The 56811-nt window shown below is 68.5% G+C and carries 53 protein-coding genes and 6 pseudogenes; 31 read left to right on the plus strand and 28 right to left on the minus strand.

Translation table 11 applies throughout. From position 1 onward, the window contains the following. Positions 1 to 218 precede the first annotated feature (218 nt). From ACGFW5_RS24450 to ACGFW5_RS24460, 3 genes and pseudogenes are all read right to left on the minus strand, one after another. Positions 219 to 1076: pseudogene (locus ACGFW5_RS24450) on the minus strand (IS5 family transposase). Between the two features lie 165 nt (positions 1077 to 1241). Continuing rightward, entirely contained in the window at positions 1242 to 1562 is a 321-nt protein-coding gene (locus ACGFW5_RS24455) for a RacP protein (protein ID WP_393836432.1), read from the minus strand. 3 nt (positions 1563 to 1565) lie between these two features. Continuing rightward, a pseudogene (locus tag ACGFW5_RS24460) lies at positions 1566 to 2332 on the minus strand (DUF6192 family protein). Between ACGFW5_RS24460 and ACGFW5_RS24465 the strand changes: the two are divergent. After that, entirely contained in the window at positions 2268 to 2426 is a 159-nt protein-coding gene (locus ACGFW5_RS24465; protein ID WP_393836537.1) for a hypothetical protein, read from the plus strand. The pseudogene ACGFW5_RS24460 and the gene ACGFW5_RS24465 sit on opposite strands and share 65 nt — an antisense overlap. 636 nt (positions 2427 to 3062) lie before the next feature. Here ACGFW5_RS24465 and ACGFW5_RS24470 read toward each other — a convergent pair. From ACGFW5_RS24470 to ACGFW5_RS24490, 5 genes are all read right to left on the minus strand, one after another. Further along, positions 3063 to 3806 (minus strand): class I SAM-dependent methyltransferase, encoded by a 744-nt coding sequence (locus ACGFW5_RS24470; RefSeq protein WP_393836433.1) that lies wholly within the window; start codon positions 3804 to 3806, stop codon positions 3063 to 3065. Positions 3807 to 3966: 160 nt separating this feature from the next. Next, positions 3967 to 4407 (minus strand): hypothetical protein, encoded by a 441-nt coding sequence (locus ACGFW5_RS24475; protein ID WP_393836434.1) that lies wholly within the window; start codon positions 4405 to 4407, stop codon positions 3967 to 3969. Continuing rightward, positions 4404 to 4817, minus strand: a complete 414-nt coding sequence (locus ACGFW5_RS24480) for a nucleotidyltransferase domain-containing protein (protein ID WP_393836435.1) — start codon at positions 4815 to 4817, stop codon at positions 4404 to 4406. The genes ACGFW5_RS24475 and ACGFW5_RS24480 overlap by 4 nt, the downstream gene beginning before the upstream one ends. Before the next feature lie 51 nt (positions 4818 to 4868). Next, positions 4869 to 5810 (minus strand): hypothetical protein, encoded by a 942-nt coding sequence (locus tag ACGFW5_RS24485; protein ID WP_393836436.1) that lies wholly within the window; start codon positions 5808 to 5810, stop codon positions 4869 to 4871. After that, positions 5731 to 6648, minus strand: a complete 918-nt coding sequence (locus tag ACGFW5_RS24490; protein WP_393836437.1) for a hypothetical protein — start codon at positions 6646 to 6648, stop codon at positions 5731 to 5733. The genes ACGFW5_RS24485 and ACGFW5_RS24490 overlap by 80 nt, the downstream gene beginning before the upstream one ends. A gap of 289 nt (positions 6649 to 6937) precedes the next feature. Here ACGFW5_RS24490 and ACGFW5_RS24495 point away from each other — a divergent pair. The 8 genes and pseudogenes from ACGFW5_RS24495 to ACGFW5_RS24530 all read left to right on the plus strand — a co-directional run. Further along, positions 6938 to 7163 (plus strand): annotated as a pseudogene (locus ACGFW5_RS24495) (transposase); the annotation flags it as partial. A gap of 13 nt (positions 7164 to 7176) precedes the next feature. Next, positions 7177 to 7584, plus strand: a complete 408-nt coding sequence (locus ACGFW5_RS24500) for an MFS transporter (RefSeq protein ID WP_393836438.1) — start codon at positions 7177 to 7179, stop codon at positions 7582 to 7584. A gap of 1 nt (position 7585) precedes the next feature. Next, the gene (locus ACGFW5_RS24505) at positions 7586 to 8413 is read left to right on the plus strand and encodes an MFS transporter (protein ID WP_393836439.1); all 828 of its coding nucleotides are present in this window, start codon (positions 7586 to 7588) and stop codon (positions 8411 to 8413) included. Between the two features lie 405 nt (positions 8414 to 8818). Further along, positions 8819 to 8947 (plus strand): hypothetical protein, encoded by a 129-nt coding sequence (locus ACGFW5_RS24510; RefSeq protein WP_393836440.1) that lies wholly within the window; start codon positions 8819 to 8821, stop codon positions 8945 to 8947. Positions 8948 to 8971: 24 nt separating this feature from the next. Further along, the gene (locus ACGFW5_RS24515; RefSeq protein WP_393836525.1) at positions 8972 to 9253 is read left to right on the plus strand and encodes a radical SAM protein; all 282 of its coding nucleotides are present in this window, start codon (positions 8972 to 8974) and stop codon (positions 9251 to 9253) included. Between the two features lie 46 nt (positions 9254 to 9299). Beyond that, positions 9300 to 9449, plus strand: coding sequence for a Tn3 family transposase (locus tag ACGFW5_RS24520; protein WP_393836526.1), 150 nt, complete (start codon positions 9300 to 9302; stop codon positions 9447 to 9449). Positions 9450 to 9487: 38 nt separating this feature from the next. Next, positions 9488 to 9964 (plus strand): annotated as a pseudogene (locus ACGFW5_RS24525) (Tn3 family transposase); the annotation flags it as partial. 76 nt (positions 9965 to 10040) lie between these two features. Then, a complete protein-coding gene (locus tag ACGFW5_RS24530) occupies positions 10041 to 10565 on the plus strand; it encodes a Tn3 family transposase (protein WP_393836527.1) in 525 nt (174 codons plus the stop codon). Positions 10566 to 10710: 145 nt separating this feature from the next. Here the strand turns inward: ACGFW5_RS24530 and ACGFW5_RS24535 are convergent, their stop codons facing one another. Further along, positions 10711 to 11325, minus strand: a complete 615-nt coding sequence (locus tag ACGFW5_RS24535) for a TetR/AcrR family transcriptional regulator (RefSeq protein WP_393836528.1) — start codon at positions 11323 to 11325, stop codon at positions 10711 to 10713. Next, a complete protein-coding gene (locus ACGFW5_RS24540) occupies positions 11325 to 12173 on the minus strand; it encodes an oxidoreductase (protein ID WP_393836441.1) in 849 nt (282 codons plus the stop codon). Before ACGFW5_RS24540 ends, ACGFW5_RS24535 begins: the two co-directional genes overlap by 1 nt. A 639-nt stretch (positions 12174 to 12812) precedes the next feature. Here ACGFW5_RS24540 and ACGFW5_RS24545 point away from each other — a divergent pair. After that, the gene (locus ACGFW5_RS24545; RefSeq protein WP_393836529.1) at positions 12813 to 13265 is read left to right on the plus strand and encodes a TnsA-like heteromeric transposase endonuclease subunit; all 453 of its coding nucleotides are present in this window, start codon (positions 12813 to 12815) and stop codon (positions 13263 to 13265) included. 216 nt (positions 13266 to 13481) lie between these two features. Here ACGFW5_RS24545 and ACGFW5_RS24550 read toward each other — a convergent pair whose 3' ends face one another. Beyond that, entirely contained in the window at positions 13482 to 14042 is a 561-nt protein-coding gene (locus tag ACGFW5_RS24550) for a hypothetical protein (protein ID WP_393836442.1), read from the minus strand. A gap of 164 nt (positions 14043 to 14206) precedes the next feature. Here ACGFW5_RS24550 and ACGFW5_RS24555 point away from each other — a divergent pair, with 164 nt between their 5' ends. The 3 genes from ACGFW5_RS24555 (at position 14207) to ACGFW5_RS24565 (ending at position 16850) form a co-directional block, all read left to right on the plus strand. Beyond that, entirely contained in the window at positions 14207 to 15004 is a 798-nt protein-coding gene (locus ACGFW5_RS24555) for a Mu transposase C-terminal domain-containing protein (RefSeq protein WP_393836443.1), read from the plus strand. After that, positions 15001 to 16083: a TniB family NTP-binding protein gene (locus ACGFW5_RS24560; protein WP_393836444.1), complete on the plus strand. Its 1083-nt coding sequence runs from the start codon at positions 15001 to 15003 to the stop codon at positions 16081 to 16083. The genes ACGFW5_RS24555 and ACGFW5_RS24560 overlap by 4 nt, the downstream gene beginning before the upstream one ends. Before the next feature lie 248 nt (positions 16084 to 16331). Further along, positions 16332 to 16850, plus strand: coding sequence for a hypothetical protein (locus tag ACGFW5_RS24565; RefSeq protein ID WP_393836445.1), 519 nt, complete (start codon positions 16332 to 16334; stop codon positions 16848 to 16850). Positions 16851 to 17293: 443 nt separating this feature from the next. On the opposite strand, the gene ACGFW5_RS24570 is transcribed toward ACGFW5_RS24565, so the two are convergent. Both ACGFW5_RS24570 and ACGFW5_RS24575 read right to left on the minus strand, forming a co-directional pair. Beyond that, positions 17294 to 19639: an ABC transporter permease gene (locus tag ACGFW5_RS24570; RefSeq protein ID WP_393836446.1), complete on the minus strand. Its 2346-nt coding sequence runs from the start codon at positions 19637 to 19639 to the stop codon at positions 17294 to 17296. After that, positions 19636 to 20379: an ABC transporter ATP-binding protein gene (locus ACGFW5_RS24575; RefSeq protein ID WP_393836447.1), complete on the minus strand. Its 744-nt coding sequence runs from the start codon at positions 20377 to 20379 to the stop codon at positions 19636 to 19638. Before ACGFW5_RS24575 ends, ACGFW5_RS24570 begins: the two co-directional genes overlap by 4 nt. Before the next feature lie 130 nt (positions 20380 to 20509). Between ACGFW5_RS24575 and ACGFW5_RS24580 the strand changes: the two genes are divergently transcribed. The 4 genes and pseudogenes from ACGFW5_RS24580 (at position 20510) to ACGFW5_RS24595 (ending at position 23767) form a co-directional block, all read left to right on the plus strand. Next, a complete protein-coding gene (locus tag ACGFW5_RS24580) occupies positions 20510 to 21391 on the plus strand; it encodes a sensor histidine kinase (protein WP_393836448.1) in 882 nt (293 codons plus the stop codon). A gap of 44 nt (positions 21392 to 21435) precedes the next feature. After that, positions 21436 to 22200: a response regulator gene (locus ACGFW5_RS24585; protein ID WP_393836530.1), complete on the plus strand. Its 765-nt coding sequence runs from the start codon at positions 21436 to 21438 to the stop codon at positions 22198 to 22200. A gap of 59 nt (positions 22201 to 22259) precedes the next feature. After that, positions 22260 to 22430 (plus strand): annotated as a pseudogene (locus ACGFW5_RS24590) (peptidoglycan bridge formation protein FemAB); the annotation flags it as partial. 956 nt (positions 22431 to 23386) lie between these two features. Then, the gene (locus tag ACGFW5_RS24595) at positions 23387 to 23767 is read left to right on the plus strand and encodes a hypothetical protein (RefSeq protein ID WP_393836449.1); all 381 of its coding nucleotides are present in this window, start codon (positions 23387 to 23389) and stop codon (positions 23765 to 23767) included. A 69-nt stretch (positions 23768 to 23836) separates the two neighbouring features. Here the strand turns inward: ACGFW5_RS24595 and ACGFW5_RS24600 are convergent, their stop codons facing one another. Both ACGFW5_RS24600 and ACGFW5_RS24605 read right to left on the minus strand, forming a co-directional pair. Then, positions 23837 to 24055, minus strand: a complete 219-nt coding sequence (locus tag ACGFW5_RS24600; protein ID WP_393836450.1) for a hypothetical protein — start codon at positions 24053 to 24055, stop codon at positions 23837 to 23839. 118 nt (positions 24056 to 24173) lie between these two features. Next, positions 24174 to 24581, minus strand: a complete 408-nt coding sequence (locus tag ACGFW5_RS24605; RefSeq protein WP_393836451.1) for a hypothetical protein — start codon at positions 24579 to 24581, stop codon at positions 24174 to 24176. Positions 24582 to 24736: 155 nt separating this feature from the next. Between ACGFW5_RS24605 and ACGFW5_RS24610 the strand changes: the two genes are divergently transcribed. Continuing rightward, positions 24737 to 25545 (plus strand): IS5 family transposase gene (locus tag ACGFW5_RS24610; RefSeq protein ID WP_393836452.1). Its coding sequence is split into 2 segments (ribosomal slippage): positions 24737 to 25094 and positions 25094 to 25545, totalling 810 coding nucleotides; the frame shifts between segments, so codons are not numbered across the junction. Between the two features lie 21 nt (positions 25546 to 25566). Here the strand turns inward: ACGFW5_RS24610 and ACGFW5_RS24615 are convergent. From ACGFW5_RS24615 to ACGFW5_RS24625, 3 genes and pseudogenes are all read right to left on the minus strand, one after another. Next, a pseudogene (locus tag ACGFW5_RS24615) lies at positions 25567 to 26157 on the minus strand (IS5 family transposase); the annotation flags it as partial. A gap of 234 nt (positions 26158 to 26391) precedes the next feature. After that, entirely contained in the window at positions 26392 to 26910 is a 519-nt protein-coding gene (locus ACGFW5_RS24620; protein WP_393836453.1) for a helix-turn-helix domain-containing protein, read from the minus strand. A gap of 1029 nt (positions 26911 to 27939) precedes the next feature. Beyond that, positions 27940 to 28461 carry a hypothetical protein gene (locus ACGFW5_RS24625; protein WP_393836454.1) on the minus strand — a complete coding sequence of 174 codons (522 nt, stop codon included), beginning with the start codon at positions 28459 to 28461 and terminating at the stop codon, positions 27940 to 27942. Between the two features lie 150 nt (positions 28462 to 28611). Here ACGFW5_RS24625 and ACGFW5_RS24630 point away from each other — a divergent pair, with 150 nt between their 5' ends. Both ACGFW5_RS24630 and ACGFW5_RS24635 read left to right on the plus strand, forming a co-directional pair. Then, positions 28612 to 28875, plus strand: coding sequence for a hypothetical protein (locus ACGFW5_RS24630; RefSeq protein ID WP_393836455.1), 264 nt, complete (start codon positions 28612 to 28614; stop codon positions 28873 to 28875). Positions 28876 to 28890: 15 nt separating this feature from the next. Next, on the plus strand, positions 28891 to 29280 hold the full coding sequence (locus tag ACGFW5_RS24635) for a hypothetical protein (RefSeq protein WP_393836456.1): 390 nt from the start codon (positions 28891 to 28893) through the stop codon (positions 29278 to 29280). A gap of 44 nt (positions 29281 to 29324) precedes the next feature. Here the strand turns inward: ACGFW5_RS24635 and ACGFW5_RS24640 are convergent, their stop codons facing one another. The 3 genes from ACGFW5_RS24640 to ACGFW5_RS24650 all read right to left on the minus strand — a co-directional run bounded on the left by ACGFW5_RS24640 (position 29325) and on the right by ACGFW5_RS24650 (position 31186). Further along, a complete protein-coding gene (locus tag ACGFW5_RS24640) occupies positions 29325 to 29942 on the minus strand; it encodes a DUF6000 family protein (protein WP_393836531.1) in 618 nt (205 codons plus the stop codon). A gap of 117 nt (positions 29943 to 30059) precedes the next feature. After that, entirely contained in the window at positions 30060 to 30722 is a 663-nt protein-coding gene (locus tag ACGFW5_RS24645) for a hypothetical protein (RefSeq protein WP_393836457.1), read from the minus strand. Then, on the minus strand, positions 30722 to 31186 hold the full coding sequence (locus ACGFW5_RS24650) for a DUF2199 domain-containing protein (protein WP_393836532.1): 465 nt from the start codon (positions 31184 to 31186) through the stop codon (positions 30722 to 30724). The genes ACGFW5_RS24645 and ACGFW5_RS24650 overlap by 1 nt, the downstream gene beginning before the upstream one ends. A 392-nt stretch (positions 31187 to 31578) precedes the next feature. Here ACGFW5_RS24650 and ACGFW5_RS24655 point away from each other — a divergent pair, with 392 nt between their 5' ends. After that, a complete protein-coding gene (locus ACGFW5_RS24655; protein ID WP_393836458.1) occupies positions 31579 to 32457 on the plus strand; it encodes an ATP-grasp domain-containing protein in 879 nt (292 codons plus the stop codon). A gap of 686 nt (positions 32458 to 33143) precedes the next feature. Here ACGFW5_RS24655 and ACGFW5_RS24660 read toward each other — a convergent pair. The 3 genes from ACGFW5_RS24660 to ACGFW5_RS24670 form a co-directional block, all read right to left on the minus strand. Next, a complete protein-coding gene (locus tag ACGFW5_RS24660; RefSeq protein ID WP_393836459.1) occupies positions 33144 to 33476 on the minus strand; it encodes a hypothetical protein in 333 nt (110 codons plus the stop codon). Positions 33477 to 33506: 30 nt separating this feature from the next. Beyond that, the gene (locus ACGFW5_RS24665; RefSeq protein ID WP_393836460.1) at positions 33507 to 33728 is read right to left on the minus strand and encodes a hypothetical protein; all 222 of its coding nucleotides are present in this window, start codon (positions 33726 to 33728) and stop codon (positions 33507 to 33509) included. A gap of 167 nt (positions 33729 to 33895) precedes the next feature. Continuing rightward, positions 33896 to 34222: a hypothetical protein gene (locus ACGFW5_RS24670; RefSeq protein WP_393836461.1), complete on the minus strand. Its 327-nt coding sequence runs from the start codon at positions 34220 to 34222 to the stop codon at positions 33896 to 33898. 190 nt (positions 34223 to 34412) lie between these two features. On the opposite strand from ACGFW5_RS24670, the gene ACGFW5_RS24675 reads away from it, so the two are divergent. Together ACGFW5_RS24675 and ACGFW5_RS24680 are read left to right on the plus strand one after the other, a co-directional pair. Then, positions 34413 to 34934 carry a transposase family protein gene (locus tag ACGFW5_RS24675; protein ID WP_393836462.1) on the plus strand — a complete coding sequence of 174 codons (522 nt, stop codon included), beginning with the start codon at positions 34413 to 34415 and terminating at the stop codon, positions 34932 to 34934. A 6-nt stretch (positions 34935 to 34940) separates the two neighbouring features. Beyond that, positions 34941 to 35270 carry a transposase gene (locus ACGFW5_RS24680; RefSeq protein WP_393836463.1) on the plus strand — a complete coding sequence of 110 codons (330 nt, stop codon included), beginning with the start codon at positions 34941 to 34943 and terminating at the stop codon, positions 35268 to 35270. A gap of 398 nt (positions 35271 to 35668) precedes the next feature. Here ACGFW5_RS24680 and ACGFW5_RS24685 read toward each other — a convergent pair whose 3' ends face one another. Next, positions 35669 to 36619, minus strand: coding sequence for a LysR family transcriptional regulator (locus ACGFW5_RS24685; RefSeq protein WP_393836464.1), 951 nt, complete (start codon positions 36617 to 36619; stop codon positions 35669 to 35671). A 99-nt stretch (positions 36620 to 36718) separates the two neighbouring features. Here ACGFW5_RS24685 and pcaD point away from each other — a divergent pair, with 99 nt between their 5' ends. After that, complete coding sequence (pcaD, locus tag ACGFW5_RS24690) at positions 36719 to 37525, plus strand: 3-oxoadipate enol-lactonase (RefSeq protein WP_393836465.1); 807 nt, start codon at positions 36719 to 36721, stop codon at positions 37523 to 37525. A gap of 279 nt (positions 37526 to 37804) precedes the next feature. Then, a complete protein-coding gene (locus tag ACGFW5_RS24695) occupies positions 37805 to 38056 on the plus strand; it encodes a hypothetical protein (RefSeq protein WP_393836466.1) in 252 nt (83 codons plus the stop codon). Between the two features lie 80 nt (positions 38057 to 38136). Here the strand turns inward: ACGFW5_RS24695 and ACGFW5_RS24700 are convergent, their stop codons facing one another. Further along, entirely contained in the window at positions 38137 to 38736 is a 600-nt protein-coding gene (locus ACGFW5_RS24700; RefSeq protein WP_393836467.1) for a GNAT family N-acetyltransferase, read from the minus strand. Positions 38737 to 39958: 1222 nt separating this feature from the next. Here ACGFW5_RS24700 and ACGFW5_RS24705 point away from each other — a divergent pair. From ACGFW5_RS24705 to ACGFW5_RS24720, 4 genes are all read left to right on the plus strand, one after another. After that, positions 39959 to 41611, plus strand: a complete 1653-nt coding sequence (locus ACGFW5_RS24705) for an AMP-binding protein (RefSeq protein WP_393836468.1) — start codon at positions 39959 to 39961, stop codon at positions 41609 to 41611. Positions 41612 to 41620: 9 nt separating this feature from the next. Continuing rightward, complete coding sequence (locus tag ACGFW5_RS24710) at positions 41621 to 43186, plus strand: aminotransferase class I/II-fold pyridoxal phosphate-dependent enzyme (RefSeq protein ID WP_393836469.1); 1566 nt, start codon at positions 41621 to 41623, stop codon at positions 43184 to 43186. Between the two features lie 170 nt (positions 43187 to 43356). Further along, positions 43357 to 43605, plus strand: a complete 249-nt coding sequence (locus ACGFW5_RS24715; protein WP_393836470.1) for a hypothetical protein — start codon at positions 43357 to 43359, stop codon at positions 43603 to 43605. After that, entirely contained in the window at positions 43602 to 44594 is a 993-nt protein-coding gene (locus tag ACGFW5_RS24720; protein WP_393836471.1) for an NAD-dependent epimerase/dehydratase family protein, read from the plus strand. Before ACGFW5_RS24715 ends, ACGFW5_RS24720 begins: the two co-directional genes overlap by 4 nt. Before the next feature lie 207 nt (positions 44595 to 44801). On the opposite strand, the gene ACGFW5_RS24725 is transcribed toward ACGFW5_RS24720, so the two are convergent. Next, the gene (locus ACGFW5_RS24725; RefSeq protein WP_393836472.1) at positions 44802 to 45830 is read right to left on the minus strand and encodes a GNAT family N-acetyltransferase; all 1029 of its coding nucleotides are present in this window, start codon (positions 45828 to 45830) and stop codon (positions 44802 to 44804) included. A gap of 437 nt (positions 45831 to 46267) precedes the next feature. Here ACGFW5_RS24725 and ACGFW5_RS24730 point away from each other — a divergent pair, with 437 nt between their 5' ends. Further along, on the plus strand, positions 46268 to 48583 hold the full coding sequence (locus tag ACGFW5_RS24730; protein WP_393836473.1) for an MMPL family transporter: 2316 nt from the start codon (positions 46268 to 46270) through the stop codon (positions 48581 to 48583). A gap of 44 nt (positions 48584 to 48627) precedes the next feature. Here the strand turns inward: ACGFW5_RS24730 and ACGFW5_RS24735 are convergent, their stop codons facing one another. Continuing rightward, positions 48628 to 49284, minus strand: coding sequence for a sterol desaturase family protein (locus ACGFW5_RS24735; protein WP_393836474.1), 657 nt, complete (start codon positions 49282 to 49284; stop codon positions 48628 to 48630). A 787-nt stretch (positions 49285 to 50071) separates the two neighbouring features. Here ACGFW5_RS24735 and ACGFW5_RS24740 point away from each other — a divergent pair. Next, positions 50072 to 56269, plus strand: coding sequence for an SDR family NAD(P)-dependent oxidoreductase (locus tag ACGFW5_RS24740; RefSeq protein ID WP_393836475.1), 6198 nt, complete (start codon positions 50072 to 50074; stop codon positions 56267 to 56269). Positions 56270 to 56811: the final 542 nt, after the last annotated feature.

The raw sequence follows: 56811 nt of genomic DNA on the forward strand, positions 1-56811 counted from the left end.
TCGGGCCCGGCGCGCAGCTACGGGCCGCCTGCGGGCTTCAGCTCCGTTTAAACGGGGCTTCGCGATGACCGCATGCCCCGTAGCCACGCCTTGAGAAGTTGTGTCACATCTCCTTTCCGCAGGTCGCGGCGTCATGAAGTGCTGTGGTGATCTCACTTGCCGTTCGGTCGGGCGTCGATGGTCGCTGTTCCGAACGGCAGCGGCAGCGTGCTGTTCTTTCAGGCGGCTGTGAGGGTGACCGTCGACGCCTCGGTCTGCCGGCGAAGGCGGGCCAGGCTGCGGGACATGAGGGTGATGAAGGCCCACTGGATGTGGGCTTCTGCGTGGGACATCAGGCGTTCGTAGTCCCTCGCGTTGCGCCGGGCCCGCATCGTCCATGAGTTGCTCCGTTCCACCACCCACCTCTTCGGTAGCAGAACGAAGCCCTTCGCGTCCTTGGGGCGGGAGACGACCTTGATGGTGATGCCCAGGTTGTTCTGGGCCTAGGTGCTGAACTCCTCGCCTCCATAGCCGTTGTCCGCCCAGACCAGGACGATTTCAGGGTGTTCGGCGTGCAGGCGGGTGAGCAGGATGCGGGCCGCGTCGCGGTCCTGGACGTCGGCGGGAGTGACCAGCAGGTCGACCAGCAGACCGTCCTGGTCAACCAGGAGATGTCGCTTCCTGCCGTTGATGTGCTTGTTCGCGTCGTATCCGCGTGTCGCGTTCGACACGGTTTCCGCGCCTCTGACGGAATGGGAGTCCACAATTACCCGGACCGGCCAGGGGCACCGTTGGCGGCGCAGCCGCAGCTGTCGGCGGAGCTGGTCGAGGATGTGCTTGGGTGCGCCGGCCTCTGCCCAGCGGGCGAAGTATCCGAACACGGTGCGCCAGGGGATGCCGAAGTCGGCGGGCAGCGCCCTCCACTTCGTCCCATTGTCGGTGATGTAGCGGATGGCGTCGACGACGCAGCGCCGGGGCCATTTCTCCGGGGCGCCGCCCTTGGGGGTCTGGCAGGCGGGAGTCGGAAGGAGTGTCTTGAGCAGGGCCCATTCGAGGTCGCTGGTGTCGGAGGGGCAGCGGTAGCGGGGCAGCAGCATGACGGTGCCGGGCCGCGACCGGTGGGTGGGGCCAACTGCGGGGCGGTCGCGGCCCGTTGCCTCTCGTGCTCCGGCTCACTGCAGGCTGGCCAGCAGCTGAAGGGTGGATTCGATCGCACCCATCTGCGCCATGACCGTGCGGATGTCGGGGTCGTTCGGGGTCTTCTACTGGTGCGGGAGGAGGGTCCCGGCGATGAAGTTCTCCACCCGGTGGTGGACGGTCTCGAAGAACGCCCGTTCATAGCCGATCCACACCTCCGGCGCCCCGTCCAGCATCCGATACCCCCATCGTTCGTCCCAGGTCACGGGGGGAAGGCCCTTCGCCGCCGCGACCTGGCGCAGATGCGCGAGCCCGGTGTGGACCTGCGCGCGGGTGCGTTCGGTGGCGGCCATCAACTGGACGATGGTCAGACCGGCGGGACGCGCTTCCAGCAGGGCGCTGAGGATCGCCTCGGCGTGGACGTGAGCGGGGACACCCCGCCCCATCGCCTACTCACCCGAGCCCTTCAGCAGCTTCTCCAGCTGCTCGTCCAGGTCGACCTCGCCGCGGGTCACGGCGTTCGCGATCCAGTCGGCCGCGGCGCGCACACAAGCAAGCCCCCGCCCGATCGTCTCCCGCTCGCCGTCGTCGTAGTGCTCGCCGCGCAGGTTCGGCACGATCCTCCCGGCCGTCGCGACGAACTGTGCGCAGGCCGCGACCAGGTCCATGAACTGCGCGCTGTGCTCCATTCGCTTCAACTGCGGGGCCGCTTCCTCGTGCACGAACTGGGCCTGCTGGCGGAACCGGTCGAACTGCGCCTCATTAACGGCGTGCCGGGCGGTGTCATCGGCCATGGCCTTGTTGGCGACCGCCGGACGGCGCGGGAAGCCGGTGGTCACCACCGCAGCGACCGCGTCGTCGGTGGCCAGGTCGTGGATCGCCTCCACCTTCTCCTGCACGCTCTCCGGGGAGTCGACCCACCACCCGTTTCGCGCTGTCGTGTGGCCACCTCGGCGGACCGCCGCGCGGGTTGGGCGGGGGGGGTGTTGACCGCCTCGAACCGCTCCTGGTCATCGGGGATGCTGGCCAGGACTTTGTGGATGGTGTGCGAGACGTCAGCCCGCCGACGCTCCTTCGACCAGCGCGAGGACACCCGCCGGTAACTGCGGACTGTGGTGTGGGCCAGCCCTACGTCTTCGGCGAACATCCGGATGGCCTCGCTGACCGTGAACAGGTCGTCCTTCCCGGACGGATTCGCACCCCCATACGAGCGCATCGGCTCGATCTCCATGGCCGCGTCACCGAGACGCCACTGGGCGCTGCTCGTCGTGGCCACCCAGTCCCGCCCCAGCTTGACCAGCTCGTCGTAGCGATCCCGGGTCACACTGCCGACGTTTCCGGACATCCGCATTCCCCCCCCACGGGCCCGGCGCGGCACCCTTCATGCCGTCAACTCGCCTCGAACAGCTGTTACTTGGCACCATCCGGCGCCCTCCGGCCGCTTGCCAGAGCGCACACCCCGGCGCGTGGAGCGGTCCCGGCCTGGTGTGACACGCGGTCTCACACCCCGCCCCGTTCCTTGCGCCCCTGGTGCCATGCCCGTTTGCGGCAGCGGGGAGAGCAGTACCGTGCCGAGGCAGGATGTTCCACCCCGACCGTCCAACTCACACCGCACTCCTGACAGTTCGTCGTCCGAGCCGTCTGGACCGCCTCGGCTCTCGCCCTCGTGAGCCGAAGTCGGCGCCAGCGCCGCGAACGACAAGCCGACGAACAGAACACCGCCGCCGCCCTCGCCGACGGCATCAGTGGACCACCGCACCCCCGGCACAACCGCGGCCCGGTGTCGTCGTCCCTGACCACGACCAGCCGCAGCCGGGGCACCCCGTCCCTGTCCCTACGGCCACCGTACGAAGCGATGGTGCCGCCGGGAATCCCGGCGGCCTTTGAGTGAACCGTCGAACTGCCAAAGTACGCGGACGCCAGATCAAGCCGATGAGGGGAGACGGCTACCGCGTTGGCGGGATTCGGTAGACGGAGACGTGAGAACGCGACTCGGCGGTGAATGCGGCGCCGCCCCAGTCCGCATGCCTGCTCTCCAGTTCGAATCCGGCAAGCTGGGCCATAAGGTCGAGTTCGGCCGGCCAGATGTAGCGGTGAGGGCTCCGGAACAGCTGTGCCTGCTTGGTCTCGTCGAACCGGAAGTGGTGCGACACGACGTGCTGGCGCAGGACGTCGTAGGTGTCCAAACCGATGCAGCCGGGGCCGGACTGCCAGACGGTGGCCGTTTGGCCAGGCGGGAGCTTGCGCAACTCGGGTACCCAGAGCTCGATCACGAACCGACCACCAGGCGTGAGGTGGCGGGCAGCGTTGCGGAAACACTCGACCTGCTCAGCCTGGGTGAGCAGGTTCGAGATCGTGTTGTAGACGAGATAGACCAGGCTGTACTTCCCGGGGGCGACCGTAGTCACCATGTCACCAATGACCACGGGGACCGTCGCTTCGTCCGCCTTGGTTCGCAGTTGCTCCACCATCGGCAGTGACAACTCGATGCCGGTGACAGGGACTCCCCGCTCGGCGAGCGGGACAGCTACCCGGCCGGTCCCGATGGCGAACTCAAGAGCTGCCCCTTCCCCTGCGAGATGTGTGAGGCGGTCCACGGTCGGCCCCAAGGTATCGGGCGCGAACATGCCGGTGCCGGGCGTGTCATACCGCTGGGCAGCCTCAGCGTCCCAGATCTTCTCCTGTTGCATCCCATCAACGCTCGCCGTCGGCCTATGCGTTGTCCAGCGAATTTTTGCACCGCTCAGAGAAGGGATCAGATAGGCGCGCAAGCCTCAACCGAGGCGCATCCTCCTTGTCATGTAGCCCTCAGGAACAGCTTCTGAAGCTCCCTCGGGTATGGGCGCTGCGTCACAGCCGGGGCAGGGCGGAGCGGTCCTGGACGGTGATGTGGAGGGTGTGCAGGGGCTGGGTCCGCGTGGGGCGAACGACCTCGAACCAGTCGGTGCCCTCCTGCAGGTGGTGGGAGATGCTGCGGTGGTGGCTCCAGCCGAATCCGATGCCGGTCTGCCAGGTGGTGCCGCTGTAGCGACTGCCGATGACCGGTTCCCCGTGCAGGTAGACGGAGTCGAGCGGGCGGGAGTTTGCTTCGAGGTGAGCGAGGACGGCTGCCGCGGTGCGGCGCAGCGGGCTGGTCTCGCTCCAGCGGGTGAGGGCTGCGGGATGGGCGGGTTCGGCGTCGGGGAGCTGGAGTTGGCGGATGGTGGCGGCCTTGCGGTCGACCAGGTCGGTGAGATCGATGCGGACTGGGCGCGGGACCCAGCGGTCGATGCCGTCGAAAGCCTCGATCATGTGGTCGCGCGGAGCCCGGCCTGCCTCGGGGTCGGGGTGATGGCGGCGAGCCGGGCACGGGCGGCATCGACGGGTTCACCCCGTGTCCACAGCAAGGTCAGCTCGAACCCTTCCGCTTCGAGGGTCCTGCGTTCACCGAAGTGGATCTGCAGGCCGCGGCTGTTGCCCTTCAGGGCGCGCTTCATCGAAGCGGAAGGGTCACGGCCGTAGGACAGGGCGTGGACAAACTCGGAGACGAGACGGTCGTCCCTGCGGTGCTCCACGACCAGATCGACGTCCGAGGGGTTCAGTGCACCGCGGGCGTAAGAGCCGAAGACGAGGATCTCGTCGACGAGGTCCAGCGGCCAGCCGCCCCCCTCCAGCCGGTCGAGCATGTCGTTCAGCAGCGTGGTGGCGCGCTCGCGTTTCACGGAAGACCTCCGCTGGTCGATTCGGATGCCGGTGCCTTGGGCTTGCGGGTGTCAGCCGGTCTGCCGGGGGACGGCGGGGGCTCGAGAGATGATCGTGCTGAGGGTCCCGGTGTAGGTGGTGCCCAGTTCGGTCACGGTCCCGGGAAAGGGTCCCGGGCCGTGGCAAACGGCGCTGACGTAGTTCTCCGGCAGGAGCACGCGGTCGCCGACTTCGAGCGTGCGGGGGCCCCTCCAGCGGTATCCGTAGCCGTCGACGGTGACGTCCTGGTCGCCGTCGACCTCGAAGCGGCGGTTCTTGGCGTCGAGTTCTTCCCGCAGGGTTCGTATCTGGCGCTCGAGATGTTGGATCTGTGCGGCCTCTGAGCGTTGTCTCCACTCTCTTTCTTGCGTCCGGCCGGTCTCAAGGCCCTGCCGATATGCCTCCACGAGGGCTTTTTCGTGGTCGGTGGTGTGCAGTTGCAGGCGAAGCCTGGGCCTGAGAACTGCACACGGCAGGGAGTGCCGGACTTGGTCGGGCGCCCGCAGGGCCGGTGATGTACCTCTTCGAACACGGGGATTCCTCACCAGGTGTGGTGTACGGCAACGGTGTGGGCACGGTGGCGGCAGTGAGGGCACCGGCTGGGAGATGGCCTGCGGGATGCAGGCGGGAGCGGCGCGGCCCGCCTGGGTGCAGGCCAGGGTGAGGAGTTGGAGGTAGAGGGTTTCGGCGTTGTCGTGCCAGACCTGCGGCGCCCTCTCGGCGGTGTCCCGGGCAACGGCGGCCCGGGCCGTGGCAAGGACTGCCTGGAGTCGGTCGGGACGGGATCCGAGCAGGAACCGGGCGAGCCGGGCAGCGTCGGCCTCACGGTCGGCGCCCTCGCTCCAGGGCTGGGAGGCCTCTTCGTACACACGGCCTCGGGCTCTGGCGCAGTCCTCACGCCCGCCGGGTTCGGCGCCGAGGGTGCGGTGGCGGTCGCTGGTGCAGGCCAGCCTGGTGTCCTTCGCGAGGTCCATGTCGCAGTCCTCGTCGTCGCTCTCGATCCCGTCGATGACGTCCCGACCTGCTGGCGTTCCTGTGAGGACAGGACGCTCGCAAGTGCTTCCGCAGCCGCCTGGGCTTCGGACCGGCGGCGGGCTCGAAACTGCCGCCCCAGGCATGGGATGCCGCTTCTCCCTCCGCCTTCTGGAAGGCCACGTCGATGGCTTCGAAGGTGTACGGGCTCCAGGCGTGCATCATCAGGATGATTTCCTGCAAAGCGCGCTGGGCGGCCGGGGCTGTCTCCTCCGCGGTACCGCTGCTGTGGCGGCGACGCGTTCCGCTCATCCAGTCGGTGAAGGTTCCAGGCCGGCGGGAGTCGGACAGTTGCGCATCCGCGAACCAGCGTGCTGCCCTCACGACACAGGCATGTGCGTGCTGGATGGCGGCGTACCAGCCGACCAGCGCCTCGCGGTAGTCATCCACATGCCGGTCCTCGGCAAAGGTGCCGGTCTGCGTACGGCAGTGCTGCGGGCATTGCGCCGCGACCCGGTAGAGAGCGGCACGGGTCTCAGGGAACGTCAGCAGAGCGGCATCCAGGTGCTCATATCTGGGGCCTCGGTTACGGCGCTTTTCGAGCCCGTGGTCAAGGAAGACCTGGAAGCGGGGTTCCTCACGCCAGTGGGCCGCGGCGCTGCGGACACTGAAGTCGCTCTGCCACGCCCCGGTCGCGATGACCTCCCGCAGAGACGAAGCCACGTCCCGGCGCAGGCCCGCACCCCATGTGATGAGAACCGGCAGGCACTGAGGATCGTCCCCCAGCGCGGACATCACCAGATCGATGTCGTCGTGACGGTGAAAATGACGCTGGAACACGAACGCCCCCTGAATGCAACAGACCCCAACTGCCTCCGCACCAAGGCATGGAGGCACTTCCCCATCTTGCACGAGGGGTACGACAGCGCACCGGTGGACGCTAAAAACACGCTCTCGTCCATGATTCAATCCAAAGCAGGGCGGGATTCACCAGCCCCAGCCACTCGTTCCTGACCGTGCACCGCAAGGGGCGCCGACGCTGCGTAGGCCGTGCCGCTTACTGATCGTTTCAGAATGCACTTTGCCTGGTGGGCTATGAGTTGGGTGATGTGTCGGCAGGATCTACTGTGTGCCTGCTGATCTCGTGTCTGATGACCTGTGGGAACGTTGGTCCGCTGCTACCGGTTCGTCCGCCCCGGCGGCACCGGTATCCCGGTCGGTTGCCGGTGGACGACCGTGACGCGCTTCGGTGAATCGTCTACGTACTGCTCAAGGGTGTGAGCTGGTGGGACGTTCCCGCGGAACAGATCGGCTGCAGCGGGGTGACGGCCTGGCGGCGCCTTCGGGACTGGACTGGGAGCCGATGTCTTGCGCGGCACCATCCTGGCAACCTTGGCCCTGGCGCCCGCGCGATTCCCGGCGGCGGGGATCGCAGGACTGACGCTGATAGTCGGGCTTGGGGAGGCGGTCTTCGTCCCCGCCTACACCGCGGTGTTGAAGCAGGTCGCGCCGCCGAGCGAACTGCAGTCGGCCAACGCACTCACCGCAATGGCCCGCAACGGGGCGCAAGTTGCCGGACCGGTCCTGGCTGGAGCCATGGTCGCGGGAGCGGGAGCCCAGGCGGCCCTGACCGCCGACGCGGCGACATTCGCGGTGAGCGTCGTCACGCTGGCAGTTCTGGTTCGGCATCCCTTCCACTCGCGGCAGCGCCACGATTCCTCTCAGTCGAACAGCTCTTCTGGCCGGGGTTCGAGATACGGGCCCGACCCTGGCTGACGTGGAGCATCGCCGGCGCGATCGCGGCACTTTGCCTCGGGCTGGCTCCTTTGCTGATCCTGCTGCCGTTGCTGGGGAGGGACTACACCGACGGCTCCGGCGGCTACGCGGTCCTGCTGACGGGTTTCGGCGCCGGAACGGTTCTGGGCGCGGTCGCCCCTGTCCGGTTGAGCGGCCCCCGCCGGGGGGGGCGGGCCAGCTGGGCGTTGCGGCGGTAGGGCTCCCCATGTTTGTTCTGGCAGTTCCCGGCCCCGTCGTCGTGGCTGTGGTGGCCGTCGCGGTGGCCGGGGCGGGCTATGGATTGTTCGGTGTCGTGTGGACGACGGCGCTGCAGGAACAGGTCCCCTCTGAAGTCCTGGGACGCGTCGCCGCGGTGGACACTGCGCTGGGGCTGGGAGCAATGCCGCTGGGGTATCTCATGGGCGGGCAACTCGCCCACGGCATCGGCCTGCACCAGAGCCTGGCCCTCCTGGCCCCGGCCGCCGTCATCGCAGGCCTGGCGCCACTCGCCGTGTCATCCGTGCGGCGGTTACAGCCTTCACGGAATGAAGACAGAAGAGACGGATCCTGCCCACTCCCAAACAGGTTCGTAGCACCGGCAAGTACACATCTCTCACACAGGAAGGGAATCCTCCACTTCTGCTCCGGGGTTTCCCCGGGGCCTGGCCGATTCCGCGCCTCACCGGGCAGGGTAAAAGCCCCTCCTATCCTGGTAGGAGCACTGCCACATATCCGGAAGGCAATAGTCGATCTCGCATATGGCTCAATCTGGCCCTCAGTTCGAGGGCGCCTTTGTACCCCCAAGCCTGCACTGAAAACCCCCAAGTGATTGCTTGACGCTCGGACTGTGGAGGTCGACTATCGCTCGAGTCAGACCGGGAATCACCCCCGAAGAATCCAACGAAGGAGAAAGAAATGACGACTCTCACCACCACCACGACCCGCGACGCCAACTCCGACGTTATCGCCAACGAATCCTGCTGACCTGCTTATCGCAGGTCAAACTGTGCGGCGGCTGCCAATGAGCCGCCGCACAATCCGTTCCCGACGGCTTTGCCCTACCGCAAGCTGCCTCCAGTGACGCCGAAAAGCACGACTACCGGAGCACATCGTGAATTTACGTCTGAGCTCATACGCAATATTCGGCAACAGGGTCTACAAGGGGAATCCGGACCCTCTTCGCCTTGTGTACGTCACCTCTGCGGCTCAACTGCACACACTCTCCGTTTCCACCGTGCGAGCACTGGAAAGCGGAAGCGTCGACCGCATCTCACCCCCCGACCGGCAGAACCTCGTCACGGCCGGCATCCTCACGGCCGACGAACCCGACATCGCCGCCCGCCAGCGCATCGCCTCCCAGTAGACCGCGCAGCGCAAATTCACGCTTCTGCCCACCTCCTACTGCAACATGGGCTGCGAATACTGCGGACAGGAGCACACCAAGGGCGCTGTTCGAGGTCGGCACCGCGATGCCGTCGCCGACAGGGTCGACCGCGCCATGCGGTCTCCTGGCACCCGCCGCATCCTGGTCAACTGGTTCGGAGCTGAACCCATGATGGCCTACGCGATCATCCGGTCCCTGTCGACCACCTTCCTGACCTCCGCGCGGCGGCACGGCAGCGACTATCACGCCCGGATGATCACCAACGGCTCCCTTCTTCGCCATTAAGGGCGAGATCGAGCGAGGCTGGGGCACCATCGACCTGCTGGATATCCTGAAGTACGCCGAGTTCGACACCAACTTCATCTCCGAGTTCACCTCGGTGGCAACGAGGGAGAACCTGTCCAAGGACGTGCTGCGGCGCCGCCTGCTGTTGGTGCTGTTCGGGCTGGGCACCAACATGGGCATCAAGCGGGCGCGGTGACCGGCAAGCACGGGGAGTCCGAGGCGACGCTGCGCCGGGTGCGGCACCTGTTCGTCAACCGGGCCAACATGCGCGCCGCGCTGGTGAAGCTGGTGAACGCCACCTTCGCCGCCCGCAACGAGCTGTGGTGGGGCAGCGGCACCGCGTGCGCCTCCGACAGCCGCAAGTTCGGCGCCTGGTCCTCGAACCTGATGACCGAGTGGCACCAGCGCTACCGGGGCCCCGGCGTGATGATCTACTGGCACGTCGAGCGGAAGTCGGTGTGCATCTACTCCCAGCTCAAGTCCTGTTCGGCCTCCGAGGTCGCCTCAATGATCGAGGGCGTCCTGCAGCACTGCACCGACATGGAGGTGGACCGGCAGTACACCGACACCTACGGCGCGTCCATCGTCGGCTTCGCCTTCGCCCACATGCTCGACTTCAAGCTGATGCCGAGGCTGAAGAACATCGGCTCCGCGAAGCTGTACCGCCCGGCGGCCGGGGAGGGCGACAACTGGCCCCACCTGGCGCCGTTGCTGTCCACCAAGACGATCAACTGGGATCTGATCCGCCAGCAGTACGACCAGATCGTGAGAAACCACCGCCCTGCGCCTGGGCACCGCCGAAGCCGAGCAGGTCCTGCGCCGCTTCGCCCGCGGCGGCCCCAAGCACCCCACGTACCAGGCGATCGAGGAACTCGGACGGGTGGTGCGTACGGCATTCGTCTGCGCCGACCTCTCCGACGTCGAACTGCGCCAGGGGATCCACGAGGGCCTGCAGGTCGTGGAGAACTGGAACTCCGCGAACAAGGACCTCTTCTACGGCAAGGACGGCGACCTGGCCGGGGCAGACAAGGCGTCCCAGGAGGTGTCGATGCTCGCGCTGCATCTCCTCCAGTCCGCCCTTGTTCACGTCAACACGCTGCTGATGCAGCAGGTCCTCGCCGACCCGAAGTGGGCTGACACCGTCACCGACGCGGACCGGCGGGCGCTCTCCCCGCTGTTCTGGACCCACGTGAATCCCTACTGCCGGTTCGAGCTGGACATGAACAGACACCTCGACCTGGACCTGACCGCCCGGGCCCCCGTGCCCGCGCCGCGCGCCCCCCAGGGCAGATTAGCGGAGGCCCCGGAGTGAGGAGCTGGGGCTCGGATCGCCTACGAACAGCATCTGGCCACCAGCGCCCTCGCCGCATAACGACGCGAACAGGTGTCCACTTCACTGGGCAGGGCCCGACCGGAACTTCATGGTTCCGCGCCTCACCGCGTCCATGGCAGATACCTCAGGTGGTCAGACCGGCGCTGGTCAGCCAGATGTGTTCGCATGTCGCCGACGCATCTTGGAGCTTCTCGGGGGATTCCTGCGAGGCGTGGTAGAAGGTCCGTTCGATCATCCAGCACAGGACGCGTGCCATCGCTGCGGCCTGGTCCGGTGCAGCGCCGGCCTGGATGCCGGCGCGTTCCAGGACGGCGGTGATAGCCGCGATGAACAGGTCAGCTGTGTGGTTCCACAGCTCGCCGATCTCCGGCACGGTCAACGACAGGTCGATCGCCGTGCGCATGACCAGGCCGTGCTCATTCCACAGCTCGACCGTGCGCTGCATGGCTGCCGCGATGGCCCGGCGCGGCTCGTCGGCCTCCGCGGTGGTCCTCGACCGCTCCCACAGGTGCTCGACGGTCCGGGCCACGAGTGCCGTGACCACTTCTTGCTTGGAACCGTAGTAGAAGTACAGCGCGCCGCGGGTGATGCCGGCGCCTTGGGCGATGTCGCCGACGGTCATGGCGTCGTAGCCCTTGTGCGACAGCAGGGCCTCGCAGGTGTCGAGGATGGCCCGCTCCCGGACGTCGCCCTTGCGTTCGGCGGCGCGACGGCTCCGCGTGGGGTGGTGGCCGGGCATCAGAGCTGCGCGCCGTCGGCGAAGTCGGTCGTACGGGAGAGTGCCTCCCATGCGCGGATGTCCTCGTCCACGGCCGTGCGGGCGGCGGTGACCAGCCGCAGCGCGTCCGAGCCCAGGACGAGGTGGGCCGGCGGGCGCTCGACCGAAGTGATGTGCACGAGGGCGTCCCCGGCTTTGGCCGGATTGCCCAGCTGGTTGCCGCTGGCCTTCTGCCGCGCTTCGCGGATCGGGGTGAACAACTCGTCGTAGTCGTCGACGGTCCGCGCGGCGCGTGTCATGGACCGTCCGGCCCAGTCAGTGCGGAAGGATCCGGGCTCGATCGCCGTCACGTGGATGCCGAACTGCGCGACTTCCTTGCCCAGCGCTTCGAGGATGCCTTCCAGGGCGAACTTGCTGCCACAGTAGGCGGACATGCCGGGCACGGCCATGAGCCCGCCCATGGAGGTGACGGCCATCAGGTGTCCGCGGCGGCGTCGGCGCATGTGGGGCAGCGCCGCCCGCAGCGTGGCCACCGCCCCGAACACATTGACCTCGAACTGCCGCCGCACCTCGGCCAGCGGGGTTTCCTCGAAGGTTCCCTCCAGGCCGTAGCCGGCGTTGGCGACGACGACATCCAAAGGGCCGACGCTCTGCTCCACCTCCGCGACCACACCGGGGACGGCGTCATCGTCCGTCACGTCCAGCAGGCAACCGTGAGCGTTACCGGGCCTGAGCTCTTCGAAGGCCCGCAGGCCCTCCTCGGAGCGGACTGTGCCGACGACGGTATGACCTGCGGCCAGGGCGGCCTCGGCGAAGGCACGTCCGAGGCCCGTGCTGACGCCGGTGATAAGCCAGTTCTGCTTGTGCACTGTTCCTCCAGAGAGGCCTTGTGAGGAGCCGGACCGCTCCTCCATCAGAAAGTCTACGCCATGTCGATTTTTACCGTCACCATGTCGATTCTGGTAGTGCTCACGGGGTGGAGTACTCAAAGTCATCCGCGTGCCCGGACCGCGGTGCCTTCTCATCGATTGTGTGACTGAGGCAGCCCAGTTAACTGCGGTGATGCAGGTAGTTGAGAATGCTGTGCGCCGTGGTGAATGCCATCCTGACCTGCTGCGATGCAGGTTGGTTGAGAAGAGTGCAGGTGCAGCGAGAACGCTGGTTTGTTTGGACGACGTAGGAACGGTTTGATCTTGTTGGTCGGGTCTGGGTGGTTGTCGTGTGATGTCGAAGGCTGCGGATTGAATCTTCATTTTGCGGGGGAGCTTGCGGGTTGAAGAGTTACCTTGCGGCGAGGGTGAGGGTTGGCCGGTGGTCCGTGCGTCAGAGGTCCTGCCGGGCGGTTCTGCTGGACCGCCGACGACCGGGTTCGAGGTCGCGTACGTAGCCCCGGACGGGTCGGAGTTGCGGCGCCCGTTGCCGGACGCGTGGGCGGTGTGGTTCGAGCACGCCCTTCCCGTACGCGCCTTCGCGTCGTACCGTCGGCAGCGCAATCTGCCGGGCCTGTGGTGGTCAGCGACGATGGGCGGACACGTCGGGTACGAGTCCTGGCTGGAGCGGGACCAGGTGGTGCTGCTGGACTTCGATCCGGTGGTGGTGGGTGGGGCTCCTCCCAGCCGTTCTGGCTGTTCTGGTCGGCAGCCAACGGGCGTCCGGTCTCGCACGCGCCGGACTGCTTCGCCCGTCGCCGCGACGGGTCGGCGGTGGTCATCGACTGCTGCCCGGCCGAGCACCGCGGTCCCCGCGACTGCGCGAAGTTCGAGGCGATGGAGGCGGCATGCGCCTCGGTGGGGTGGGAGTTCCGGCTGTTTGACGCCCCGGTCCCGGTCGTGGTTGGCAACGTTCGGTGGCTGGCGGGTTACCGGCATCCCCGGCACCGGGTGGAGCCGGTCAGCCCTGCTGCTGCGGGAGGTGTTCGCCGAGCCGCTGCCGCTGATGGACGGTGCCGGGGCGGCGGGTGAGCCACTGGCGGTGTTGCCGGTGCTCTTTCACCTGCTGTGGTCGCAGGGGCCGGCGGTGGAGATCTCGACGCCGCTGCATACCGGTTCGCTGGTCTCGCCGGGGGTGAGCCGATGACCACGGGCGGGGGCTCGGTGCTGCGGCCGGGCGACTGGGTCGCTTTCGACGGCGGCGAGCATCAGGTGGTGGCGCTGGCCGGAACGGCGGTGCGGCTGCGGTCAGCTGGTGGGGCGGAATCGGTGGTGCTGGCCTCGTTCTTGATGGCGGCGCCGGATTTCGCTGTTACCGGCGCCGAGCCTTTGCCGGAGATGGAGCCGTTCGGGCTGCTGGAGACGTGCCGGAGCCGGCGCGGGCAGCGGCGGTCCCGTGGCAGCGGCACGTGGTGGAGGTGGAGACCGGGCTGCCGCCCGGCGCCGAACCCCGGACCGGCCCGGGGAATAGGTGAAGATCGACTCCACCCCGCTGGACGTGATGGTGGTTTTGGACTCGGGGGTGCCGCGCGGGCTGATCTGACGATCGCGGTCGATGTCGCCACCCGCACGAATCTGCGCGGCGGTGCTGCGGCCGGTGGGCACGAAGGCGGTGGACGCCTTGCCGCTGCTGGCGCGGATGCTGGTGCCGGAGCCGATGCGGCCGGGCTGGTCGGGCTCGTTGCGGATGGCGGCTTCTCGGATGCCGCACCTGCGGTTGCTGGGCGTGGACGCGCGAATGGAACAGGCCGCCGCGAAACCGGTGATCGTGCCGGACACCGTCGTCATCGACGGCGGGAAGGTGTTCATCTCCGACACGTTTCCGACACGTTCATCCGGGCCTGCGACCGTCTCGGGGTCTCGGTGCAAGGGTCAGGTCCACGGACCCCGACCGACAAGGCCATCGTGGAGGCCACATTTGTGGCGATCAACACGCTGTTCTGCCAGCACCTCGCGGGCTACACGGCCGGGATGTGATCAGCCGTGGCGAGCGCGTCGAGCAGGCGGTGGTCTGGACGATCCCCGAACTCCAGGAACTGCTGGAGCTGCTGGAGCTGCTGGAGCTGCTGGAGGAATGGCTACTGGCCGGGTGGCAAGCCAGGCCGCACGACGCTCTGCGCGACCCTTTCCGGCCGGGAAAGGCGATGTCGCCGGACGACAAGTACGCCTCTCTGGTCGCGGCGGCCGGCTACCTACCGCTGGTGCTGCGCGGGGAGGACTACCTGGAGCTTTTGCCGATGGCTTGGCGGGCCATCAACGACTACGGCATCCGCATCGCTCATCGCACCTACGACGCGCCGGAGCTGGGGCGGTGGCGGCGGCAGCACTCCGGCCACGCGGCCAAGCGCGGGCTTTGGGAGGTGCACTACGACCCCTATGGCCTCTCCCGCGTCTTCATACGCACCACCGGCGGTTGGATCACCGCACCGTGGGTGCACCTGCCGCTGGTGAACGCACCCTTCGCTGACTTCACCTGGGACCACGCCCGCCGCCTTGCCGCCGTGGCCGGCCTGGACGACGCGAACGAGGCCGCCGTCGCCCGCGTCCTGGACGCGCTGCTGACCCGCGCCGAACACGGACCGGACAATCCGCTCTACCCGGGTCATCGCACGCACCCGCACCGCCGCCGCCCTCCCCGGGCCCACCGCGGCACCCGAGGTCGAGAACACGCCCGGCCCCGAGCCCGTTCCGCGGCGACTGCGTCGCCGGCCGCGGAGGTGGTGCCCTTCGGGGTCTTCGACGCCCACGCCGGAGCCGAAAGGTGGCTATGAGCACGCCCACGACCAGGACGCCGCAGACGGACACCGACGAACTGGCCCCGCCGGACTCACCGCTGACCACCAAGGCGGGCTGGCTCCGTTACGTCGAACATGAGACCCACCCGCCGAAGCTGCTGACCGCGACCGAGCGGACCACCCTGAGCGCGCGGGAACGGGCGAGGGGGGACGAGTCACGGCGGGAGTATCACGCGGACCTGCCGCTGGTGAACACCCCGACTATCCGCAAGGTCATCTCCACCGCCCGGCTGCTGATCCAGCTCAACCGCCATCAGATCTCCGCCCGCCGCGGCGTGATCTTCTCCGGCGCCTCCGGCACCGGGAAGACGACCGCGCTCACGCAGCTAAGCCGCGCGCACGAGCTGGCCACGCGCATGCGCCACCCGCACGACCGCGTCCGGTTGCCGGTCGTCTATGTCACGGTCCCGCCGGCGGCCACACCGAAGATGCTCGCGACGGAGTTCGCCCGCTTCTTCGGGCTGACGTTCCCGTCCCGAGCCACCCACACCGACATCGTCGACGCCGTCTGCGCTACCGCCGACCAGGTCCACGTGGACCCGGCGCTGGTCGACGAGCTGCACAACCTCAACCTCGGTTCCCGGGCCGGGGCGGAAGCCTCCGACCAGCTGAAGTACTTCGCTGAGCGTCTGCCCGCGACATTCGCCTACGCGGGCATCGACATCGAGAGTCAGGGCCTGTTCGCCGGAACCCGGGGCCGGCAGATCGCCGGACGTTTCGTTGTCATCCCCGTCGCCCCGTTCTCCTACGCCACCACCGGCGACAAGGAAGCATGGCGGGGCCTGGTCAGCACCCTGGAGTCGACGTTGCGCCTCCACGAGCACGCCCCGGGCCCGCTGAGCGCGCTCAGCGGCTACCTCTTCCATCGCACCGGCGGCATGATCGGCAACCTGTCCCGGCTCATCCGCGGCGCCGCCGTGCTGGCCATCGAGGACGGCAGCAGATCCATCACTGAAGAGCTTCTGGAACTCGTCCCGATCGACTTCGCGGCCGAGCAGTCCGATCAGCTCACCGCCCCCGCCAAGGCGAAAGGGCGGCGGAGGCGCGCGGCCTGATGCTCCTGCGCACGCTGCCCGACCCTGTCCCGCCCGCCCGGCACGAGATTCCCCCGTCCTGCATCAGCCGCCCTGGCCACCCTCCACGGCCTGGACATCAACGGCCTGTGGTCACAGGTCACCGAGCCCGCCCATCCTGGGGCCGGCCGCCGCGTCGTCGTTCCCGAACGGCTCGCCGCGCTGACCGGTGGACCGCCACCTACGACGCGGTACTGACCGCCCTCATGCTCTGCGCGCACATCTGGTCCGTGGACGGACGCCCGTCCAGCGCCGTGTTCGGCACCTGGGACACCTGGGACGACCGCCTCGACATCCTGATCCCGTTCGACCAGGAGAAGCAGGACTACATCACCTACAGCACCTCGCGGATGTTCGCCGCGGTCTATCCCGAAGCCGTCACCCTCGCACCATTGGTCACCTCGCCCTCCTGGCGACGGCTGGCCGGTGGCACCAAGGCCGAGCAGGCCCGGTTCTTCAGGGAGGTCGCAGGCCGCGTCACCTACCCCTACAGCCCGCCCGACCGCGGCGGCGACGCCATCGCGCACGGGGCCCTCGCCGACTCCTGGCGCCCGCCCAGCAGGCCCCTGACCACCTGCACACCCGGCCGGGTCCGCGGCGCCCTCCCCGGCCTCGCGGCGCACCGGCTCACCCGTCACGAAAAGAGCGCGATGTGGTTCAGTCGCAGTCGCCGGGACCAAGGCCGCACCCTCCTCTGCCCCGGTCACCTCAAGCCGGCCTCCCCCGCGACCGCGAACCCCAGTACGTGAAGTGGGAAGGCACCATCTGGCACAGCACACGCACCGACGGCCTCATGCAGGAAGAGGTCAGGAAGAAGCGCCGAACACTCGAAGAAACGGAACCTCGTCTGCCGCGCCGGCGCACGTGTTGAACGACTCTCTGCATGAGTACGAAGGCCGGGGTTCGCGGCACTCGCGATGAGCATGATCTGTGATCTTGCTGGGCGGCCTGCTTCTGCTTCGTTCGCGGCGACACCGTGTGCATGAGGAACTTATGGACAGGGTTTGGGATTGTCCGTTGTCCACGACGAAAACGGGGTCGGATCCCCCGACATGAGGGACCCGATCCCATACATGCGTTCAGTCCTGGCAAACGCACGCCGACGCGGTCTTGGTCTCCGACCCAATGAGGCTGGGGCCAACGGAGGTCTCGTCTGACGCGTCGACGCCGCAGCAGGGACGACCGCCGGCCGTCACTCGGTGTGCAGGACGCGGGCGATGGTCTGCCGGGCCGCCGCACGAGCCGGCAGCACCGCACCCAGTGCGGCAATCGCCACCCCGGCCAGCACCAGCAACGTCATCATCCCTGGGTGCCACACGTCCAGCATCCGAGCAGGGAAGGTGAGTTGGGCAGCGTGCTCGGTGATCGGGATCACCACGTGATACGAGGCGACTCCGAACGGCAGTCCCAGAATCCCGCCGACCAGCCCGAGTCCGGCCATGGACACCACCATCATCACCGTGACCTGTCGTGGCGTCATGCCGATGGACTTGAGCATCCCGAGGTCGCGCTGACGCTCCCGTGCGTTGAGCACGACGGTGTTGAACACACCCATCGCGGCGACCAGCGTCAGCATCAGGGTCAGCGCGGACGCGGAGCTGATGACGGTCACGGCGTCCGCGTTCAGCATGGTGTTTTTTGTCGGGTACAGCCCCGGGTCGGCGGCTTGTACGGCCTTCGTGTAGGCGTTGAAGTCGGCACCGCGGGTGAGGTGCACCCAGTACTGGTTGGCCTGCGCGTCCGGTGTCAGGGCGGTCACCGTCGACCAGTCCGCGCGCATCCAGTCCTCCGGGCCGGCCAGGATCTCCCCGACCAGGGTCACGCGCTCCTGGCGGCCGTCCGCCGCGGTCAGGGTGAAGGAGTCGCCGAGCCGTAGCCCCTGTTTGGCGAGGAATCTGCCGGAGGCCACCACTTCGCCGGGTCTGCTCATCCAGCGGCCCCGCGCCAGGCTGTCCGGGAGAGTGGACCGTCCCCCGCGCACGCCCTCGATCGCCACTCCTTCGCTCCGGCCGAGGATCCGTACGTTGATGAAGCCCACTGCGGCCACGTCTGCGACATCCGGCAGAGAGCGCAGGAGATTCTGCGTTGCGGCGTCGTTGTGGCGCGGGGCGGTCTGGTCGAACCTGGTCTGTCCTCGCCAGACGGTCGACTGTGCCGTGCCGTAGTCCTGTTCCGCGTGGCCGTAGGAGACCATGGTGGCCGACAGGCCGGTGGCGAAGGTCACCGTGGCCACGCCGAGCAGGACCGAGGCGACGGTGAGCAGCGCCCGTCCGGGCCGGGCGAAGGGCAGGCCCAGGCCCAGAGTCACCGAGCGCGGCAGCCGCACCCCGCTCAACCACCGCTGCACCGCCGGTCCCCGTCCGCCGTGCGGTGCGCTGCCCGCGCTGATGGCGCGTGCCGCGGAGAGCCGGTGTGCGCGCAGGGCCGGGATCAGCGCGGCCAGCAGTACCGTCAGGGGCATGCCGAGTGCGGCGGTCGCGTACGCCCAGGAGCTGACCGCCGGGTGCACGGTCGCGGTGCCGAGCTTTGCGCCCTGGAAGACCTGGTGCAGCAGCGGCGGCGCGACCACCCCGCCCAGGGCCGTGCCGACCAGCGCGCCCGCCGTGGCGGGGACGCAGACCATCACCAGGTAGACCGCGACGACCTGTCGGGGCGTGAAGCCCAGGGACTTGAGTACACCGATGTGCCGGAAGCCGGAGACGACGGCGCCGCTGACCACGTTGCCCACGATCAGGACGGCCACCAGCAGGCCGAGGATCCCGAAGGCCAAGAGGAACGGCACGAAGGCGTTGGGATTGGCCGCGACCTGCGCCTTCAAGGTCAGGTACGACTGATGCGCGACCAGCGATCCGGACGGCAGATCGACGCTCACCGCCGAAGTGTCCTCACTGATCTGACGGGCTGTCGCGGCCCGGTCGAACCGGTAGAGCATCTGGTATGTCGTGGGGTGCAGGGACGTGATCTGCTGCGGGGAGACCCATGCCTGCGCGGTGCCGCTCACGCTGGAGGCGAGGCCCACCACGGTCAGGGGTCGATGCCCGGGCAGTTGGATCCGTTTGCCGATCGGCGAGTGCGGCCCGTTGCCCATCCCGGGCGCGTCCGGCAACGCCAGCACGATCTGGCCCGGGCCGGTGGCCCAGTGCCCGGCGAACAGGTCCAGTCGGTCGACGTCGCCACCGGGGTCCGCCCGCCCGACCAGTGTCAGGGGGCCGGGCGCCATCCCGGGCAGCTGGGACGCCGCGCTTTGCGGCATGTCGATCACGGCTTGCGAAAACGGCCCGGCCCAAGCCCGTACACCCGGGCGTTCCGCAGTCCGCCCCAGCTCCGCGCGGGAGACCTTCGCCGCGTCGAACGTGGCGACGACGTGCGCGCCGTGCGCCTGGCCGAAGATCCGGTCGAAGGGACCGGACACGACGTCGAGCAGGCCGAGGGCGACCACCAGGGCCGTGCTGGAGACGAGGACCACCGCCGCGATCACGGAGGTCTGGAGCCGTCGGCGGCGCACGGCCGCGCGGGAGGCCCGCCACACCGCGCTCATGCCGACCGATCCAGGGTCCGCTCGCTGGTGATCCGGCCGTCCGCCATCATCACCAGGCGGCCGGCGCAGCGGGTGGCCAGCGTCTGGTCGTGCGTCACCAGCAGCAGGGTCTGGCCGAGTTCGTTGAGGTCGATGAGCAGGTCCATCACCTGCTCGCCCGCGTGGCTGTCCAGCGCGCCGGTGGGTTCGTCCGCGAGCAGCAGCGCGGGCCGGTTCATCAGCGACCGGGCCACCGCCGCGCGCTGGCGTTCGCCGCCACTGAGCGCGGCGGGGTAGACGTTCTGGCGGTCGGCGATGCCGAGTTCGTCCAGCAGTTCCAGCGCCCGGCGCCGGGCCTGACGGGTGGGCGTTCCGGTGAGCTGTGCGGCCAGGGCAACGTTGTCGATCGTGGGCAGGTCGTCGATGAGGTTGAAGAACTGGAAGATCATGCCGATCCGGCGGCGCCGGAAGAGCGCCAGCCCGGTCTCGTTCATCGCGCCGAGGTCCTCGCCGTGCACCCGCACCCGGCCGGCGCTCGGCCGGTCAAGGCCGGCGATCATGTTGAGCAGAGTGGACTTGCCGCAGCCGGACGGCCCCATCACCGCCACCGCCTCTCCTGCGCCGATATCCAGCGACACCCCGTTCAGGGCGACGGTGTCGCCGTACTCCTTGCGCAGGCCGCTCACCCGGACTATGTCCTGCTCGTGCACGGCGGCCGGACCGGCCTCCGCAGTCGTGCCGCTGATGTCTTCGGTGGTCATGACAGGGACGGTAGGCGGCGTGGGCGGCCCCGAGCGTCAGCCCCCGGAGGTATCCCGCGGCGGCCGTCATCCCGGCGATGTACGAGGTGGACCCGGAGAGGGACGCCCGCTCCTCGATGCGGCTGGCACGATGGACGACGTGTGGAGATCGGAGACGGGCTGGCTGCTCATCGCCCTGGCGACCGTGAGCCTGGCGGCGACCGGAGGCGCCACCCTGCTGCTGGCACGCGCTCGCCGCCGCTACCGCAAGGTCCTGGAGGACCGGCGCTGGCTGCTGGAGCGCGAGCGGGAGGCTGCCGCCAGCACGGCGGTGGCGGCCGAACGTGCCCGTATCGCCCGGGAGTTGCACGACATCGTCAGCCACAAGGTCAGCCTGATGATCGTACAGGCGACCGCCGCCCGCGAGGTGCTCGCCGCCCTGCCGGACGCGGCGGACACCGCGCTGCAGGCCGTCGAGGGTGCCGGACGCGATGCGATGACCGAACTGCGGTACCTGCTCGGCCTGTTGGCACCGTCTCCCAACGGCGACGACGACCGGACCGAGCGCGACAGCGCGGGCGACCCCTCCGCACTCGCACCCCAGCCGAGCCTGAGTCAACTGGGCACCCTGGTCGACCGGATCGCCTTCGCCGGCCTCCCGGTCGAGGTGCGCATCTCCGGGGAACCGCGCCCGTTGCCGCCCGGCATCGACGTCACCGCCTACCGGATTGTGCAGGAGGCGCTGACCAACGCCCTCAAGTACGGCGACGGCGGCACGGCGATCGTGATGGTGCGCTATGCGGACCACGGTCTGCGGGTCGAGGTGCTCAACAGCGGGCCGAGCGTGCTGTCGGCCGGCCCCGCGAGCACGGGAATCCGATCCGGTGGCCACCAGCGCCGGAACGACGGAGCGGGACACGGCCTGATCGGTCTGCGCGAGCGCGTCGCCGTCTACGGGGGCCACTTCGACGCCCGACGCCGCGTGACAGGCGGGTACCGTGTCCGCGCACGCATCCCCCTGGAGCGCCCGTGACCCAGCCCGCCGCCGACCGCCGCATCCCCCACGCCCCGAACCGGATCCCGAACACCCAGGAGCCAGGACCGTACCCGAGCAAGGAAACCGTCGCCCCGCGAGTCCTCATCGCCGACGACGAGGAGCTCATCCGAACCGGCTTCCGCCTCATCCTCACTTCGCGCGGCATCGAGGTCATCGGCGAGGCCGCAGACGGCGCACAGGCCATCTCAGAAGCCGAACGGCTACGCCCGGACGTCCTCCTGATGGACATCCGCATGCCCGAACTGGACGGCCTGGAAGCCGCCAAGCGGATCCTGCGGCTACTCCCGCGCTGTCGAGTCCTCATGCTCACCACGTTCGACCTCGACCGCTACGTCTACGCGGCGCTCGCCGCCGGGGCGAGCGGATTCCTACTCAAGGACGTCACCGCCGCCCATCTCGCCGCGGCGGTACGGCTGGTGAACACGGGCGACGCGCTGCTCGCCCCCTCGATCACCCGCCGTCTGGTCGAACGCTACGCGACCACCCACGAGGCCGGCCGAGCCGGGGCGGCTCACCGGCCCGCCACTGCGGCGACCGTGGACCGCACGCCCCCGCTTCACCGCGACCTCGCTCCGCTAACACCCCGCGAACGCGAGGTGCTGGTCCTCATGGGCCGGGGCCTGTCGAACTCCGAACTCGCCGACACCCTCGTCCTCAGCGAGGCCACCGTGAAGACCCACGTCGCCCGGATCTTCGCCAAGCTCACCCTTCGCGACCGCGCCCAAGCCGTCATCCTTGCCTACGAGACGGGCCTGGTCACCCCCGGCAGCTCCACCGCCGAGTGACATTCCTTCCCCGATACGCAGCATCGACGCCCGCCAATCCTCTTCTCACACCGATCTGCTACGCCTTCCGCGGCAGCACCGACACCCTGGAGGAGAGCAACCACCTGCTGGGACTGCTCCGGTTCAAGGCCGGCACCGGCGGCGGGGCCGTCGAATACCTCGGCGCAAGGGACTACCCGCTCAACAAGGTCCCGCACAAGGCCCTCGACCTCTACATGCCCCGGCGTTGACACTGCGGGTCACATGCATGACGAAAGAGGGGACCACGGAAACCGCAAGATCGAAATTCACGCACCGCCCTGACGGCCCGCAGCGCAAACCTTCGTCATCCAGGTAGTCACCGGGCGCTCCCGCAGAGTCGAACTGCAACGGACGGCGGTGCTGAGTGGCGACGGCGGGCCTCCGTCGACCCTCGTTTGTATGACGCTGCGTCAAGGTGCGGATGTGACTGCTGGGTTGTGTGGGCGCCGGGGGCTCGGCGGCCAGATGGTGAGGACGTGTGGTGGGGGGCGGGTGAGCCCTGACGCCCTCGCTCGCTCTTTATCGAAGTACCTGCCGATGTGTGATGGGTTCTGTGCTTTGGGGTGGTGGATGTTGAAGCGGCGAGACGATGGGTTGGCTGACAGGACCAGGCTTCGGAGGGTCTGTGGAAAAGCTCGTCACCGCTGCCGATCATGTGCATGATCATGCGGGAGATCGTCGTCGGCGGTTCGTGGCGCCTTCGGAGTTCCATGTGCCGGACTCCGGAGCCCGTGCGGCTGTGATGGACCAGTTGTACGATGCGGCGCTGGATGGCTGCCAGGAGTGCCGATCGGTTCTGCTGGATCGCGCGGCTTCGGATGCTCAGGCGGTCAGCAAGTTGGTGGAGTGGTCCTGTCTGATCGTTTCGGAGGTGCACGGGAGGTTCCCGGGGGAGCTGTTGGCGGGCGACGAGCCGGACGGGGCTGTTTTTCAAACCTCGGTTGCTTTCCGCAGACTTGCCCAGCGGTGGGCCGGCGGGGCGCAGGGTGTGCAGGCGGGCATCACGAGCGCGGACTGCACCGTGCCGGAACGGAGGGAGGCGGCTGACACGGCGGTCGCCCTGGTGGCTGAGCGCGGAGGATCAAGGGGGCCAGGAACCGCTCAACATCGCCCCCCGGGGAGATGCAACTGAGGGCACAGAGCGGGCACTAACGCCGAGCAGGCTGTGATCTTCATGTTGCAGCCCCTGACCATGAAGATGGAGCCAGCAGACGGCGTCGTGGAGGTGCAGGACGCTGTGGAGTTCCTCGTGCGCGAAGCGGGAGGGGTACCCCTGTCGACGGCGACGTTGTTCGCCCCTGAGCGCACGGCGGGGTGGAGCGCCCAGCTGCGCCTGCCTGGCGACATGCTGCTCGTTTCCTTCCCCGACGGACTCTGCTTCTACGACGGGACCATGCCGACGACGTCAGCGTGGAGGAGGGCTGTCGCTGCGACGGGAGACGTTGCGATCATTACCGGGCCGATGACCGATCCGACGTGTGTGGACGGCGCGATCTGGGCTGGCCGGGCCTCCTGTGTGCGGGTGCCGTTGACCATTGACGAGTAGTCGGCTGCCGCGGCACTCTCATGTTGCCGGTGCTGCAGGTCGTGGCCGGAGCGTGGGTCCGGAGCGCGTTCACCAAAGACCGGCGGTGTCCTCGCCGGCGGGCAGGTTGAGGTAGGCGGCAGCATCACGCAGAACGTCGGCGGTGAGGGCCTCGGTGCGGTCGAGGATCGCGAGCTGGGCGGCCATGGCGACCAGTGGAGCGAGGTGTTCCATGAGCCCGTCGGTGATGAGGTACAACGCTTCCTGGTACTGCAGCAGAGCTTTGGGCTCGTGGTGGATGAGATGCACTTTGGCTGAGAGCGTGGCGACTGCGCTGACCCATTCGTCGGGGTGTTCGCCGCTGCACTGCGGGAGCCGGTTGGCCCACAGGGTGGGGACCGCGCGGGGCCGCAGCGAGACGGTGACCTCACCGGTGCGGCGTAGCCGGGATCCGGGCGGTGCGGGCTTCGCGCAGGATGTCGCTGGAGCCGATCCCGCTCCAGAAGATGGTCAGGGACAGTTCGTCGGCGAGGTAGTCGAAGAAGTCGAACGGGGGCTGCAGGTCTTCGGTGGGCAGCCGGTCGATGCCGTCGATCAGGCACAGGCGGGTACGGCTGCTGCGCATCATGTGCAGGGCGGGTCCGGTGAAGTCCTTCATGCGCAGGACGGGCCGGCCCTCGGCGTCAGTGCGGTAGAGATCCCATCCCAGGAAGGTAGTTATGGCGGCGGACCAGTCGGCCGGTGCGCCAGGGTCGGGCGGGGTGTTGAGGCAGAGCACGGGGATGATGCTGTCGTCGATGCCGTGCAGTTGTTCCAGGCGGCCTTGATAGCCCACACCCTGCCGAGCTCGGCTTCCCGGGCCCCAACGCCATCCACTACTACACGGACATGCGAACGATCACTGAAATGCCTGAAGCGTGCCAAGCGGCCGGCCTTCCTGACGACCGCTAAGACGACGTTTCTTTTGGTGGAGCATGTCGTTGGGTTGGTGTGACGTGTCTTGCTGAGCTTCTGGTCTCGGATGAGTTGTGGGAGTTGTTTCGGCGGGTGGTGCCGGAGTCGGTGGTGGTGCGTCCGCAGGGTGGAGGTCGTCGGCGGGCCGGTGACCGTGAATGCCTGACGGCGATCGTGTTCATGGCCACGTCGGGGTGTGCCTGGCGGCAGTTGCCGCCGGTGTTCGGACCGGCCTGGCCCACGGTCTACAGGCGTTTCGCGCAGTGGAGCCAGCAGCGTGTCTGGGCACGGCTGCACCGCGTCATCCTCGACGAACTCGGAGCTCAGGGGGGATTGGACTGGTCACGATTCGCCGTTGACTCCGTCAGTGTCCGCGCCCTCAAAGGGGGCAGCTGACCGGACCGAATCCGACCGACCGCGGCAAAAGGGGATCGAAAATCCACCTCCTCGTCGACCGTGCCGGCTTGCCCGTCTCTGTCGCCATCTCGGCCGCCAACACCCACGACAGTCTGGCCCTGCAACCCCTGGTCTTGGGAATCCCCCCGGTGCGTAGCCCTCGCGGACCACGGCGTCGTCGGCCCGCCAAACTCGATGACGACAAGGGCTACGACTATCCCCACCTACGGCGATGGCTCCGCGAGCGGAACATCATCCCTCGCATCGCCCGCCGCGGCATCGAGAACTCTGAGCGTCTGGGCCGGCACCGCTGGGTGGCGGAGCGCACCATGTCCTGGCTTGGCGGATGCCGCCGACTCCACCGGCGCTACGAACGCAAGCCCGAACACTTCCTGGCCTTCACCGCCATCGCCACCAGCCTCATCAACCACCGCCGACTCACCAAGTGAAATGGCGTCTAACTGATCGTTTCAGAATGAGGTTCTGAGTCGTCTCAGGCAGATGATGCTGCAGGCGAGTTGGAGGAGTGCAAGGTGGAGGTCGCCGTGCATCTCGTAGCGGATGCGGAGTCGTTTGAACTGGTGGAGCCAGGCGAAGGTCCGCTCCACCACCCAGCGGGTTTTGCCCAGGCCCGAGCCGTGTGGTGTGCTCGGCGGCCGATCTTCGGGGTGATTCCTGGAGCGCGGATGAGGCGCCGGTACTTGTCGAAGTCGTAGCCGCGGTCGGAGAACAGTCGCCGGGGCCGGTGGCGTGTCCGGCCGCGCAGGCCACGGATGTGGGGAATCGAGTCGAGCAGCGGCATGAGCTGGGTGACGTCGTGGCGGTTTCCGCTGGTCACAGAGACAGCTAGTGGGATTCCGTACCGGTCGACAATGATGTGGTGCTTGCTGCCGAGGCGGGCACGGTCGACCGGCGACGGTCCCGTGTGCGCCCCCCCCTTTGAGTGCCCGGACGTGTGAGCCATCGATCGCGGCATCATCCATATCCAGCATATCCAGCAGGCCGGACTTGCGGAGTTCCGCCAGCAGGACCTCGTGCAGGCGGGGCCAGACCCCCGCTTCAGCATCGCGACCACCGGAGAGAGCCGGTCTGCCAGCCAGCCGCCCAGCAGCGATGCCACCGCGCTGCCCACCGCGCGCATGGACATCACTGCTCCCAGCGTTCCGGCACCTGCACCGTGCTCGAGCAGCAGGCCGGCTATCGCCACGGCGAAACAGCAGTCCCCGACGGAACTCAGTGCCTGTCCTGCCCATAGGATCGCGAACGGCCGGTGCCGCAGTACCGACACCGAGCGCCTACGCATCCATCCGGAACAGCACCGCGGTTACGCTGACCGGCACAGCGCCCGGGGAGCCCGGTGGACGACCGGACCGGATCAGCTCACTGATCGACTCAGCGAGATCCCGCCGCACCTTCTCCACCACCTCGACGGGGGCCCACACCTCTGCGTCCGACACCAACGACGGCGCCTCACGCTCACTCGCACCTACCCTGCGGCGCAACTCCCCCGCGACCGCCTCCACCAGCATCACCAGACTGCCCTCCCCCACACTCACCGGTTCGCGCCCCATCGACGTCAGCCCGTAGACCTTCTCCGTCGCGCCCCGGTTGTTGTGCGTGCGCACCACCTCCACCAGCCCGACGGCGAACAATTTGCGCAGGTGATAGCTCGCGAGCGCCTGCGTCACGCCCATCTCCCGTGCCGCCTCTGCCGCCGACATCTCCTGCGCGCTCAGCAGGTTCAACAAGCGCAAACGCGACGGGTCGGACACCGCTCGCATCAACTGCCGGGAGTCATGCACCAGTACCTCCAAGTAAGTACTTGGAGGTTACCCATACGCCCGTCCTCCAACCCCGGCTCTCCCGCCCCCGGCACCGCCGCCTTCATCTTCTTCGAGCAAGTGCCATCCCCGGATGGCCTGCGCGCTGCGACCTTTTTCCCCCGAAACACTCCCGTAGGGGCCAGCTGATGGAGGCGAAGGACAACCTGCAGAGGGCACTGGCCAAAATCTCCTCCCTACGACGAACGTGGGGGCGTCGGCCTCCGTAATCGCTCGGCCTCGCCGGTGCGCTCGGGGCCGGCCACCCGGTTAGGGCCGCCAGTGCGTCACGGCGGGGATGGGGGTGAGCAGGCGTCGGGTGGAGTTGAGCGCTCCGAGGACAGGCCGGGGGCGACCCGGCGGTGGCTGTGCGTCCCGGCCTTTGATCGGCGTGGGGGTGGTCAGACTCGAACTGAAGACGGCCAGGAGTTTACTCAGGCGGCGGCCCGGGGTGGTCGTGGCCGGTCGGGCGGCCGCGAGGAGGCGGCGCTGGCGGGGCGGTGTTGAGGGGGGCAGTCGGAACGTTTCTTCGCGTGCCAGGTCCGCGCCGCCGAGCCCGCGGTCTCCTGCCGTTCTTGCTCTCTCCTGCGTGGCCGGGGAGGCCGGGGTTCGGCCCGGGTAGGCAGCGGGGATACGACGTCGACGGCCTGCTGCTGGCGTTCGTTGCGAGCCCCGCTTTCTGCTGCTCGCCGGGGCCAATGCGATCGTCGCCCTGCAGGACGCGGCGCAGGCGTTCGTCGTGGGGAAGCTGTCGTTTCTCGCTGGGGCCGACGCGATCGTCGTTGTCGCACAGCTTGCCCGGTCCGGCGTGGCATCGCAGGCACGTCATTCGGTACCAGTCGCTGCGCGGCACCTGGTGGTGCAACCGGACTGCCGTCTTCTTGCCTGCCTTCTTGGCACAGCCCTCCCGGGTGCCCTTCGGCCTCCGCTCCTGGATGGGACGTGTGAATCCGGCTTCACGCTCGTGCCCCTTCGGAGCCGGCTGTACCGGCTCGGCAGGAGCCTCGACCTCTTGCGGAGCCTTCATCTGTTGCCGGGCCATTTTCCGCTCGTCCAGCTGCAACTGCAGCCGCTCGTCGTGGCCGTCCTTGCGCGGTTTCCCGCTGCTGGGCCCTCGACCAGAACACAGTCCTTGCCCTGCTGCGCATTGCAGCGCGGACAGCTCCGGCGGATCCAGTACCGCCGCGCTACTCGCAGCTGCTCCCGCGGTCCTCGTGCCGCCCGTTTCTTCCAGACCTCCACGCGCCGGGCTTCACCACGGGTCAGCAGTTCCCCGGCCGAGGCCGCCGACCGCAGAAGCTCCTCGACCTGAGGGCACAGGTCTGGCGTGTACGTGTCGTACTCGCGAAGGCGCTGGAGGGAGCTGCGTACCCGAGCCGCAGCCCTCTGTACTTCCTCCTCCGTGTCAGCTTCCGCTTCGACCGCATCCCGCGTGAGGTCGTCCAGGCTCTCGAAGTACGTGACCGCCCGCCGGTAGACGACAAATTCGGTGTCCGTACGGTCCTCAGATGTCGTCGCGTTGACGCGCAGCAGGAGCCTGCGCACCGCCCATGCTCCTGCTTAGTAACTGCCCTGTTCAGGGTGTCGAACAGCTTGCGGCGTTCCTTGTTCTGCTCGACCAGCCAGATCCTCGCGTGGCGGAAGGCAGCCTTGAGCTGGTCCTGGAGCTCCTCGTCCACACCGGTCAGATTCTCGATGTCCGCGCACACCTGCTTCACCACGGGCACGGACTCGATCCGACGTGCGTACACCAGCCGGCGCAGAAGGGCCTGGGCGCGAGGTCGGGGCCTTGTCGGCGAGCTCGAAGTTCCCCGGGCACGCATCGCCGCCCCCAGCGTCTTCATGACGGACGAGGAGCAGGCCGAGCAGCTGCACCGGTGTCTCGGCGACGATTCTCTGCCTCTCGATGTTCGTACGGCTGGTGCCCTGACGCTCCTCTTCGGGCTGCAGCACACCTAACTGCTCGAACTCACCGTGCGCGACGTCATAAACGACAACGAGATGGTGGCACTCAACCTCGCAGGCCATCGTCTTCCGCTGCCGCCCGAAGTCGCCCGACTGGTCCGTGCGCAACGCGACCAGTGCCAGGCGCGCTGGCAGCTCGATCAGACAGCCAGCACAACACCGTGGCTGTTCCCCGGCCAGGAGCCCGCCCGCCCTCTCGGCGCCACCTACCTCAATTTGAAGCTCCGCCGACACAGCATCGCACCTCGCGCAGGCCGCAACAACGCTCGTCTCGCACTGGCCACCGCCCTGCCGGCGTCCGTCCTCGGCGACTTCAACAGCACCAGCAACGCCACCCGCTGGACCGGATACGCCAGACGCGACTGGCTCGACTACATCGCGTCCCGCACACAGATCTGACCACTCCCCGGGTGGCGGCCATGGTCAAGGAAGACCACCACTGGTCATAGCGCCTCGGCACATTCGTCGACGAACGCGCAAAGCCGACGAATGAGGCTCAAGAAGAAGGGGGTGGGGTCCGAGTCGCCCTTCATGTGAGGTGCATCCTGGAGCCACTGCTGCCACAGACCCCCCGGTTGCCGGAAGCGGTCGGCGTGACCACCTCCAAGGTTCAGGTCGATGAACTGGAGAGCGCCCATGACGACGGCCTGGTCGTATCCGAGCTCAGGGCGGCGGAGGTAGCGATCAAGGTAGGCAGCGAGTAGATCAGCGTCGCGCGCCGTTCCGAAACTGGCCAGGGCCACGCAATAGGCCAGCCCAGCGCAGCAGACCTCGCTAGCCAGCAGGAGTGATCCGAGGCGCTCCCGGAACTCGGTCCGGCGTGAGACAGCTACGAGCCAAGCCGCAGTCCTCCGCTCTCGCCAGCCGCCCTCAAGAAGATTGGCGATCTCATCTGCGGTGATGACTCCCGCATCCTCACGGAGATTTCGCATGAATTGGCCATATCCCGGATTCTCCATGCGCAGCAAGCCGCCGCCGAGCTTCAGGTAGCGCCGCTCGGGCGTGACATAGCGGCGAACCAGGGCCAGCAACTCGGCATCATCGTGAGGATTCCGTATCACACGATCGACCTTGCCTTGTCGCCGCGAAACAGAGCCAGCCCCTCCCTTGCCCTGATGTGAGTGAGTACGGCAGTTGGCACTTGTGCCGAAGTAAGTGCTCAGGTCCAAGGCCCAAGGTCAGCCGCCGTAGAGGCCCCACTCGTCGAGGCCCCCGTAGATGTGCGCTTCGAGGCATTGCGGGGCGTCAAGGCCCACGGCCTCACCCCGGTACACGGCGATGAGGGAGTCCTTGCCCCGCCACCAAGAGTCGGTCACACCCTGTACTTCGGGCACTGGCTCGAATTCGACGAGATCCAGTGCATCGACGGCCTTGCGCGTGACTCTTGTGACGGTGGTGGCCCAGCGGCGGGCATGAGCGGCGAGCGCCAGGGATTCCACCCATCCGTCCGTGCTGGCATGCAAGGGCGTCCAGCGGTAGGCGTCGATACCAAACGCACCGTCGGGGCCGATCACGAAACTGTAGGCCATGGACACCCGGCAGTCCCCTGCCGGGAACGACCAGCCTTCTGCGGGCATCTCCTCAGGGCAGTCGGCGTCCAGGACACGCGGACCGCCCTCGTAGAACGGGGCCGGTGGCAGGACGAGGCCGCCCCAGCGATCCTGGAAGGCAGTGGCCCGTTCGATCTCCGCAGCGGGGATCTCGTGCTCGATCCACGCGTCGCGGTGTTGCCGGATGTCCTGACGGCGAACGCGGATGCCCTCCGTCTCGATGAACCGCTGGGCCCTGCGGCTCAGGCTGGCAGGCGCGACCGGGGCGGGAGATACGAACTGGTCAGCCATTACCGCTGCTCGCCGTCACCGGCGTGGAGCACGGTTGACGCAATGTCCCGCACGCGCTCCAGGCTGATCCCTGTGCGCTGCTCGATGGCGAGGGGGTGGTCGGTGGGCTCCAGCTCGACGAAGGGGCGCTCGCCGACCGGACGGGTATGAACGCGCGTCTTCAGGTTGAGCGTCGTCGCCGGATACACCGGGAGATCGGTGGTGAGCCAGCCGAAGTACGCCTTCTCGGCCTCGCGGCCGGGCCTGTCCCACAGATCTGAGGCCCGGGAGAAGCTCTCTCGGCTGAGCGAGACCCAGACGCCCCAGGAGAACACCTCGTCACTGTCGATGACCGGTATCTCGATCAGGCCCTTGACGAAGTAGTGCTGCCCGCGGACCACGCACTGGTCCATGGAGAGCAAGCAGTCGTCGGCGTCGGCGAAAGCTGGATCCCACCCGGCGGGGGCCTCGGCCGTGTAGTTCATCGGCAGCTCAGGGTGGTGGGCCTCGCAGCACGTGCAAGTGAACCCCGAATCACTGGTCATGGGCCCGAGCCTAGCGACGGACTCCAGACGTACCGGAAGGGGACTTGCCCGGCCACTGCTCGCGCGGCCAACTACCACGCTCAGTCACAGCTGGTTGCCCTGAGGACAGGTGATGGCAAGCGGCTTCCCTGGTGCCTTGGCACTGGAATACCGCAGCTACGGAACAAGTGCGCTCCGCCAACAAAACTGCCGCCCTTTCTCTTCGACATCCTTGGACCAGTTGATCAACAACTGCCCTCCGAACCTGTCGACAAGTACTGTTCCCAGAGACAGACGAAGCCGCAGCGGGAAACCCGTGGCCCGAGAGCTGGGGGTTCCGTAGCGTGGCAGTCATGCCGACACCCGTCCTGTACTGCCGTGATTCATTGAACCCTCGACGCGTAGACGAACACTTCGCGCTGGAAGCTCGGGAGGTCCGCGCCTGTGGCGGGGAAGTAGGGCTGATCGACCACGACGCGCTGTTGCGGGGCGACGCGCAGCAGGCCGTTGCACACGTTCCGGCCGGACTGGGAAGTGCGTGGTATCGAGGCTGGATGATTCCCAGCGATCGATACGCCGCGTTCGCTGAGGCTCTGAGTCGACGTGGTACCGAGCTGCTCGTGACAGCGGAGCAGTACCGCACCGCTCACGAACTGCCGGGCTGGCATGCCAAATTCGTCGATATCACGCCCGCAAGCGTGTGGCGTCCCACGAAGCCCGGTGAGGAGCTGACCGCCGACGACCTGGCCCTTCTCGCCGAGCCCCTACCGCCGGGGGCGGGAATCGTGAAGGACTACGTCAAATCGCGCAAGCATGAGTGGGAGCAGGCGTGCTTCATTCCTGATCTCGCCGACGCCGTGGAGCTGACGCGGGTCGTGCGGCGCTTTCTGGAGTTGCAGGAGGAGTTCCTGGCTGGTGGGATCGTTCTCCGCGCCTTCGAGGAGTTCTCGCGGCTTGAGTCCGTCGCGTCTGAGGTGCGCGTGTGGTGGCTCGATGGTGAACCCAGGCTGCTGACGCCCCATCCGGACAGCCCGTTCGGGCGCGGGCTGGTGCCCGACCTTGATCACATCGGGTCTGCGGTGCGGCGCCTGGGATGCCGGTTCGTCACAACCGACGTGGCCCTTCGCTCGGACGGGGTGTGGCGTGTCGTCGAAGTCGGTGACGGCCAGGTCAGTGATCTGCACCAGTCGATCAGCCGAGGCGACTTGGCCGCGCTGCTGGTGGGCCCGTAGTAGCTGCTCTCCTTCCCCGCACCAGTCAATTGGTGAGCCCGCGTCGGGCCTTGACCGGTTCATGGGCGAGAGCCAGTCGTCTGTGTCGCGGTGGCGGCCGAGTCCGACTGCGGAGAACTCGTCGACGTGATTGCCCCTGGCGGCCCCGAGTCGCCGCAGTGCCTGAGAGATCGGCGTGCCGGTCGTCGGCGACGGATCCCCTTCGGCCAGACGCAATGGGCCAAGGGCCACCTTGCCCGCATCCCAGACCTGGGCGGCCTGGGTCCCCGTCCCGCCGAAGTAATCGGCCTCGACATAAGCCACCGGTCCTGTCTCCGAACACGCGGTCAGCAGGTGATCAAAGCCCGCCGGTGCCTTCCAGAACCCGTTGAGTACGGATACTCCGGCAATCGTGACGGCATCGAACAGCTCGTCGGTCATCGGCAAGAGCCAGAGGTGCTGGCCGAGAGGAACGATGCACGCCTCTGTGGCGGAGCCGGCCAACTCGCGGAGCACGGATTCGGCGGCGATAACCGCTTGCAGGCAATACATCCCCTCATGCTCGCCCGGCCGCTGATCGCGGCGCGACACCGGGTATGCCGAGGTCGACCGGTGCGACCCAGATCGCCCACTGGTCGGGCTCCGCCGCTGCACTTGCCAGGCCAGGTGGCCGGGGAAGCGGCTGCCGACTCCGCGCGCCTCAAGGATCAGTCCTTGACGGCGGCACTCCCACGCGTAGTGCAGGAACGCCTCGGGGTCAGGTCGGCCAGCCCGATGCCCTGCGTGGTCAGGGCGGCTGCGATGTCGAACGGCGCGGTCCCGTGGTGGATCGGGTTCACCGGCGTGGCCTGGACCTCGGCCCAGAACTTCTCTAGTAGTGGGTCGTTCTGGGCGGCGAGGAAGCGCTGCCCGTAGTAGAGGAAGGTGTTCGAGCGGAATGCTTCCAGCGAGGGTGGCTGGGCGATCCGCAGACACAGCAGGCAGGCAACCCCGGTACCTATCCGGCTCCTGTCCCTGGGCGCCGATCGCAGGACGGACACAGGGTTGCCGCCCTGGTGGAACCCGCTGGCCTACCACCGCTCCTGCCAGGTCTCGCCCAGGAACTGGCTCAGGTGCTGCAGGAGGTCCGGGGCGCCGCGGCTCCGGTTCCAGCGGTTGTCGGCCGACTTCGTCGGCCACGTCGTGCGCACCGCCTGCGCGATCTCCTCGACGGAGGCGCGTGTCAGATCGGCTTGGGGACGCGGGCGGACCGCCGGGGGCAGGAGCGGGGGCGGCGTTCGCGCTGACGACACGACTGACGCCCTTCTTGCTCGTCGGCTGGGTCAGGGTGCCGGGTTCAGACATCGAACACCGCCCTGATGTCCTCCGGGTCGTACCGGGCGGCGAAGGTGCGCTGGGGCCGAGGCTTGGTGTAGCGCGCGCTCCTGGAGCTTGTCGTGCAGGTTCTTCACACGGGCCGTCAGGCAGCGGCCGTGGTGTCGAGGTGAGCGTGCCGCAAGATCGCATGTACCTCGGCGAGGGTGAGCGGCTCGTCTCCCGCCATCCTGGCCGCCGCCGTATGGCGAGCGTCGTGCAAGGTCCAGTCCGTGCCGAGTTCGTCGTTGGCCCGCTGGGGAATGCGGCGTGTCGCCCGATATGCCAACGGGCGCGGATCGTCGCGGCGGGTGCGCCATACCGGTTGGCCCGGGTCGGGCAACCCGTCGGTAGCCAGGTAACTGCCCAGGTGGCGGAAGGAGTTCGGGGAGGCGGACACAAGCTGCCGGATGCGGGTGCCCTTGCTGATCACATATATCAGCTAGCCTGACCAGTCGATGTCGTCCAGACCGACATCCGCGTGGCTTTGTTCACTTCCGGGGGTCCTGGCTCAACTTCCATGGTCTGCGCACGGTGAGTGACGACGTGCCGGTGCGGCAGGCGTCGGGAAGTTGCCCGGATTTCACCAGTGGCCGGGGCGTGGTGGCTGACAGTGCGGGACCGTGGATGATCTGGCGCTCCGGTTGGAGGGGCTGCTGTTTCCGTCGGTCGCGGGTGTCACGGTGCTGTCGGCCGACGTGGACATCGAGTCGGTGAACGTGCGGGTCAAGTCTGCGGCGGTGAGGCACAGTTGTCCGGGGTGCGGGGGTTGGTCCACTCGGGTGCACGGCTCCTACCTGCGGTTTCCCGTCGACGGTCTGGTTGGGGGGAGACGGGTCCGGCTGAGCTCGCGGGTGCGGCGCTTTGTGTGCGGCGACCTGTCGTGCGGGCGGCGGACCTTCGTCGAGCAGATCGAAGGGCTGACGCGGCGCCACGGCCGGTGGACTGAGCAGTTGCGGGCCACGCCTGCCTCGGTCGGCCTGGCGCTGGCCGGGCGGGCCGGCGCCCGGCTGGCCGCCGTGTTCGGGGTCTCGGTGAGCCGGAGCACGGTGCTGCGGCTGGTCGAACAGCTTGCCGATCCGCAGCCGCCGGCCCCGCGGGTGGTCGGCGTCGACGAGTACGCGACGCGCAAGGGCCGCGCTTAAGGGACGGTGTTGGTCGACGCTGAGACCCGCCGGCCGGTGGACCTGATGCCCGACCGGGAGGCGTCGAGCCTGGCGGCCTGGCCGGCCGAGCGGCCGGGCGTCGAGGTCGTCTGCCGCGACCGCGCACCGTTCTTCGCCGAGGGCGCCACCGCCGGTGCACCGCAGGCAGTCCAGGTCGCGGACCGCTGGCACCTGTGGCTCGCGTGCGCGCCAGATCATGCAGCCGCCCGGCCCTGCCGCGAATGCGGCCGCGTGCGACGGCATGCCGGGCTGGGGTGTGCTCAGCCTGCTGGCAGCGTCAGCCAGACCGGCCCTTCGTCCGGGCCGAGAGCCTGATCGCCGAACTCGGTGAACCTCCGGACTGGCTGCGGGACTTCACCGCCGACCGCGCCGCCAAGTACTGCGTCAGCCGCGCATGCACGATGATCACCTCCCTGGGCCGACTCCTCCTGGACCAGGACCCCAACCACCCGCAGGCTCTGCTCGAACGCTCTGGTCGTTCGGGACGCTCGATGGGCTCCCTTGCCCGCGCACTCCGGTGCCTCCACTGCTCGGGGCTCAGAGGAGCCAGCCGAACGTGGGCGGTCTCTCCCGAGCCGAGCTCCGGCGCATACTCCACCCACAACCTGGCGATGTTGATCGTCCCTTTCAGAGCCTTTCAACAAACATGAGGGCGCGCTAAGGACCTGCTGTTCTTTGGTTCATGGCGCGCGTCGGCCCGAGCTCCAGCAACGTCACCTGTCGCGTACCGGTGCCTTCTTCGCTCCGGGTACACGGCGGCCTGGCGTCGGTTTCAGGACCGGTGCATGGCGGGCCAAGAAGTCCCACAGCTGGTCGGCGACTGGCCCGTGCGGGCGGTCGCGCCGTCGCGCCGCCGAAAGTTCCTCGACCACACCGGGAAAGTGCTGTCCGGCAATGGAAAGCAGGCTTCCATTGCGCAGCTCAGTCTCGATCATGAACCGCGGCACGTGTCCCCACGCCATGCGGTGCAAGATCAGCTCCTTCTTCATGAGGTGGTCCGGAACGGAGGTCTGGGGCGCGCCCTCGACCAGGAAATGGCCTGGTTCGGACGGATGCCGCGACGAGTCCCGGACCACGCATTGAGTCAGGGGCTGCATCCGCTGCGGTGTGATGTCGGCGTCCAGAGGGAAGGGCAGGAAGCCGGGCGCCACGACGGGCACCAGGGCGACGCGGCCGAGGTCGATCCACTCCATCCGTACGTCGCTCTTGGGGACGCGGTGCACGATGAGGTCGGCTTCGTCCTCCAGCAGTCGCTCCCAGGGGCCGGTGACGGTCTCGAACAGCAGGTGCAGCCGTGTCTGCGGGCGCTGCGCGAAGAAGCTGCCAAGTATCTCCAGCACTGGTGGCAGCGGACATAGGTCCCCGAGCGCCACGCGCAGCTCGGACTCTTCACCCATCGCCAACTGCGCGGCGTAGGCCTGCAGTTCCTCGGCGTCGTGCAGCAGGACGCGCACCTTGCGGTGGAAGGCGTGCCCGGCCTCGGTCAGCTGAACCCGATAGCCCGAGCGATCCAGCAGGTCCAGACCCAGCTGGCGCTCCAGCTTGGCGACCGCTGCGAACACAGAAGGGTGCGAGCGGTGCAACAGATCGGCGGCGGCCTGGAAGCCGCCGCCGCGCACAACGGCGTTGAAGCACTGCAATTCGTGGAGCGTGAAGTTCGACATTATCCAGAGAACCTACAGTGTGGTTTCGATCTTTGTAATAGATACCTGCAGACAGTGTTCCTAGGCTGAGCGCATAGCCGCTAGATCACTGGAGCTGACATGACTTCTCGCACCCGCACCGCCATCACCACCGGAGACGGTGTCCGCATCGCCTACCGGTTCGACGGTGATGAGAACAAGCCCGTGCTGCTGCTTTCGAACTCCATCGGCACCGACCTCCACATGTGGGATGGTCAGGTGCCGGCTCTGACCGAGCACTTCCGGCTGCTGCGCTACGACGCACGCGGCCACGGCGCCTCCGGTGTCCCGAGCGGCCCGTACTCCATGGACCGGCTGGGGCGCGACGTGGTGGAGCTGCTGGATGCCCTGGGCCTGCGGCGGGTGCACGTGTTGGGGCTGTCTCTGGGGGGAATGGTCGCGCAGTGGTTGGGGATCCATGTTCCGGAGCGTGTCGACCGTCTGGTGCTCTCCAACACCGCCGCGTACCTCGGCCCGGCGAATCAGTGGGATCGGCCGATCGCCGAACTGCTGGAGGCCCCCGACATGCAGGTCACCGCGGAGAGGTTCCTGAACAACTGGTTCCCGCCCCACATGCTGCGGGGCGACAACGAGGTTGTCGAGGGTTTCCGCCGCACTCTGCTCGCCACGCGGCGCGAGGGTGTGGCCAGCAGCTGGGCTGCGGTGCGTGACTACGACCTGCGCCGCACGGCCACACTCATCCAGAACCCGACCTTGGTCATCGCGGGAGAGCATGACACCGTCACGTCGGCCGACCACGGCAAGGAGCTCGCCGCGACCGTACCCGGGGCGCGGTTCACTGTCCTGCCCACGGTGCACATGGCGAACGTCGAAGGGCAGACGCAGTTCCTGGAGGCTGTGTTGGCGTTCCTTACAGAAGGGTCTTGACCTGTAGCGGAAAGCGGAGGGTGGCATGGGCGTGAGTAGCAGCCGCATGGCTGCCCGGGACGACTGGGCAGCCATGGGCAGCCCTGCTGTATAGAGAGTCTTCGTCTCAGGGCGTGACAGTCCTGGCTTCTTCGGGATTCTGCCCGCCGGTTTGTTCTCATCGAGCTACGGCGCAGGCCTGAACGCGGCACCCGCGTGCAGGAGCTGTCCGAGGCAGCAGGGCTGGACGAGTCCTCTACGTGTCGCCGTGTAACGCGCCTGGAGCGCAACGCCGGTCGCATGGGTAGTTCGGAGAAGGACAGCGGGACCTTGCCTCGTCGGTTCCACACCGCTGTCGTCCGCGGCGCCTACCTGGAGCAGACCGACCGACACGGGCGCTGCCCGCGCGAGCCGTACGTCCTCCCCACCGTCGGCGGTTCAGGCCTGCCCCGCTGGAGCAGAGACGACAACCATCCTCCAGGCGCCCTGCTGGTCGAGGAGGCCGGCGCCCGAGCCGGCGGCCCGCACCACCCCGTCCGCGACCTGTTCTGATACTGCAGGTCATCGGGCGCCACCCAGCAGCCCCGTGTGGTGCCTTGCTCAACCCCGTTCGTGGATAACCGGTCCGGCGGTCATCTGCCGCGTGCACGCCACCGGTAGAAGAACGTCAGACCCGGTCCCGCCCCGAGATGCAGCGGTACGCCGGTGAGCAGAGTCCCGACGTCGACGGCCTGCCCAGCCCGCAGCACGTGGAAGCCCTGCCGTGTGTAGTACGGCCCCAGATCGCGCCCGGTGTCGAACTCACCGAACAACAGCGCGTAATCCAGCTGCCCGTACACCTGCACGCATCGCGCGAGCAGCGCGGCTCCAATTCCGCGCCCGCGGGCGTCCTCGGACACCGCGACGGCCTTGATCTTCGCGTACGTCAGCATCGACATCAGGATCTGTTCCCGGGACACCGGCAACCGGGACAACCCGGAGAGGACCGTGCCGGACGGGACACCCAGCAGCGCTCCCATCACCTGCCCGTCACCGTCCCGAGCAACCAACGGCAGGGACAACTCGCCTGCTGCATACTGGAGTTCACCAGCAGCCGTCGCCCGTACGAGCGGCTCGCCCAAGTCAGCGCCCGCGAGGGCATCCAGCAGCCAGGTCCCGCATCGCCCCCGGGCAAGCGCTTCGAGGTGACCGGTCTCCAGATCGTCGGCGGCTGCATACAACAAGGCGGTCACCGTGCCAGCCTCCTCCGGCATGGCGAACCCGATCCGCACCCCCTCTGGTCCGGGCACACCCTCCAGCACCTGCTGCCGCGTCAGCCGGGCCGCCCCTGCCGAAGGGCCTGCCTTCCTCGTTTTCCTCGTTTTCCTCGTTTTCCTCGTCTTCTTCGCCATTCCCCGGAACTACCCCCCGACTTACCGCCGGACTCGGCCACCGGGCCCGGACCCTCCGCCGCTTACGCAATTCGGACAGCCAGTTCAGCAGACGGGAGTCGCTGTCGGCCCCCGGTCAGCACCTCGCCGGCCCGTTCCTTCGGCGGGCGCTGCCTGCCGCCGGCCGCGCCCACTATGGGCTCCGCAGGTCGGCACACTCACTCTCACCCGGTAGTCGTGACACCGAGCTCAGCCGCTTTCCGTTCTTGTTGGCAGGACGGCAGCGAGCGAACTGCCAACGCTGCGCGCCTGCGTTGCTCGGCGAACGGCCCCGGCCTGACCCGGGGCTCTCGTTCGTTCCGGTGGTTCCGCTCGTCCCGGATGAACAGGCGTGCAGCCAGTCCTCGTGCTCACGTTCGGGCACGTCACAGACCATGAGGAAGGCCAGCATCTGGTCCCGGCTGAGCACGGCGGTGCCGTCGGGCATGTGGCGCATCGTGCTGTGCGGCAGACGCCCCATGACGCCCCCTCAAACCATCGGCAGGATCGACGGCCCACCATGGTCGCTGGGCTTGAGCAGGGTGGTCCGGAGAGAACGCCCGAGTCTGCGGGCGGGCAGCGCGGTCGCAGGATCGGGTTCCAGGCGGACCAGTGCAGGTTCTCGGCGCCCAGTTCTTACGGCGACTACGGCGACTACGGCGACTACGGCGACTACAGCAGCAGTTCCCGACACGCTCACCAAGGCTCGTCATACCGACACGACGAGCGTCCCCACCAAGGGAAATGATGTCTCAGTACACCCAGTTGGGGCTACATCAGTGACCGGGTGCTGGGGTTGTCGTTGAGCCGCCATGATCGTGCACGGAGTCGACACGGCCCCTGGAACCCGTCGCTGTCCGCCTGCGGACTGTCGCGGCGGCGGCCTCTGACGGACGGGGTCGGTGAGATTCCCTTTCCCGCCCGACCCCGCCTGTTGCGCCGCATCGGGACGCGCGGAGCCGTGCCGGCGGCACCACTGGGCAAGGGAGCCTGGCTTGTGGAGCGGTTGCTGGAGAGCTCATGAAGTGGAGAGCGGAGGTTCCGGATGAATTCAGCCGACTGGCTCATGACACGGATCGCTCGGTGGGAGGGTGATGTTGCGCTGGCTCACCGTTATGCAACCGGTGCCGGCACGTACGCAGATATGTCGCGTTCGCAGGTGCTGACGGTGGTGCGCAAGAACGCGGAAGGCCTGGTGCGTCGAGGCATGGGCCCCGGCGACCGGGTCATCCTGCTGGCTGAGCCCCCGCAGCAGTTCGTCGCCGCCTTTCTGGGCGCGCTGTGGGCCGGAGTTGTGCCCGTGCCCGTGCCGCCTCCGCTGTGGGGCGGTGGGTCACGCTGGTCCCAGCTCGTGATCGACGCCGCAGATCTGGCGCAGGCCAAGGCGCTGGTCGGCCCCGAGCGCGTCTTGCGATTGCTACCGGATGTGCCCCTGCCCCTGCTCGCGTACGACGAGCTGCCCGCCGAGGCTACCGGCGCCGTGACCATGGTCCCGTACGAGCCGGAGCGAGTGGCGTATCTGCAACTGAGCAGCGGAAGTACGGGGCGCCCGCGCGCAATCGCCGCGCCCTGCCGTGCCGTGCTCGCCAACAGCATCGGCATCATGCGGGACGCGTTGAAGGCCACCCCCGGTCGTGATCACGCGGTGAGCTGGCTTCCGCTCCACCACGACATGGGCCTGGTGGGTTTTGTACTGGCGCCCCTTGTCGTGTCGATCCCGGTGACGTTGTCGACGCCGACTGCCTTTCTGCGCTCGCCGTCCACATGGATGGCCACGATGTCAGAGGTTGGAGGCACCATCACAGGCGCCCCGAACTTCGCCTATGCGCTGGCCGCCCGCCGTTCACAGCCGGAGCAGGCAGCCGGTCTGGACCTGTCCCGTGTGCGGGTCCTCCTGTGCGGGGGAGAGCCGATCCGCCGCGAAAGTGTGCAGCCCTTCGTCGACCTGTACGCTCCGTCCGGTTTGCAAGCATCAGCTGTGCGTGCGGCCTACGGCCTGGCCGAGAGCACACTGGCCCTGACGTTCGGGCGCAAGGGGCTGCACACCGAGCGCATCGACACCGGGGCCTTGCGTCACAGGGGTCGGGCCCACCCTGTCGGCCCCGGATGCGACGGGCTCGAAATCGTCTCCTGCGGCCGGGCCTTGCCGGGCCACAGCCTTCACATCCGGGACGAACATGGCTCATCGTGTCCTCCTCGTACGGTTGGCGAGGTGTGGGCCAAGGGGCCCTCGACCGCCGTTGGATACGCAGGAGACGAAGCAGGAAGTCGGCATGCCTTCCGTGCGGACGGGTGGCTGCGCACAGGAGACCGTGGGTACCTCACCGAGGGCGGTGAGCTGTACATCGTCGGCCGCTGCAAGGACGTACTGGTCGTGAACGGTCACAACATCGATCCGCAACGTGTGGAGTGGGCGGCGGAGACGGTCCCGGGAGTGCGGCCGAACGGCGCGGTGGCCTTCACGCGTCCCGGTGCGGACACCGAGGAAGTTGTGGTTGTCGTGGAATGTCTCCCTGGGCCTGCCGACGACGTGGCGGAGCAGATCAGGAAAGCGGTGTCCCGCCAGGAGGGCATTTTCGTCGCAGACGTCGTCCTCGGCCGGGCCGGAACCGTTCTGAGAACCACCTCCGGCAAGCCGCGTCGACAGCAGATGCGCACGGACTATCTAGCAACTTTCTCTGCCGTTCTGACGAGTTGATTGGACATCATGCAGTCCCGTGAAACTCTGCTCGGCGTACTGGAGCAGGCGGTGCGCGCCGTCCGCGGCTACCGTGAACCCACCGCGCTGGACCCGTCCGCCGAGCTCACTGAACTGGGTCTGGGCTCACTTCAGGCGATGGAATTGCTGGTCATCATCGAGCAGCAATCGGGCGTGCAGCTCCCGGACACGATCCTCCACCAGGTCCGGACAGTGGGTGATCTTCTGGACGCGATGGCCTTGACACCTGAACACGCTGCCCAGAATGGACCGGTCGGCCGCGGCGAGCCTGAGCGCCCGGCGCTGCCGGAACAGAGTGGAGGTGCGGCGCACGCCCGGCCGTCCCGCCCCGGGCTACAGGCGATCGTCGACCTGGTGGACCGTGCTGAGGTGCCCAGCCCGTACTTCGCTGTGCACGAGGGCGTGCCGGACGCGACCACCGTGGTCAACGGCGCGCGTATGGCGGCTTTCTCTGCCTCCGACTACCTGGGACTGGCCGGTGATCCGTACGTGCTGCACGCAGCCAAGCAGGCCATCGACCGCTACGGCACCTCGGTGGCAGCCAGTCGGGCGGTGTCGGGTGAGCGCGTGATCCACCGCGAACTCGAAAACGACCTTGCGGATTTCCTCGGCGCGCAGGCTTCGTTGGCGTTCGTATCGGGTCACGGCACGAATGTGTCAGTCCTGTCCCATCTGGCCGGCCCGGGTGACCTGATCGTTCGTGACGCCCTGGCGCACAACAGTCTGGTGCAGGGTTCTGAGCTCTCCGGTGCCCGTTGCCGGGTGTTCCCCCACAACGATGTCGCCTTCCTCAGCCGTCTTCTGACCGCCGAAAGGGGAAGGTACCGGCGGGTGGTCGTGGTCGCTGAAGGTGTGTACAGCATGGACGGTGATCTCGCCGACCTGCCCGGCCTGGTGGAACTGCGAGAGCGGTATGACGTCCTGCTGTATCTGGATGAGGCCCACAGCATCGGTGTTCTGGGAGCGTCGGGGGCCGGGGCAGCCGAACACTTCGGGGTGCCTTCCACCGACATCGATGTGCGCATGGGTACCTTTTCCAAGTCACTGGCCAGCTGCGGCGGTTTCGTGGCAGGATCCGCCGGTCTCATCGGCCTTGTGAAGCAGACGGCCCCGGGCTTCATCTATTCGACCGGCCTCGCACCCAGCGCTGCGGCAGCAGCCCGGGCCGCACTGCGACAGCTGCGCGAACGCCCGCAGTTGGCAGCCGTCGCGCGCGGGCAGGCGGCACTGTTTCGACACCTGGCCCACCGGGCCGGGCTCGACACAGGACGCAGCAGTGACGGCTCCTGCGTGGTGCCGGTTGTCGTGCGAGACGCAGAGACCGCGCTGCGCCTGGCTGCCCTGCTCGCCGACCGGGGCATCAGCGTGTGCCCGTTCGTCCCTCCGGCGGTCGAGGCGGACCAGTCGCGGCTGCGGTTCTTCGTCACCGCCCGGCACACGGACGCCCACATCACCGCTGCGGTCTCAGCCACCGCCCAGAGTCTCGACGATCTGGCCCGGGGAGGGATGCACACCACGAGTGCCGCCCTTGCCCAGAACCCGCCTGGAGACTGAACCCCCGTCACCGACGGGCACCGTCTCTGCACGCAAGCGCCGATGCGTATCCCGATACGGCCGCGGCCGTATCGCCACCAGGCCTTTCACCGAGGCTTTGCCGGCCCGGGTTCGCGAGGGCGCCAGACGTCCGAGCCGGTCCCACACCACATCAGGAGAGACGGGGAGGCATGGCTGACGTCTTCGACCCCAAGGCGGCGGCGCCCGGCATGAACAGCCGGGCGTGGCCCGAGATTTACCCGTGCCACCACGTCCTCCAGCCACACCGGGACATGGTGGCGGCCGACGGGGACGGCACCGAGGTGACGGCCGGCTGTCACGGCTACGTGGGACTTGCCTTCGACCCCGGGATGAGGGTGGACGCGACCGAGGCGCTGCGGCGATTCGGCAGCAGTTGCGATCCGGCGGTCGTGCCATGAGGTACCTGGTCACTGGGGCCACCGGATTCATCGGCCGCCACCTGCTGCCCCTGCTCGTCGGTGAAGGGCACACGGTCACCGCCCTCGTGCGTCGGCCGGGCCGGCTGGGTCCTCAGTGCGGGTCGGTCGAGGAGGTCCAAGGTGACGTGGTGACCGGTCACGGGCTGCGGCGCGCCGTGGAGGGAGCCGAACGGGTCATCCATCTCGCGGGTATTACGGCAGCCGTCTCCGCGCGCACCTATGCGGAGGTCAACGCCGAAGGCACCCGGCGTCTGTGCGCGGTCCTGGCCGGCCGGGCGCGGCCACCACGCCTCGTGTACTGCTCGTCGCTCGCCGCGGCCGGGCCGGCAACTCCCGGCCGTCCCCGGCATGTTGATGACGTACCCGCGCCGGTCTCGGCCTATGGGCGCAGCAAGCTCGCCGGAGAGCACGCGCTGCGTGAGGTGTCGGAGCGTGTGCCCGGCGTCATCGTCCGGCCCCCCGTCGTCTACGGGCCGGGCGACCCGGCGTTCCTGCCCGCGCTGGCCGCCATGGTCCGCGTCGGTTTCCTCGCCACGGTGGGGTCTGGGCCTCGCAGATACTCCCTGATCCATGTGGCGGACCTGTGTCGTGGCCTGGTGTCCGCTGCCGAGCACGGAACCCTTGTGCGGCGCGGCACTACAGCCGGCGTGTATCAGCTCAGCGACGGCGTGGAGTACAGCATGCAGGACCTCGGTGCCGCCGTAGCGGCCGCTTCCGGCTGTCGCACGCCCCGTACCGTCTCGGTTCCGGTGCCCCTGGCCGTGGCCGTTGCCTGGGGTGCCGTGCTCGCCTCGCGCGCTCTCGGGTCGCCGCCGGTGTTCAACCCGGACAAGGTGCGAGAGCTCCGTCAGACGGCCTGGACCTGCGTGGACCGCCGCGCCTTCGAAGACCTCGCCTTCTCCCCGTCGTTCACGCTGGACACCGGCCTGGGCGCCGCCCTGCGCGCTGCGGGAGCTGACCGCCACTGAGCTGGCCCAGGCGTGGCCGGTGGCCAGGGGCGAGGTGCCCGTGGCCGTCGTCCTCGCGAGGTGCGCCCGGCACTGCCCGAGTTGATCTGCGGACGAGGGCCGGCAACCGGCCCGGGCCGGCCCGGTGTCCTGGGAGACCCCCTGGGAGACCTAGGAAACCTGGGAGACCTGGGAGCGTGGGCGAGTGGGCGAGTGGCAGCAGGCTGGTCACAGGCTCCGCTCGTAGAGGGCGTACCGCTTGGAGACCCGTCCTCCGAGCGAAGCCACCGCGCGGTTGGCGGGGCCGTTGCTTGCCAGGACCCACGACACCTCAGCAGCGCTGTAGCCGAGTTTCCGGGAGGCCTTGGCCAGTTCGCTGTGGAGCAGGGTGTCCAGGCCCCGGCTGCGGTACTCGGGAAGGACACCCGTGGCCACCACACGTGTCCGTCCGACCCGCCGTGCCGCCCGCCAGTACTTCATCAGCCCGATGGGCAGGCCCCAGGTGTGCAGACGTCCGCCCGCCGCGCGCAGGGCCGGGGCGATGTCGGGCAGGACCAGGCTGAACCCGACCGGCGTGCCATGGACCTCGGCGATCAACAGGAGTTCCGGACGAGCCACCCGCTTCATCAGCCGTGCGGTGGCCGCGAACTCACGCTCGGATGCGGGGCAGAACCCCCAATTGTCTTTCCAGGCCGTGTTGTAGAGGGTGCGCAGACGTGTCGTTTCGGCGTCGAAGTCGCGGAAGTCGAGGGACCGGATCCTCATTCCTTCGATACGCGCGGCATAGCGGGCAAGCCGCTGCGCCCGGGGGGCGTCCGCCAGGTTCTCGACGCCGATCTCCCAGGCCAGCAGCTCCATGGCCGGCGCGAGGCCGCACTGCTCCAGCAGACGTGTGTAGTAGGGCGGTGTGTACGGCATGAGCACGGCGGGCGGCTGGTCGAAACCCTCGACCAGGATCCCGCACTCCTCGTTGGTCGTGAAGTTGACGGGCCCCAACAGGCGTGAATGGCCTTGCTCGCGCAGCCACTTCGCCGCCGCCGAGAACAATGCCTGCGCCACCTCGACATCGTCGATGCAGTCGAAAAGACCGAAGAAGCCCTGCCGGCCGCCGTGATGCGCGTCGTACGCCGGGTTGTCCACGGCGGCGATGCGACCGACCACCTCGCGACCGCGACGGGCGAGAAAGAGGTGAGCGTCTCCGGTGTCGAAGAACGGATTGTCCCGACGGCTGATCAGACGCCGCTGGTCGCTGCGCAAGGGCGGTACCCACAACGGCAGATGGCGGTGGATACGGTACGGGAGGTCGATGAAGGCGGAGCGATCGGCGCGTGTGCTGACGTCACACACCTCGACAGAGGCGGGCGGGGGCGCGGAGTTCTGGGCGGGCACTGTCGCGGGACGGGATCGGGAGGCTTGCGTCGGGTGCGTCATGGGGCCGGCTCTCCTGTCTGACGGTGGAGCTGTGGGCGGTCGGCCCGACACACTGAATATCACGGTTGAGTGCCTTATTTGGCGAAATGTGTAACCTCGGGCTCGTTCGTGGATACGCATGAGCAGCGGCCGAGGCTCAACAACACAAGGAGCGATCAGTGCCCCCCTCCGAAGCCGGGTCCGCGCCCCCCACGATGCCTTCCACCGCCCCTGGAACGGGTGACGCGCCACGGCCCTCCCGAGGGCGCCGACGGGCATGGGCGGTGGTGATCATCGCTTGCCTGACGGGGTGCCTGGCCGCCCTGGCCGCCCAGGGAGTCGGGCAACGCGTCACGCAGGGCGGCTGGACGCCGGCTTCGGCGGACTCCGTCCGCGCCGAAACCGTGCTGACTGAACACTTCCGCGCCGGGTCCCCCGACCTCGTCCTCCTCGCCACCACCCCAGGTTCGGTGGACGCCCCCGGGGCCCAGGCCGCCGGCCGATCCGTGACCGCGCGTCTTGCAGCAGATCCCCACACGGCGTGGGTGCGGAGCTACTGGCAGAAACCGATCGGCCGGCAACAACCGTCCAGCGGCTGGACGACGGCGGACCCCCGCTCGCAACTACGGGACGTCACAGGACACCGCGCGATGATCCTTGTGCGCTTCCGCGGCGACGAGCAGCACGTACGATCGGCCGCCGCGGCCGCGATGAAGCGCCACACGGGCCGGTTCGGACCGCTCGGCATCTCCGCCTCCGGCGAGGCCGCCGTGCGGGCCGAGACCGAACGGCTGGGCGCAGATGGGCTGCGTCTGGCCGAACTGATTGCGACGCCCGTCGTCCTGCTGCTCCTGTTGTGGGTTTTCGGAAGCCTCGTCGCAGCGCTGCTGCCCGTGCTCGTCGGTATCCTCGCCGTGGCCACGACCACGGCGTTCCTGCGCGTGCTCACCGAGCACGCGACCGTCTCGGTGTTCGCGCTCAACGTGACCACGCTCCTCGGCTTCGGACTGGCCGTCGACTACAGCCTCCTCCTGGTCAGCCGCTTCCGCGAAGAACTGGACCAAGGTGCAGAAACCAGCCAGGCCGTACGCCGCACACGACGCACCGCAGGACGTGCCGTGGCCTGCTCGGCCGCCATCGTCGCCGTCTCACTCGGCGCGCTGCTGCTCTTCCCCCTCCCGCTTCTGCGCTCCTTCGCCTACGGCGGCGTCGCCGTGGCCGTGGCCGCCGCCACCGGGGCGCTTGTGGTACTGCCCGCCCTCTTCCTCCTCCTCGGCGAGCGGATCAACAGCCGCGACGTCTTCGCCCGGTTGCGCCGCGCGCCGGCCGACCCCCAGTCATCCACAGGCCTGTGGTACCGGCTGGCGCACTGGGTCACCCGCCGCCCCCTGGCCGTGACCGCCGGAACGCTCCTGGTTCTGCTGGCGCTGGCCGCCCCGGTCACCCAAGTCCGCTTCGGCGCGTACGACGACAGGATCCTGCCGACCGATTCGCCGGTGGCCGGGACTTCCCGCGAACTGCGGGCGCACTTCGACAGCGAGGCCGTCAACGCGGCCGTCGTGGTGCTGCCGGGCTTCCGGGCCGAGCCCTCGCAGACCGCTCTGGACAGGTACGCGCGTCGACTCGCCCGGGAGCCCGGCGTACGACAGGTGACCACGGCCACCGGCACGTACGCACACGGCCGGCGTATCACCGCAGCGGCCCCGGCTCCCCGAACTCCCTTGCCGGGCAGGCGCGGTGAGGCGCGGGCCCGGACCGCGCCGCGGGGCTTGATGATGCCGCAGGCCGCCGCCTATACCGGCCCGCCCGGTACCTGGCTCTCGGTCGCCACCAGCATCGAGACCCCGTACTCCCCAGAGGCCTACCGGCTCACGAACAGACTGCGTGCGGTCCCGGCACCTGCTCACGCCCTGATTGGCGGCCCCGGCGCCAGACTCGCCGACACCCGGTGCATGCTGACGGAGCGCCTGCCACTGGCCGTTGTCCTGATGTCGGTGGCGACGTTGCTCCTGCTCCTGGTCTTCACGCGGAGTCTGCTCATCCCGATCAAGGCACTCCTCCTGAACACCCTCAGTCTCGCCGCCACCTTCGGCGTCCTCATCACCGTCTTCCAACAGGGCCATCTCGCATGGCTGCTGGGAAACATGACCACCACGGGCGTCACCGACATCATCGTCCCGGCGCTCATGTTCTGTATCGCCTTCGGCCTGTCCATGGACTACGAGGTGTTCCTGCTCTCCCGCATCGTGGAGGAACACCGTAATGGGACCCCTACGACGACGGCCGTGGCCGTCGGGCTCCAGCGGACGGGACGTCTGTTCACCTCCGCCGCACTCGTCTTCGCCACCGTCATGGCCTGCCTGGCCCTCGCGTCCCTCGCCCTGCTCAAGCTGCTCGGCGTCGGACTCGCCCTCGCGGTCATCATCGACGGCACCCTTGTGCGCGCGCTGCTCGTCCCCGCGGTCATGCGTCTCGCGGGCGGCGCCAACTGGTGGCTGCCCGGCAGCAAGGGAAAACCCGGTCCGCAGGCCCCGGCCGAAACTCCCTCCGCGCGCGGAGAAGAACGACTGCCCAACCCCCTCCCGGCGCCGAAGGCCTGACACGGTCGGGGCCCGTGCCCCCGGCCGACCATCGTCCGCAAGCGTTACGGTCCGGAGCGGATCCGGGGCTGGGGAGCGGTGCCGAATACGTGGTCCCAGTACGGGCAGCTGACACCGAAGCCGCTGCGGTCGTCATGGAAGTGGTGGAGAAGGTGGCGCCGTCGCAGCTCTCGGCCCACGGCGGTGGTCGGGCGATTGTGGTGAAGGTGCCAGTGGAGCGTGTCGTAGATGAGGTAACCCACAATGAATCCGGCCGCGGCGGCGCATCCACGTGCGGGGCCGGCGAGTTGGCAGCTCACCCAGATCGCACCTACCGCTCCGGGAAGGCTGAGCAGTGGTGGTGCGACGAGCCGCTTGGCGTCGTTGGGGTGGTCGTGGTGGATGCCGTGGACCATCCAGTGCAGGCGCGCGCCGAGGCGTCCCGGAGGGACGAAGTGGAAGACAAAGCGGTGCAGCCAGTATTCCATCAGGGTCCACATCAGGTAGCCCGATGCCACCGCCCCGAGGCCGGCCCAGGGACCCGCGTGCACACCTACCGTGCCCAGCGCCACCACGACTGGCCCGTACAGCACCAGCGGCACAGCGGGATGGACACGCGTGAAACGGTCCACCATCGGTGAGCGGAAGACCGGAGGTGACGCGCGCAGGTACTCACTCCGCGTCAATCGGTCCACCTCGTCGGCGACACCTTCCCGCATCATGACTCCTGTCAGCGTGTCGGGCCGGGGCGTCGTCTCTACGCCGGACAGTGCGCCTCTCAGCCTTGAATTCACAGGGTTATGAACGGTCACTGTAAGCGATCAAGCCTCGTGGCTGAGCGAACCACGCGTGACGGCACCCATTGCACGGCGACGTGCCATGAGTCCCCGCCCCCCACCCCGAGCGGGCCCTCGCCGAACAGTGACGGGCAGAGCCATCGGCTTGCTCCACCGGCGGCACCGCGCAGCCGAGTTCAAGGAGTTCCCGAACGCGACATCCGAGCCTGGCTCGCCGACTGGAAGCAGCACCCCCGCTGCCCTCGCGGGTCGCGGTGGTCGTCGGCCTTGCGCTCGTAGCGGCGGTGGAGCAGGAACCCACCATCGCATTGCAGGCAAGTCCAGCCGACGAAAACACCTGCCCTGCAACCTTCCCTGGCCCCTCCCCCCTTGCATTCACGCATGGGCCCGGAGTTGCATTCGAGGATTTTACTTACGAGTCGATCACTGGGTTAGGCGTTCATTCCTATCACCGGATCGCCCCAAGAAGCACGAATGAGAGAGGCGACGCCATGTCACTCAAATTGATTGTTGTTCCGATTGCCCAACGGCTCGCCGAAGCCCCGCTGGGGCCATGAAACGGCCCTCGGAAACCGAGCCGACGGTGTCCCTGAGTCAATGGACACAGTTCCCCCATGACATCGTGAGGGATCGCCCGGAGACCGCCCAGAAAGCGTTCTTCGGACTTTAGAACATCACGCTTTTTCGCTTTGGCGATCATGGACGGAACGCGATGACGAACGCAGAAGATTTTCGGCTTGCTCGAAGCCCCATCGCCATTACAGGTGTCGCCGGCATGTTTCCGCAGGCCGCAGATGTCAGAGAGTTCTGGCGCAACGTCGTGACCGGCCTCGACTGCATCACCGAGGTGCCGGAGAAGAGCTGGAGGGTCGGCGATCACTATGACCCGGCCATGGGCGCCGAGGACAAGACGTACGCTCGGCGTGGAGGTTTTCTGCCGCCGACGGTATTCGACCCGGTAGAGTTCTCGATGCCGCCGTCCACCCTTGGTTCCATCGGCCTCGTGCAACTGCTGAGCCTTCAGGTGGCACGGGACGTTCTCGCTGACGCCCGGTGTCCTGAGGCGGACTGGTACGACTCGTCTCGTACCGGCGTGATCCTCGGCGTGTGCGGCCAGAACACCACCATGTTTCCGCTGGGGTCGCGACTTTACGGGCCGGTGGTGCGAGAGGTGGCCCTCAGTTGCGGGCTTTCGCCGCAGGACGCCGAGGAGATGGTGCGCAGGTTCAAGGCAGCCTCACCCCAGTGGACCGAGGACAGTTTTCCCGGCACGCTCGCCAATGTGGTGGCCGGCCGCATCGCCAACCGCTTCGGCTTCGGTGCGGCGAACTGCACGGTCGATGCCGCGTGCGCCAGCTCGCTGGCTGCCCTGCGCATGGCCGTCAGTGAACTGGTCGAGCACCGGGCCGACTTGATGATCACCGGCGGCTGCGACGCGGACAACTCCCTCACGGCATTCATGTGTTTCAGCAAGACGCCCGCCCTCTCCCCCAGCGGTGCGGTGCGGCCCTTCGACAAGTCGGCCGACGGCACGCTGATCGGGGAGGGAATCGGCATGCTGGCGCTGAAGCGGCTCGCCGACGCCGAGCGCGACGGAGACCGGATCTATGCCGTACTGCGCGGTCTCGGCAGCTCAAGCGACGGGCGCACACCGAGCATCTACGGCCCGAGCGGACAGGGCCAACTGGCCGCCCTGCGACGGGCTTACGAAGATGCCGAACTCCCCGTCGGCTGTGTGCAGCTCATCGAAGCACATGGCACCGGGACCGCGGTGGGTGACGCCGTGGAGCTCGGCGCGCTGAGCACACTTTTGGAGCCTGCCGGGCCCGCCCACCGAGCCGCCGTCGGCAGCGTCAAGTCCCAGATCGGCCACACCAAGGCCGCGGCCGGAGCAGCTGGGCTCATCAAGACCGCGCTCGCGCTGCACCACAAGGTGCTGCCCCCGACGATCAACGTCGATGCGGTGAGTGACGCGGCCGACCAGGAAGCCCTGTACGTCAACAGGCAGGCCCGGCCCTGGGTCGGTGAATCCCATCGCCCCGTGCGCCGCGGGGGTGTCTCCGCCTTTGGGTTCGGCGGGGTCAACTTCCACGCGATTCTGGAGGAGTACTCGGCCTCCGAGCCCGTGGCGCCGGTGTGGCACCACGCACCCACAGCTCATGTGTGGCATGCGCCGGACGTGGAGAGTTTGCTGGAGCGGCTGCGCGCGGGCTCGGCGCCGGAGGCGGACGGGCCCGTCCCCGCCGGCCACGTCCGGCTGGGAGTGCTGGCCGCGGGGGACTCCGAACGGGCATCGCTGGTGGCACAGGCGATCCTGCGCTTGGAGGACGACCCGGCCGCGAACAGTTGGGAGCTGCCCGGTCGAGCGATGTACCGACGCGCCGCTGTGCCGCCCGATACCAAGGTGGCGGCTCTGTTCGCGGGGCAGGGGAGCCAGTACGTCGACATGGGCAGGCAGGCGCTGCTCGCCTTTCCGCCGGTCCGGGCGGCCTTCGATCTGGCCAACGCCCTGTGGGACCCGCAGGTGTCGGACGGCGAAACGCTCGCCGACGTGGTCTTCCCCGCTCTGGGACAGTATGAGCAGAGGGTCAGCGCGGCCAAGCTGCGGCGCACGTCCTACGCCCAGGCGGCCATCGGGGCCCTCGCCATGGGCCAGTACCGCTTCCTCGTCGAGCTGGGTCTCGCTCCCGATGGTCTGCTGGGTCACAGCTGTGGCGAACTGACCGCGCTGTGGGCTGCCGGAAGCCTGAGCGACGACGACTGCCTGGCTCTCACGCGCAAGCGTGGGCAGGCCATGGAGCCCGCCGGTCAGGCGGACGACTTCGACAGCGGGGCCATGCTCGCGATCCGTGCGACTCGCGAGGTCTGGGAGGAACTGGAGTCCTTCCACCCGGAGTTGACCGTGTGCAACATCAACGCGCCGGACGAACTCGTCGTGGGTGGTCCCACCCCGGCCGTGGAAGCGCTCGTTGCCGACTGCGGCGGCCGGCGCGTGGCGACCCACCGTCTGTCGGTCGCCGGGGCCTTTCACACACCCCTGGTCAAGGAGGCCGCCGACGCTTTTGCCGAGGCCGTGGCCGCGGTGGAGCTTCTGCCTCCGGCAAGGCCGGTGTTTCCCGGCTCCCCGGGCGCCTCGTACGGAGCCGATCCCGTGGCCAATCGACAGACGCTCAGCGAACAGATGCTGCGGCCGGTGGACTTCGCGAGCCGGGTACGCGACATGTACGCCGCCGGATTCCGAGTGTTCGTCGAGTTCGGTCCGGGACAGGTCCTGAGCCGGCTCGTCTCACGCATCGTGGACGATCCGGCAGTCGAGGTGATGGCCACGGACGGTGGTGTCGGAGCCGACAGCGCGGCGACGCTGATGCACGCCGCACTGCGCCTGGCGGTGCTGGGCCTCGACATCCATGACATCAACCGCTACCAGGCCGCCCCTCCCCCGGCGCGCGCCACCGCCTCTCCAGTGGCGCGCCTTCTTGAAGGGCCGTCCTTCGCGGTGGAGGCCTGCCGCCCCCATTACGAAGACGTCCTCTCCAGGACGTATCAGTGCACTCCCGCCTCCGCCCGGACGGCCGAGCAAGAGCCGCCGCCATTGCCGGAAACCGGTCCTTGGCCGGACGCCGCGACCGAGCAACTGGGCCTGCATGCACAGTATTTGGAGGGGCAGCTGCATACAGCCCGCAGGTTGACCGATCTGGTGGCCGGGGAGGCGGGACGAGAACCGCGCCCTGCGCTGCTCGCCCAGGTCGAGGCCGTCAAGGAGCACAGCCTCGCACTCAGCCGGGCGCACATCCACGCCCAGGACGTCATGCTCGAACTCGTTCGGCTGCAACAGCACGGCCCCAGGACGGTGACAGCGCAGGAGGGTGGGGCGGCGACCGCGGACGCCGGCCCGCCGCGCGGCGAAGCCGGAGCCGGCGTATCCGGGACCGGCGTATCCGGGGCCGGCGTATCCGGGCCCGTACCTCCTTCGCACGCGGTGGTGTCCCTCCCCCGCCAGTTGCCTTCGAGCCAGCCCCCCACGGCGCCCGGTGGTGCCGCCGTGCACGGGGAAGACGCGACGGCAAGGCCGGACGACAAGGGTGTCCCGGCCGCACATCCGGTAGCACATCAGGACGCGCTACCACAGCCTGCGGCATGGGCGGTGGATGTGGCACAGGCCGAACAGATCCTGCGCGAGCTGGTGGCCGAGAAGACCGGCTACACCGTCGAGATGGTCGCGCCCGACCTGGACATCCAGGCCGACTTGGGCATTGACTCGCTCAAACAAGTCGAGATCGCCTCGGAGGCGTGGAGGCGCTATCCCTTCCTGCCGCGCGAGGAGATCTACCGGTTCGCCCAGGCGCGCACCGTAGGGGAACTCGCCCTCCTGCTGACCGAGATCGCCACCCCTTCGACCGCAGGGCCAGAGGGCGAGCACCGCCCCGCTCCGGTCGGCAGGGGGCATCTGACCCTGCGCCCCCTGCCCGAGGCGGACGCGCTGGCCGACGCCTTCGGCCCACAGCCCACCGCCCTCGTCCTGAACGACGGCAGCGCGCTGACCGCGGCCGTGTCCGCGGCCCTTTCCGGGGACGGATGGGACGTCCGGGGGCTGACGCTGCCCGGCGCCGCGGCCGAGGGACCAGGCGTCCTCGGCGACTGGCAGGAAGACACCCTGAGCCGTCGGATCACCGAGGCGCTGGCCACCGCGGAGCGGTTGGACCTGTGCGTGCTGCCCGCAGGGCGCGACGCTTCCGTCAGGGGCATCGACGAAGCGGTTGCCCGATTGAGTCATGCGGTGCTGGTCGCCAAGCACGTCACCCCGGCCCTCAAGGACACGGTCCGCGCCGGGTACCGGGCTGCTTTCATGGCGGTGACCCAGCTGGACGGTGCCCTGGGGCTGAAGGGCAGCGGCGGCGACGAGTCCGTCGCCCTCCTCGGTGGCCTGGGCGGTCTGGTCAAGGCCCTCGGGGTCGAGGAGCCTGAACTGTTCTGCCGCGCCGTGGACATCGCCCCCGGGCTCGACCCTTCGGCGGCGGCCGCACGTTTCATGACGGAGACGACCGACGCGGTGCGGGTGGTGGAGGTCGCCTGGGACGGAACCCAGCGCTCTGCCCTCACCGTGACGCCCGCGAACTCCGGGTCCGTGACGCCTGCGAACTCCGGGTCCGTGATGCCTGCGGCCTCCGGGTCCGTCATTCCTGCGGTCGCCGCTCCGGCGGCCTCGGACCTTCTGGTGGTCACCGGTGGGGCACGAGGGATCACCGCTTGGTGCTGCGCCACCCTGGCGGCCGAGCAGTCCTGCGGTTTCGTCCTGCTGGGCCGCACCGCCCTCCGGGAGGTGCCCGCATGGGCTGCCGGCCACGACGATCCGGCCGCGCTCGCCGCGGCCTGCCGTGAGCATGCCGCAGCCGCAGGGCGGGACGTCGATTCTCCCGAGGCGCGCGATGCGCTGGACGCCGAGGTATCCGCGGTCCTCCAACAGGCCGAGATCCGGGCCACGTTGGCTGCTCTGCACGGGCAGGGAGTGGAGGCGACCTATGTGACGGCCGACGTGGCCGACCCGGCGGCAGTGGAGGCAGCGCTCGCTCCCCATGCCGCCCGCGTCACGGGCGTCATCCACGGCGCCGGTGTCCTCGCCGACAAGCCACTCTCCCGGAAAACACCCGGGGACATCGCGCACGTGGTGGGCACCAAGATCACTGGTCTGCTGAACGTGCTGGCCGCCCTGCCCGCCGAGAACCTGCGTCATCTCGTGGTCTTCACCTCCGTCTCCGGCATCTACGGCAACGGCCGCCAGACGGACTACGCGATGGCGAACGAGGCTCTGAACCGTTTCGCCTGTGCCTGGCAGGCGGCACATCCCGCGTGCGAGGTCAGCGCCATGGCGTGGGGTCCCTGGCAGGGCGGCATGGCATCCGCCGAAGCCCAGGCCCTGTTCACCCAGCTCGGCGTCGGGCTGCTCTCCCGTGAGCAGGGATGTGCGTATTTCAGCGAAGAGCTCGCCGCCGGCGCAGGCGCCGGCACGGTGAGCGTGCTGGGCCCGCTGCGCTCGATCTTCCGGGCGCCCGCGCTGCCCGCACGGGGCATCACGCTGCTGCGCGACCTCGACGGCCTGGCTCAGGAGTCGGTCCTGGCCGACCACAGCATTGACGGCCTTCCCGTACTGCCGATGACGGCGGCCGTCGGGTGGGGTGTCAACGTGACCGAACAGCTGCGGGACGGCCGGTCCGTGACCGAGGTCCGCGACTTCCAGGTACGCAAGGGTATGGTTCTGGACGGTTCGCAGCCACCTCGCGCGCGCGTGGTCGCGCAGCCGGCGGGCGACGCCACGGACGAGCTGCGCCTGGCCTTCCACGACGACGGCGTGAACACCCCACTGCCGCGCTACGAGGGCGTGTTCCGCACCACGCAAGCTGGAGCCGCCCCGCCCCGCCTGAGTCTGCCGGCCGGCCCTCGGCCCGGATCCGGCACACACGGTGCCTACCGCGACGGCTTCCTCTTTCACGGCCCCCTGTTGCAGGGCCTGGGCCAGGTCCTTGAGCAGAACGACACCTGTTTGACGATTGCCGCCCAACTGCCCGACCCGCAGCTGGCTCACGGTGCCTATGCGGGCACCCTCTACAGTCCCGCTCTGGCCGACCTGCTCCTGCAGGCGGCGGCCCTGCTCGGGCGTCGGGTCTACGGCCACCGGTGCCTGCCGGTCGCCGTGGCACGGGTCGAGCTCTTCGCGCCGCTGCCGGACGACGAACCGTTCGTCATCGTCGTCGAACTTCTGGAGCAGGAGCCCCTGGAGCTCACCTGCACCGTCACCGCCTGCGACCCGCAAGGCCAGGTACTCCAACGCTGGCACGCCGTCAAGGGCATCGTGGCAGCGCCGGAGCTGGGCAGCCGGGCCGCCTGGCCGGCGCCGCGGATGGCCGGCGCGTGATGCGGCCCCCCAGCACCTTCCCGTCCTGCCCCACCGGAACGAACAGACACGAGTGCATGAACGACCTGACATTCGACGCATCCCTCGTCCCATGGTGGCCGGAGGCAGCCGACGAAAGCCCCAAGGAGCAGCCTGGGGCGCCCGCCTCATCGCCGGAACCCACTCGGACTCCCGCGCCCACCGCAGGTCCGACGGAGGAAATCGCCGCCGCCGTCCGCACCGCCCACAGGGCCGCGCTACGAGCTCACCGTGCCCTTCAGGAATGGCTCCTGGCAGACGACACCTCCGGCCCGAGGACGCACACGGGGCCCGCGACCCCGGCTCCTGCCCAAGACGCGACACGGGATGCGACAGCCCAGACCCCTGCCCGCCGCGCCTTCCCCGTCCTTGTGCAGCAAGCCACCACGCGTGCCTGTGCGGCGGCCCCGCCCCTGGCCGCCCCTCCCCTCCCGGCCGACAACGAACCGCGCCGCCTCTCCACGCTGCGCGCCACATTGACGTGGCGCCAGACGGCGCAACCCACCAGCATCGGCGGTCTCCGA

The organism is Streptomyces sp. NPDC048416 (genome assembly GCF_043200435.1).
Lineage (GTDB): Bacteria > Actinomycetota > Actinomycetes > Streptomycetales > Streptomycetaceae > Streptomyces.

Bases quoted from the DNA above. Each gene is read 5' to 3' on its own strand.
- ACGFW5_RS24455 (WP_393836432.1), bottom strand. From the start codon at position 1,562: ATGGGGCGGGGTGTCCCCGCTCACGTCCACGCCGAGGCGATCCTCAGC.
- ACGFW5_RS24465 (WP_393836537.1), top strand. From the start codon at position 2,268: ATGGCCTCGCTGACCGTGAACAGGTCGTCCTTCCCGGACGGATTCGCA.
- ACGFW5_RS24470 (WP_393836433.1), bottom strand. From the start codon at position 3,806: ATGCAACAGGAGAAGATCTGGGACGCTGAGGCTGCCCAGCGGTATGAC.
- ACGFW5_RS24475 (WP_393836434.1), bottom strand. From the start codon at position 4,407: ATGATCGAGGCTTTCGACGGCATCGACCGCTGGGTCCCGCGCCCAGTC.
- ACGFW5_RS24485 (WP_393836436.1), bottom strand. From the start codon at position 5,810: ATGGACCTCGCGAAGGACACCAGGCTGGCCTGCACCAGCGACCGCCAC.
- ACGFW5_RS24535 (WP_393836528.1), bottom strand. From the start codon at position 11,325: ATGCCCGGCCACCACCCCACGCGGAGCCGTCGCGCCGCCGAACGCAAG.
- ACGFW5_RS24550 (WP_393836442.1), bottom strand. From the start codon at position 14,042: ATGAACACCTTCCCGCCGTCGATGACGACGGTGTCCGGCACGATCACC.
- ACGFW5_RS24560 (WP_393836444.1), top strand. From the start codon at position 15,001: ATGAGCACGCCCACGACCAGGACGCCGCAGACGGACACCGACGAACTG.
- ACGFW5_RS24570 (WP_393836446.1), bottom strand. From the start codon at position 19,639: ATGAGCGCGGTGTGGCGGGCCTCCCGCGCGGCCGTGCGCCGCCGACGG.
- ACGFW5_RS24575 (WP_393836447.1), bottom strand. From the start codon at position 20,379: ATGACCACCGAAGACATCAGCGGCACGACTGCGGAGGCCGGTCCGGCC.
- ACGFW5_RS24580 (WP_393836448.1), top strand. From the start codon at position 20,510: ATGGACGACGTGTGGAGATCGGAGACGGGCTGGCTGCTCATCGCCCTG.
- ACGFW5_RS24630 (WP_393836455.1), top strand. From the start codon at position 28,612: ATGTCCGCGCACACCTGCTTCACCACGGGCACGGACTCGATCCGACGT.
- ACGFW5_RS24645 (WP_393836457.1), bottom strand. From the start codon at position 30,722: ATGGCTGACCAGTTCGTATCTCCCGCCCCGGTCGCGCCTGCCAGCCTG.
- ACGFW5_RS24650 (WP_393836532.1), bottom strand. From the start codon at position 31,186: ATGAACTACACGGCCGAGGCCCCCGCCGGGTGGGATCCAGCTTTCGCC.
- ACGFW5_RS24655 (WP_393836458.1), top strand. From the start codon at position 31,579: ATGCCGACACCCGTCCTGTACTGCCGTGATTCATTGAACCCTCGACGC.
- ACGFW5_RS24685 (WP_393836464.1), bottom strand. From the start codon at position 36,619: ATGTCGAACTTCACGCTCCACGAATTGCAGTGCTTCAACGCCGTTGTG.
- pcaD (WP_393836465.1), top strand. From the start codon at position 36,719: ATGACTTCTCGCACCCGCACCGCCATCACCACCGGAGACGGTGTCCGC.
- ACGFW5_RS24695 (WP_393836466.1), top strand. From the start codon at position 37,805: ATGGGTAGTTCGGAGAAGGACAGCGGGACCTTGCCTCGTCGGTTCCAC.
- ACGFW5_RS24705 (WP_393836468.1), top strand. From the start codon at position 39,959: ATGAATTCAGCCGACTGGCTCATGACACGGATCGCTCGGTGGGAGGGT.
- ACGFW5_RS24710 (WP_393836469.1), top strand. From the start codon at position 41,621: ATGCAGTCCCGTGAAACTCTGCTCGGCGTACTGGAGCAGGCGGTGCGC.
- ACGFW5_RS24715 (WP_393836470.1), top strand. From the start codon at position 43,357: ATGGCTGACGTCTTCGACCCCAAGGCGGCGGCGCCCGGCATGAACAGC.
- ACGFW5_RS24720 (WP_393836471.1), top strand. From the start codon at position 43,602: ATGAGGTACCTGGTCACTGGGGCCACCGGATTCATCGGCCGCCACCTG.
- ACGFW5_RS24735 (WP_393836474.1), bottom strand. From the start codon at position 49,284: ATGATGCGGGAAGGTGTCGCCGACGAGGTGGACCGATTGACGCGGAGT.
- ACGFW5_RS24740 (WP_393836475.1), top strand. From the start codon at position 50,072: ATGACGAACGCAGAAGATTTTCGGCTTGCTCGAAGCCCCATCGCCATT.